The following is a 56,202-nucleotide window of genomic DNA, read 5'->3' as shown; positions in this document are numbered from 1 at the left end:
AGCAAGCAGCACGCACCGTACCCGCCGTTCACCGAGGCCACCCGCGATCAGGGCGAGGTGACCATGACCGACGTGTCGGGAACGCTCGGCGGCTTCCGGATGCCGCAGTGGGTGCAGGGCATCTCGGTTGCGGGCTACCACGCACACTTCCTCGACGCCAACCGCGCCCGGGGCGGGCACGCACTCGACTATCGCTTGCGGCACGGCACCGTGGAGGTGAGCGTGTGCTCCGACCTTCACCTCAGCTTACCCCGGACACCGCAGTTCGAGGCGGCCAACCTCTCCGACGACGACGCCGACGAACAGATCCGTCGCACAGAAGGGCACTGAGATGACCTCTCCGGCAACACGTTCCGCACAGGGCATGGTCGACACGCTGTCGGCCTACGGCGTGCAGTTCATCTTCGGCATCCCCGGAGCCAAGGTCGACGCGGTATTCGACGCACTCGAGGACGGCGGACCGCAGCTCGTCGTCTGCCGCCACGAGCAGAACGCCGCGTTCATGGCCGCCGCGGTCGGCCGACTCACGGGCACTCCCGGTGTCGCGCTGGTGACCTCGGGTCCCGGGACGACGAATCTGGCGACCGGCCTGGTCACCGCGAACACCGAGCAGGATCCGATGATCGCGATCTGCGGCGCCGTCGGGCGCGTCGACCGGCTCAAGCGCACCCATCAGTCGATGAACGCCGCGGCGATGCTCGCCTCGGTCACCAAGTTCACCGGCGAGGTCGCCCATCCGGACAACGCCGCCGAAGCCGTCGCCAACGCGTTCCGCGCCGCCACCACGGTGCCCCGCGGAGCCGCGGCGGTGATCATTCCGTCGGACGTGGCGGCCGAACCGACCACGGCCGTCGTCACCCCCGTACCCGTCGCGCCGCTGGGAGCCGCTCCGGCCGAACGTGTCTCGCGCGCCGCGGACCTCATCCGCCACGCCCAGCGACCCGTCGTGCTGGTCGGGATGCGCGGCGGCGATCCCCGCGCCTGCGCGGCGATCCGGGATCTGCTCGCCGTCACCGATCTTCCCGTCGTCGAGACGTTCCAGGCCGCCGGCGTCGTCTCGCGTGAGCTCGAGAAGCACTACGTCGGGCGGGTGGGACTGTTCCGCAACCAGCCGGGCGACGAGTTGCTCGCCGAGGCCGACGTCCTCCTGACGGTGGGCTACGACCCCGTCGAATACGACCCGCGGCTGTGGAACTCCGATCCGGCCCGCATCGTCGTACACCTCGACGAGATCGACGCGGACGTCGACGTGCACTATCAACCCGCACTGGAACTGCGCGGCGACGTCGCCGCGACCGTGCGCGCGTTGATTCCCGAACTGTCCGGGCTTCGCCTCTCCGAGTCGGCGGCCACATCCGTCGACGAGAAGCGCGCCGCCCTGATCGCCATCGACGACGCGGCCGCGACGCACGCCGACACCGAGGTCGGGGTCAACCCGGCCGCCCTGGTGCTGAAGATCCGCGACCTACTCGACGACGACGCCACCGTCGCCTGCGACATCGGGTCCAACTACATCTACGCCGCCCGGCACCTGCGTGCCTACGAACCGCGCCGCTTGCTGTTCTCCAACGGCCAGCAGACCCTCGGGGTGGCCTTGCCGTGGGCGATGGCCGCCACCATGGTGCGGCCCGGCACCCAGGTGGTGTCGATCTCTGGGGACGGCGGATTCCTCTTCAGTGCACAGGAATTGGAGACCGCCACCAGGCTGGGGTTGCACTTCACCCACGTCATCATGCGCGACGACACCTACGACATGGTCGGGTTTCAGGAGAAGCTGAAGTACGGCCGCACCTCCGGCGTACGGCTCGCCGACTACGACGTCACCCAATACGCCGCGGCCTTTGGAGCCACCGGCGTGCGCGTGAGCGGGCTGGCCGACTTCGAACGCGCCTTCAAGGAGTCTCTCGACGATCCGGGCGTCACCATCATCGACGTGTGCGTCGACTACCGATCCAACACCGACCTGGCCAAGCATCTTCACGACGGCGTCCTCGAATGACACCATCACCCACAGCACGTCGACCAAGGAGCCCAAGATGATTCGCGCGTACCGCCTCTACACCGGTCCCGACGGCAACTCTCACGTCGAACGCGGCAGCATCGCCGGCGGCGAGTTGGTGCAGGCCGAATCGATCGAATTCAAGGAGACCGCGCCGCATTCGTCGTTCGACTGGCACAACGACCCGATTCCGCAGTACGTCATCACGCTCTCTGGCGTGCTGGAGTTCACGACCGTCGGCGGCGAGACGTTCACGATTCACCCGGGTGACGTGCTGCTGGCCGTCGACCACACCGGCACCGGCCACGAGTGGCGGCTTCTCGACGACGCACCGTGGAAGCGGGCCTACGTGGTCTTCAAGACCGGCGCCGACACGCACTTCGTGCCCGACGAGGCCTGACGCCGGCAAGTCGAGACATAATCGTCGGTGACGACACGCCGCCAGAGGCCGCCACAGCTGATGTCTCGCGTCGGTGTCGGCGTCCGCGTCCTCGAAGGGAGAACCCGGTGAGCAAGCACTATGGTTCCATCGCATTCACCGACGCCGTCGTCGATGTCCAGCGCGAGTACGGCAGCGACGGGTTCTACGGGCGCAAGCGGGTCCAGGGCCGAGCCGCACCCGGAACCGACGCGCTCACCGACGACGAACGGGACTACCTGGCCGACCGCGACGGCTTCTATCTGGCCTCCGTCAGCGAGACGGGTTGGCCGTATGTCCAATTCCGAGGCGGGCCAAGGGGTTTCCTACGTGTCGTCGACGACCACACCATCGGCTGGGCCGACTTCCGCGGCAACCTGCAGTACATCACCACCGGCAATGTCAGCGGTGACGACCGCGTCGCGCTGATCGTGCTGGACTACGCCCAGCGACGCCGGTTGAAGATCTACGGTCACGCCCGCGTCGTCACGGTCGCCGACGACCCGGCGCTGGTCGGGAGCTTCGCTGATCCCGGCTACGCCGCAGATGTCGAGCGCGCCGTCCTCGTCACCGTCGAGGCCTTCGACTGGAACTGCCAGCAGCACATCACACCGCGCTTCAGCGCCGAGGAACTCGAACCGCACCTCGCCCCGCTGCGTCGGCAGCTGGCGGACCTGCAGGCCGAGAATGCCCGGCTGCGCGAGGGACTCGAAAGCGCTGGACCGCCCGCCCGTTAGTGTGCAGTGGTCGGCCCACAGCGAACTGACCGATAGAAAAGATGAGCACATTCATGACCGCAGCAGCAGAAACGCAGGAGCTCGAAGCCCGAGTCGGCCACCACTACCAGGCCGACGGCACCTATCTCGTCGGACGGGAGAAGGTCCGTGAGTTCGCGCGCGCGGTGCAGAATTATCATCCCGCGCACTGGGACGTCGCCGCGGCCCAGGCACTGGGGTTCTCGGATCTCGTCGCCCCGGTGACCTTCACATCGACCCCCGCCATGGCCTGCAACCAGCGCATGTTCGAGTCGGTCGTCATCGGATACGACATGTACCTGCAGACCGAAGAGGTCTTCGAACAACACCGGCCGATCGTGGCGGGCGACGAACTGACCACCGACGTCGAGCTGACGTCGGTGCGCCGAATCGCCGGCCGCGACCTGATCACCGTCACCAACACCTTCACCGACGCCGCCGGCGAACGCGTCCACACACTGCACACCACCGTCGTGGGCGTCACCGGTGACGACGTCGACCCGGCGATCCGCTCGGCGATCCAGGGCGTGATGATGCACGACGTCAACCTCCTCGGGGTCGACGAGAGCGGCGCGACGTACGAGAAGACGGTCCGTCCCGACGGTGAGGCCAGGATCTCCGACGGGGGTGCCACCCGCACTCCGTCGACCCCGTCGTTCGACGATCTCGAGGTGGGTGGCGAACTCCCGGTCCACCACGCTCGGCTGTCCCGTGGCGACCTGGTCAACTACGCGGGCGTGTCGGGCGACGCGAACCCACTGCACTGGGACGAGGACATCGCCAAGCTGGCAGGCCAGCCGGACGTGATCGCCCACGGCATGCTCACCATGGGCCTCGGTGCCGGCTTCGGCTCGTCGTGGTTGGGCGACCCCGGGGCGATCAGCCGCTACGCCATCCGACTGTCCCAGCCCGCGATCGTGCCGGCCGCGGGTGGCGCCGACATCGAGTTCGGAGGCCGGATCAAGTCGCTGGACCCGCAGACCCGCTCCGGCGTGGTCATCGTCACCGCGAAGTCGGCCGGCCGCAAGATCTTCGGCCTGGCCACGCTGGAGGTCCGCTTCCGCTGACCCGTCAGGGATCGTCGGCGGCGGGACCCGAGCCCATCACCAGGGTGATCGTGGCGCTCACCGCCGCAGGCAGACGCGCGTGGGGATTGGTCGCCAGCACCCGGTCCTTCGACTCCGGGGACGACGGCAGGTACGCCTGCCGGAATTGCCGGAAGCCGGCGCCGGTCAGCACCCGGATGGCGTCGGCGTAGGTCATCGATGCCACGTCGGGAACTTCGAGTCGGGGCTCGGCGGCCTGATCACGGCCGGGTCCCGACGACACCTCGATCGTGATCTCGGACCCGGCCGCCACGTCCGTCCCGGCCACGGGGTCGGTGTCGATGACGTGCTCTGCGGGCACGTTCGGATGCGCCGCCGTCTCGACTCGCGTGCTCAACCCGCGGTCGTGCAGTGCGGCGACGGCTTCGGCGACGGTGCGTCCCCGAACGTCGAGGAGCGCCTCGGCGGTGGAGCCGCGGCCGAGCGTGCCGAGGCCGACCGCGACGGCGACCGCGACGACGAGCACCGTCACCGCCCCGACCGCGATCAGCCGCCGGGAGACCGCGTGCCCGCCGGCCGGCGAGACCGGGCCGCTCACCTCACGTGACGCGGCCACCGGCAGGGGCGACGTGGCGTCGGCCGTGGTTCGGACTGCCGCGTAGGGCACGTCACCGTTCAGCAGGCGAATGAGGTCGACGCGCATGTCGGCGGCCGACTGGTAGCGCTCGTCGGGGTCCTTTGCCATTGCCTTGGCTACGACCGCGTCGAAGGACGCCGTGAGTTCGGCATTGCGACCGGAGGGCTGGACCGGATCCTCATGCACATGCTGATAGACGATCGCGACGGGTGAATCACCGGCAAAAGGCGTGTCACCGGTGGCGAGTTCGTAGAGCACGCAACCCACGGAGTAGACGTCGGAGCGGGCGTCGACGGTGCCGCCGCGGGCCTGTTCTGGCGACAGGTAGTGCGCGGTGCCCATGACGGCACCGGAGCCCGTCGTGCCGTGATCCCCGTCGGAGAGTGCCCGGGCGATGCCGAAGTCCACGACCTTCACCGCGCCGGTCTTGGTCAGCATGATGTTGGCGGGTTTGACGTCCCGATGGATCACGCCGTTGCGGTGGCTGAACTCGAGTGCCTCGCATACCTCGGCGATCACCGAGACCGCGCGCCGCGGGGTCATCGCACCGCGCTCGCGTACCGAGTCGCGCAACGTCTGACCGTCGACGAACTCCATCACGATGTACATGGGCGTGCCCGTGGTCGTGTCTGCCGCACCGGTGTCGTAGACGGCGGCGATGCCGCGATGGTTGAGGCCGGCCGTCTTCTGCGCTTCCCGACGGAACCGCGCGCTGACGGCGGCGTCCTTGGCCAGGTCGACGTGCAACACCTTCACCGCGACGTCTCGATCCAGACGCAGGTCGCGGGCCAAGTGCACTTCCGACATGCCGCCGATGCCCACCAGCTCGTGCAGTTCGTAGCGGTCGGCGAAGCGGCGCGGCGTACTCAAGGCACGCTCATCGCCAGGTCACGTCGGAGGTCTGCGGTGGTGACACCCCTCGATCCTGGCACGCGAGGCCGCCAGCCTCGCCGGATTGCCGTTCCTCGGGTGAATGGACGGGCGGCGGGCCTAGTCTCGACGCATGGCGAGCACTCGTGACGACTACGAAGCGCTGTACGCGGCGTACCTCGAGCTGTGCAACGCGCACGACCTCGACGGCATGACGGCGTTCTACACGCCGACGATCAAGGTCAACGACGCTCCGATGCAACCGGATTCAGTGGTCTCTCAGTTCGCACCGTTGGTGGCGGGGTTCCCCGACTGGACGTGGGAGGTGCGGAGTCTCCTCGTCGACGGCGATCTCCTCGGGCTGCACTTCTGGGTCGGGGGCACTCACCTGGGGACGTTCCGCGGGATCGAGGCGACCGGCCGCCGGGTGCGGATCTCCGAGTTCACCCTCTACCGGGTCGAGGGCGACAAGTTCGCCGAGGTGTGGGACGTGTCGGACATGGAATCCCTGATGGCGCAGATCACCTCGGCGGCTCCAGCGTCGTGATGCGACGCCGCACTTCGTCGAGCAGGTCGTCGACGGAGGCGAAGTCGCCGGGGTCGACGGGCTCCCCGAAGATCACGTAGACCTCGTGCCCGAGGTCGGGCAGCTTCTTGCCGACCGGCAGGACCGCGTTGGCGTTCACCAGGCGAACCGGGATGACCGGCACACCCGTGCGCTTGGACAGGACCGCGACGCCGGGCCGGTACGGAGCGTCTTCCCCTGGCAGCACGCACTTCTGCTCGGGGAAGATCCCCACCAGCGCGCCGTCGTTCAGGGCCTGTTCGGCGCTCTCCATCGCCTGCTTCCCGGACTCCGAATCTCCTCGGACGACGGGGATTTGGCCTAGGACTTCGACGAGCCACCGGGTCAGCGGCGACTTCCACAGCTCCGCCATCGCCATCGCGATCGCCTCCCGACGCAGTGCGCCGAGGATGAACAGCACGTCGATCATCGAGGTGTGGTTGGCGGCCAGAAGCACCGCACCCCTGGCCGGCACGACGTCGGCGTTCACGATCGTGGTCCTGACGACTCGCGTGAAGCCCAACGTCCACAGCACCAACCGAATGGACCAGGTCACCAGCCACGCCCGTCGTCCGAGCCCCCGCGACCGGGGCCGTCTCCACCGTCGGGCCATTCGAGTCCTCTCCGCACACCGTCGCCGGCGCATTCCAGGCGAACGCCGACGCCGAGTCACGCTTGCCCTCGCCGAGTGTCCTCCCGACGATGGCATGCCGCTGGGCTCCGTCAACTTCCGATGAAGAACGTCAACCGATGATGACGGTGGCCGCGAGGTGATGGGCTACCTCGGCCTCGACGACGAGGGCTCCGGGAATAGTGTGCGCCAGTTCACGTGTTGGCCCCGATCATGAGGCCCTTCACGGATGACGAGCGCGAACGATTTCTGAGGGACGTGCGCGTAGGCGTGCTCTCGGTGGCGGCCGACAACGGCCGTCCTCCCGCCAGCGTGCCGATCTGGTACGACTACACCGACGACGGGTTGATCCGGATCAACACGGGCGCCGGCTCACGCAAGGCACGGTTGATCGAGCAGGCCGGTGCGGTGAGCTTGGTCGTGCAGCGCGAAGAGCCGCCGTACCAGTACGTGGTCGTGGAGGGCACCGTGGTCGACACCGCGAATCCCGCGCCGCGCGACGTCCGCGAGGCCATCGCCGTCAGGTACCTCGGCGACGAGGGTGGTCGTGCGTTCGTCGACGGCATGGGGGACGCCCCGAGCGTCCTGTTCACCGTGCGACCCGACCGCTGGCTCACCGCGGACTTCTCCGAAGGGGTCTAGACGCAGGTACGTCAGCGCCGCGCCGCCGACGACGACGCCGCGTCCTGCGTTCGCACCTCACTGACCATCGCGCCCGCGAGGTTGGCCAATTCCGCGGCGGCCGCCACGAGCGGGTCCGCCAGTTCGTCCATGCGCCGGTCGGTCAGCTGGAGGCTGGGTCCGGCGATGCTGACGACACCCGCGGCCCCGACTCCGTTGGTCCGCAGGGGCGCGGCCATCGCGGAGATGCCCTCCTCGAAACTGTCGTGCACGCGTGCCCAGCCCCGGGCGCGGGCCTCGTGCACGCGATCGAGCACGTCGGTCAGGCTCCCCGGCGCCCCGGGCCCCATGGGATGCCGCAGTTCTGGATCCTGCCGGGCGACGAGGTGCAGGGCCTCGTCGTCGGACAGTTGCGAGAGCCATGCCAGGCCGCTCGCCGAGGACCCCAGGGGGATCTCCTTGCCATGGTCGACGTCGGGTTCGTAGCGCAGACCTCCGCGCGCGCCCTGGGAACGCGCCACCCACATCAGCCGAGATCCGTCGACCAGGCCGAGTCGGACGAGCTGCTGCGATTCGCGGGCGAGGCGCGCGAGGACGGGCACGGCCAGGTCGGCGATCGTGCTCCCCGCCAGGTGCCGCAGCCCGAGGCTCACGATGCGCAGGGTGAGCGCGTAATTGCCCGTGGCCTCGATCTGCTGAACGAAACCCTCGTCGGCGAGGGCCACCAGGATTCTGTGCGCAGCGCTCTTCGGCAGGTCGACGAGTTCTGAGATCCGGCCGAGCGGAAGTCCCTCCGATACGCCGACCAGGCATTGCAGCACCGCGAGTCCTCGCGGAAGCGAACCAGTCGCCATCAGCACTCCTCATTTTCGGAACGACGTTTCATTATTGAATGCAGTTCTGTTAGTGTAGTAGATCACACCTGGCGATCACTTGAGAGCTGCACCACCACAGGGCTCGAGAGCGCCGAAGGACCCCATGCCCCGCCCAAACGACGAGGAGTCGACGATGACCAATGGCATCCCCCGGCAGGGTCTGCTGTATCAGGATCTCTCCGTCGGAATGGCGTTCCGAAGCCCCGGTCGGACGATCACCGACGCCGACGTCATCGGGTTTGGCACCCTCACCGGCGACCTCTCCGAAGTGCACACCAGTGACGTGTACGCCGAGGCGAGCCAGTTCGGTCGGCGGATCGCGCACGGTCTGCTCGGCCTGTCCTACGCCCACGGATTGATGTGGCCGCGCACCGAGCAGCTGCGTCATACGGCGATCGCCTTCCTCGGCATCAGCGACTGGCGGTTCGTGGCGCCCCTGTTCCTCGGCGACACCATGTTCGTGAACTATTCGGTCGCAGCGATGCGCGACAGCAAGTCCAAGCCGGATCAAGCCATCGTCACCTTCGACGTCGAGGTCGTCGACCAGACGGGACGCCTCTGCCAGAGGGGGCAGAAACTCGAGCTGCTGTCCAAGGTGCCGCTCGGCGGCGTCCTCGCCAGCGACGGCCAGGACGCGTGATGTCGTCACCTCGGTTCGCCGGCAGGCGCGCGCTCGTCACCGGCGGCAGCCGCGGCATCGGGCGGGCCATCGTGGAACGTCTCGCCGCCGAGGGTGCCCACGTCGTCATCGCCGATCTCGACGAGATGGAGGCCAAGTCGACGGCCTCGGCGGTGCACGGCACCGAGGCGCTGCGCCTGGACGTCGCCGAGCCGTCCATGTTCGACGAGGTGGCCCGAGTCGTCGGTCCGCTGGACATCGTGGTGGCCAACGCAGGCATCCAAACGTTCGCACCGGCAACCGATCTCGCGGTCCAGGACTGGGATCGAGTCCTCGACGTCAACGCCAGGGGCACCCTGCTCACGCTGCAACTGGCCGCCGCGCTCCTCAACCAGGGCGGCTCTGCGATCGCCATCGCCTCCATTCAGGCGCAGCTGCCCAATCGACTGACGGCGAACTACGCCGCGTCGAAGGCCGCAGTGCGCAGCCTCGTCCGGTCGTTCGCAGCAGAGTTGGCCCCACGCGGCATTCGGGTCAACGCGGTGGCGCCGGGCCGCATCGACACCGCACTGTCGGACTTCGGAAGCGTCGAGGTGGGCAGGATGACCGACCAGGATCCCGCCGACGTACTCGAGCACCGGATGTCGCTCAATCCGATGAAGCGCATCGGCCGTCCCGACGAGGTGGCTTCCGTCGTGGCGTTCCTGGCCTCCGACGACGCCTCGTACGTCACCGGCGAGTGCGTCAACGTCTGCGGCGGGGACGTGATGTCGTGACGGAACTGAACCTCGACGAAGCACCCAGCGGTAAGCGCGCCCGCGACGTGCTGTGCTCCCCGAGCGAAGCCGCCCAACGCATTCCATCCGGTGCCGTCGTGGCGGTGGGAGGCACGGGCTCGCTGCTGCAGGTGCCGGAGACGCTCCTGGCAGCCGTCGAAGAGCGCTGGCTCGACGTCGGCGAACCCGCCAACTTGGTGGTCGTACACGTCATGGGACTGGGCGACCACGAAGGACGAGGCATCGACCACGTCGCCGTCCCCGGCCTGGTCAGTCGCTTCATCGGCTCCCACTTCGTCCTCTCCCCCCGGCAACAGTCCGTCATCGCGGCCAACCAGGTGGAGGCCATCGGGCTGCCTGCGGGAACGATCTCCCTGCTGTACCGGGAGATCGCCGCCGGTCGCCCCGGGCTGTTCACCGACATCGGTCTCGACACCTTCGTCGATCCGCGGCGTCAGTGGGGTCGGATTAACGCTTGCACCGGTGACGGTCTCAGCGAGGTCGTCACCATCGGGGGCCGAGAATGGCTGCACTACCCGCGGTTCGACGTCGACGTCGCGCTTCTGCGCGCCACCGAGGCCGACGCGGACGGCAACGTCGCCATGGATGACGAGGCGGCGATCGGCGACAACCTCGCCATCGCCTCGGCTGCCCACAACAGCGGCGGCATCGTCATCGTCGAGGTGAAGCGCTTCGTGGAGCGTGGTGCGATACCTGCTGCGCGCGTGCGTATTCCGGGTGTGCTCGTCGAGCACGTGGTGCTGACCGACTACCCGAACCAGACACCGATCACGGTCACCGACTCGAGGCGTACGGGAGCCACGCCCAATCGGTCGACGGCCGTCCCGGGACTGCCGCTCGACGAGCGAAAGGTCGTCGCCCGCCGCGCGGCGATGGAGCTGCACGACGGCGACCTCGCCAATCTCGGGGTCGGGATGGCCAACGGCATCAGCTACGTGGCACTCGAGGAAGGCTTCCTCGAACGCATTACGCTCACCGTCGAACAGGGCATCTTCGGCGGACTGCCCGGCGTGGGGCTCGACTCCGGCACGGCGATCAACCCGTCGGCGATCGTCGACATGCCCAGCACCTTCGACCTGTACGACGGCGGCGCCCTCGACTTCGCGGGTCTGGCCTTCGCCGAAGTCGACCGGGCGGGCAACGTGAACGTCGCGGTGCTCGACGGGAAGCCCATCGGCCCAGGCGGTTTCATCGACATCAGCCAGAAGGCGCGCACCGTCGTGTTCTGCGGGACGCTGCGCGGTGGTGGCCTTCGGACCGATCTCGGCGACGGTGCTCTGCGCATCGACCGAGACGGCCGCTACCCCAAGTTCGTCGAGGAGGTCGACTACGTCAGCTTCAGCGCCGAGCGTGCCCGCCGCACCGGTCAGCGAATCCTCTACGTCACCGAACGGGCCGTGTTCACCCTCGGCGAGCAGGGCATAGAGCTGATCGAGATCGCGCCCGGCGTCGACCTGCGACGAGACGTGTTGGCACAGATGGGGTTCACCCCCATCATGTCTCGGCCGCCCCTCCTGATGGACCGCCGACTGTTCCTGCCCGCCGCGGCGGGAATCCGACCACTGCCGGCTCGCCGCGAATCGGCACTGCATGGAGCGCAGCGATGACCGACGCCTTCGAGGGAATACGGATCCTCGACTTCACCCAACTCGAGCAGGGCCCGTCGGCCACGCAGGTCTTGGCGGACTTCGGTGCCGAGGTCATCAAGGTCGAGCGGATCGATGTCGGTGAGATCGGCCGCAACCAGCCGCCGTTCCTGGCCGACGGGTACAGCCCCCACTGGTCGGCGACCAACCGCAACAAGAAGAGCATCAGCGTCGACCTCAAATCCGATGCGGGGCGCGAACTCATCCACATCCTGGCCAAGGACGCCGACATCGTCGCGAGCAACTTCCGCCCCGGCGTGATGGACAAGCTCGGCTTCGGTTGGGATCAGTTGTCCGAGATCAACCCGAGGGTCATCGTCGCCTACGCCTCGGGGTACGGCTTGTCCGGACCCTACGTCCTGCGCCGGGGCCAGGATCTGGCCGCGCAGGCCACGAGCGGGCTGATGGCCTTGACCGGCACCACGGACACCGGTCCGGTGCCGGTCGGAACGTTCATCGTCGATTACCTCGCCTCGATGCAGTTCGCCCAGGGAATGATGATTGCGTTGGCGGCTCGGGAGCGCACCGGACGCGGTCAAGTCGTGGACTCCAACCTGCTCAACGCCGCGATCTCGAGCCACTTGCAAGAGGGCACGACCTACCTCAACACCGGGCAGCAGTACCCCCGGCCCGAGCAGGGAATCGCCCACGCGCACAACACCGCGCTGTACGGCTACTACGAGTGCGCCGACGGGCACTGGTTGGCCCTCGTCGGCGAGTTCTACGTCGACCAGCAGTGGCAGCGCTGCGCACGGGCCTGTGGCCTGCCGGCCGAGGCCGTCGACGATCCGCGCTTTTCCACCATCGACGGCCTTCGCGCCCACACCGTCGAGACGCATCGTCTGCTCGCCGACGCCATCGCCGGCCACGAGCGTGACGCCATCATGGAGCGCTTCGAAGCAGAAGACGTGTTGGTGGCACCCGTGAACGACTACGCCGCGGTGTTCGCCGACCCCCAGGTGGTGCACAACGGTCTCGTCCTGGAGGCCGAGGTGACCGGGGTGGGCTCAGTCAAGTTCGTCGGGATGCCGGTGCAGCTGTCGGAGACCCCGCCCCGCCTGCGCGCCGTTCCGCCGACCGTCGGGCAACACAACGACGAGGTCCTCACCGCGGCGGGTTACGAGCCCGATCAGATCTCGGCGTTGAAGCGCACCGGGGCCATCGGCTCCGAGCTGGACCGCGAGCGACGCGGCGAGCCTCGCCACTGGTCCTGACGTTCCTCCCCTCGAAAGGCAAACGTGAGCATTCTGACCTCGACCGAAGTCGTCCTTCCCACGGCCGACGGTGACACCGTCACGCACGTGATGCGTCAGCCGGTCGACTACCCGCGACACCCGCAGCCCTTCACCTCCCGGACAGTGTTGGCCGCAGCCCACGTCGTCGCCGACACGCGCGGCGACTACACGCCCGGGGTGTCACCGCAAGTCGACTGGGAGGCGACGATCGCGTTCCGCCGTCACCTGTTCAGCTACGGGATCGGCATCGCCGAGGCCATGGACACGACCGAGCGGGGGCCTGGCGGCCTGGACTGGACTCAGGCCAGGGAGCTCATCCGCCTCGGGGTCAGCGCCGCGTTGGAGGCAGGTGCCGCAGTGGTGGCCGGCGCCGGCACCGACCAAATCGATTCTGCCAGGCCGAGTCTGGAGCAGATCGTCGATGCCTACACCGAGCAGGTCGAGTTCGTCCAGGCTCAGGGGTGCGGCGCCGTCCTGCGGGTCAGCCACGCCCTGGCTGCGGTGGCCACCTCCGCCGAGGACTACCTCTCGGTCTATCGCGACGTACTCGCCAAGACCGACCGGCCGGCGATCGTGCACTGGCTCGGCACCGGATTCGACCCGGCGATGACTGACTATTGGGGACACGCCGATCCGCGCGAGGCCATGGACGTCGTCGTGGACCTGGCCCGCGAGAACGCCGACCGCATCGAGGGCATCAAGTTCAGCCTGCTCGACCACGAACTCGAACGCGAGTTCCGTCGCCGATTGCCCACGGGCGTCAAGGTCTTCACCGGCGACGACTACGGGTACACCGACCTGCTCCTGGGCGACGGTGACCACCACAGTCATGGCCTCCTCGGGGTGCTGGATCCGATCGCTCCCATCGCCTCGGTCGGCTTCGCCGCATTGGACGCCGGCGATCGCGACGGCTTCGCCGATGCGATGAATCGCTCGATTCCGTTGGCGGTCAAGATGTTCGAGACCCCTGCCGACCGCTACAAGGTCGGTTGCGTCTTCATGGCCTGGCTCTGCGGCCATCAAGACCACTTCCGGATGGTGACCGGCCGGGAGGGCCTACGCTCGCTGCAGCACCTCGCCGACCTGTTCGTCCTCGCCGACGAACTCGGCATGTTCCCCGATCCCGAGCTCGCCGCCCATCGCATGGGCTTGCTCCTGGCTCAGGGCGGTGTCAGTTGACCTCCTCCACGAGCGTGCCCGCCGACTTCCACGTGCCGGTGGCGACCGTCCGCGACGCCCTTCGAGGAGCGCGCAAGGTGGTCTTCCTCGACGACGATCCGACGGGGACGCAGACGGTTCGCGACCTTCCCGTGCTCACCCGGTGGACCGACGAGGACGTCGAGTGGGCACTGGGACGGGACACTGCCGGATTCTTCGTCCTGACCAACACCCGCAGTCTGGATCCACACCGGGCCGCCGAACGCGACCGGCAGGTGGTCCAGGCGTGCGTGCGGGTCGCCGCCAAAATGGGCGTCGAACTCGCCTTCGCCAGCCGCAGTGATTCCACTCTGCGAGGCCACTTCCCGCTGGAGATCGACGTCATCGGCGACGTCCTCGCCGAGTCGGGGACGGTGGTCGACGGTGTTCTGCTGGCCCCGGCCTACGTGGACGCGGGCAGGCTGACCCTCGACGGGGTCCACGTCCTGCGGGTGGGCGACGAACTCGTCCCCGTCGCCGAAAGCGACTTCGCACGCGACGCCACCTTCGGCTACCGCTCCTCGAGACTGTCCGAGTGGGTGGCCGAGAAGAGCGGCGGCCGGATTGGTTCGCACGACGTCATCGAGATCTCCCTCGAGACGATCCGGACGGCGACGACGTCTGCACTCGCGCGACGGCTCGCGGACGCACGCGACCGCCAAGTCGTCGTGGTCGACGCGATGACCGACGACGACCTGCGCGCAGTCGCCCTGGCCGTGCTCGCCGCCGAGCGTGACGGCGCACGCCTCGTCTACCGCATCGGTCCGTCCTTCGTCCGCGCACGAACGGGCCAGGAGGGCGGCGAGCGCCTGTCCGACCAGGAACTCTGGCGTCTGGTCGGCGACGACGTCCACGGCCTGGTGGTCGTCGGCTCGCACGTGCCACTGACCACCCGGCAGCTGGACCGATTGGCCGCCCGACGGTCGATCAGGTCCTTCGAAGTCGACGTGGACGCGATCGTCGGCGACGACGGCGCCCTCGACGGACGGCTCGAGGAGGTGGCCCGGCATGCGGCTGACGCGCTGAGCGAGCACACCGTCGTGGTCAGCACCTCGCGGTTGCTCGCCGCCGGGGCCGACGAGGCCGCCAGCCTCGACATCTCCCGCCGGGTCAGTACGGCACTGAGCACGTGCGTGGCCCGCATCGTCACCGGCCGGCGGCCGGCCTTCGTGATCGCGAAGGGCGGAATCACGTCCTCCGACATCGCAACCCGCGCATTGCGCATCGACCGTGCCTGGACCCGGGGACCCGTGCTCGACGGCATCGTGTCGCTGTGGCAGGCGGTCTCGGGACCGGCCGCGGGAATCCCCTACGTCGTCTTCCCCGGCAACGTCGGCGACGACGACGCCCTGGCCGACGTCGTCTCTCGACTGGAGGACCCCTCGTGAACCCACGAATCGCGATCACGGGCGGTGGCGGCTTCGTCGGCGCGATGCTGGCTCGACGGTTGTCGTCCCAGCCGATCGGTCTCGGCGGCAGAGAGCCCGAAGAGGTCGGCGAGATCCTCCTGCTCGACCTGGTGGAACCGCCGCCGGACGTGGCGTCGGATCCGCGAGTGCGCGTCGTGCTCGGCAGTCTTGAGGAGACGCTGCCCGAAATGGGTTCCGTGGACGCCATATTCCACCTCGCCGGCGTCGTCAGCGGAGCCGCCGAGAAGGACTTCGACCTCGGCATGCGGACCAACGTCGACGGCACCCGGGCGTTGTTAGAACGTGCCAGAGCCCAGCCGGTTGCTCCGATCGTCGTGTTCTCCAGTTCGCTCGCGGTATTCGGCAGCGACCCGGCGATCGGGCCGATCGGGATGGTCGACGACGACACTCTCCCTAGACCCCAATCCAGTTACGGCACACAGAAGTTCATCGGCGAACAGTTGGTCGCCGACTACACCCGCAAGGGGTTCATCCGGGGCCGCTCGGTCCGGCTGATGACCGTCGCCGTGCGACCCGGTAGACCCAACGCGGCGGCGTCGAGCTTCATGTCGGGCATGGTGCGCGAACCGCTCGGCGGCACCCGCGCCTCGTGCCCGGTGCCACGGGACATGCCGATCGCGCTGTCCTCACCCCGCCGCACCCTCGACGGGCTGCTCCGGGCCGCCACCGTCGACGACGACACCTGGGGCAGCCGAACGGCGATGAACCTTCCCGCTCTCACCACCACGCCGGGTGAGATGGCCGCGGCGCTCGACCGGGTCGCAGGCTCCGGGACCAGCGACCTCGTCGACTGGACCGACGACCCCGCGGTCGCCGCCATCGTCGGCAGCTGGCCCGCGCGTTTCCGGACGCCGCGCGCCGAACGCCTCGGATTGCATGCCGAGGAGTCCTTCGACGACATCGTTCGCGCCTACGTCGACGACCACGGGATCGACATCCGAGATCCCAGAACACATCCCACGACCACTGCTCCACGACGATGAGGAGAACCCTGATGAGCCGGACTCACGACGAGAACGAGAGGTACCGACATGACCGTGCGTGACATCGACCCGTCGGTACGCGAGCCGGCCGACATGCGGAAGGTGACGCTGGCCGGCGGCCTCGGCACCCTGATCGAGTACTACGACTACGCCCTCTACGGTTACGTGTCGGCCATCATCGCGCCCTTGTTCTTCCCGAACCAGGACCCCGTCGCCGCACTGCTGTCCGTCCTCGCGCTGTTCGCGTTGTCCTACGTGATCAGGCCACTCGGTGGCATCTACTTCGGTTGGGTGGGTGACCGATTCGGCCGCAAGCGAGCTCTGTTGGTCACCATCATCGGCATCGGGGTGGCCAGTACGATCATCGGACTGTTGCCCACCTATGCCACGGTGGGCGTGCTCGCACCGATCCTTCTGTTCGTCGTCCGCATCGCACAGGGCTTCTTCGCCGGCGGGGAGGTCGGCGGCGCGGCCACGGTGATCGCCGAGGCGGCGCCGAACGGTCGCAAGTCCCGGTACGCAGCATTCGTGCCAATGGGGACGAATGCCGGTTTCGCCGTCGCGTCGGCGGCCATCGGCGTGGTGTCTGGTCTGCTGGCAGCCGACCAGTTGAACAGCTGGGGGTGGCGAATCCCGTTCCTGCTGGCTGCTCCGTTGACCGTCATCTGCTACTTCGCCCGGCGCACGCTGCCCGACATCGACCGCAACGTCAAGAAGGCCAGCCACGGCTTCCCCCTGTTGTCCGCGTTGAAGTCCTACCCAGGTCCGCTGGCGCAGGCGACCGCGCTGGGCATCGGCGTGCAGGGTGCCGCGTACATCGGATCGACCTTCATCGCGATCTATCTGGTGACCAATCTCGACTACCCGAAGGCGCCGGTCTACTGGATCACCGCCGGTGTCACCGTCTTCTCCGTTGCGTTGATGCCCTTCACCGGTCGGCTCGCCGACCGCATCGGCCCCATCACGGTCGCGGTCATCGGCCTCGTCGGATACGCCGTGGTCACCTATCCCGCGCTACTGCTGATGGACCTGGGCAGCTTGGGCTTCGCCGCGCTCGGATACGCACTCATCATGGTCAACATGGCGTTCCTCCAGGTGGCGTCTTACACCATCACGCCGCAGCTGTTCGACGACGAAGTGCGTTACACCGGAACGGCTCTCGCCACCAACATCTCGGTGGTGATCGCCGGCGGCACGGCGCCCTACATCGCGACCTGGCTGGTGAGCAGGACGGACAACCTTCGGTCGCCGTACCTCTTCGTCGCCTTGACGAGCGTCATCGGTCTGATCTCGGTCCTGACCATCTGGCGCTACCGCCGTCACGGCTTGGAGCACGACACCAGCGCACGCAGCGCGGCCGCGGCGAAGGGCGGGAAGAGCTCACCCGTCGCCTAGAGCGCCGATGACGCGGGTGGCGGGCGGTGTCCTTCGGGTGGGAACCCCGGCACGCGCTGGTCATTCCGGAGTAAGGTCCGCGGTTGCCGTATTGGTGCGTATAGTCTGCCCCGATCTATACCACTCGATACGGGAGTGCCGTGCTGCCCAGTCCATACTCCCCCGGCGCCGTGCCCGTGTATCTCGCGGGCCGCGGTACCGAGCTCGAGACCATCCGTACCCGCCTGGCGCGCACCCGGATGCTGGGCCGCTCCGGCGGGCCGCTGCTGGCGTTCTACGGATCCCGCGGCCTCGGGAAGACCTCGTTGCTCCGGGCAGCCCAACGCGAGGCCGCCGAGGCGGGCTACCTCACGGTGTGGGTCACCGGCCGCGACGACGTGGCACTTGCTCCGGACCTGGCGGCGTCGTTGACCGAGGAGATCGGCCGCCGGTCGACGGGTCAGAAGGCCAAGGGGCTCCTGGCGAACCTCAGCAAGGTCCAGGTCGAGGTGGGGTTTCCGGGCGCGAAGGTGGGCGTCGCCGCCGACCAGACCCGAGCGACGGCTGCCGTCGAACGCAACCTCGCCGACGCCGGCAGATTCGCCCGCCAGCACGATCACCACGGACTCGCGGTGTTCGTCGACGAGTTCCAGGAGGCCCAACTGGCCGACCGGCGGTCCCTCCTCATCGCGCTTCAGCACTTCGACGGCGCCCCGGAGGGCTGTCCGGTGGCCATCATCGCCGCGGGGTTGCCCTCCCTGCTCGGCGCGGTCCCCGAGGCCGCGACCTTCGGGGAACGCACCGACTTCGTCGAAATCGGCCTGCTCGGCGAGGTCGCGGTGGCCGAGGCGCTGCGGCTGCCGGCCCAGGAACTAGAGGTGTCATGGTCCGACGACGCCATCCTCGCGGCCATCGACGCCGCCGCGGGCTACCCCCACCGCGTTCAACTGATCGGCGACGCGGCGTGGGAGGCGGGCCGACCGCAACGGGGCGACGCCATCGAAGAGGCACACGTCCGGCTGGGTGCCGAGCGCGCCGAACAGCGCATGGGCGCGGTGTTCCGCAGCCGGATGGCGAAGATCAATCCCGAACAGCGCCGGGTGGTCATGGCGATGGCCGAACTCGGCGACGAAACGGTGTCGCGCGCCGCCCTCGCCGGCCGCCTCGGCATCGCCTCCGAGGCGTTGAGCCGCCCGCGCCAGGAGCTCATCGACCGCGGCCTGGTCGAGTCGGCGGGTCGCGGCCTGCTCCGCTTCACCATTCCGGGCTTCGCGGCCTTCCTTCGGGCCCACCCCGATCTGGACTGATTTCGCTCAGAACGGACCGGCCCATGCCCGTCAGCAGCCGTCGTGCCCACTTGCACCTGGTCGATCAGATTCGCCAACCAGTCCGCGGAACGGCAGCCGAGGCGGTAATATATCAACTGATTATCACTTCGCTGCCACACTCGCCATCCAGTGACGGCAGATGATCGAGCCAAGCATCACCGGCAACTCGGAAGGGCCGCCGAATGACCATCAGCGTGTTCGAGCTGTTCTCGATCGGTATCGGCCCGTCGAGTTCGCACACCGTCGGGCCCATGCGCGCCGCCGCCCGATTCGTCGCCGATCTGCAGACCCTCGGCGCCCTGGACGCCACGGCCGAAGTACGTGTCGACCTCTACGGTTCGCTGGCCGCCACCGGCGCCGGGCACGGCACGATGACCGCCATCCTGCTCGGGTTGCAAGGCTTGCTCCCCGAGGAACTTCAGACCGACGAGATGGAGCGACGGGTGGACGCGATGCGTGCCACCGGTCGCATCGCCCTCGGTGGGTCCCGCGAGGTCGCGCTGACCGAAGACGACATCGTCCTGCGCCCGCTGACGATGTTGCCCTTCCACCCCAACGCAATGACCGTCGCGGCCCGCGACGCCGACGGCGGCGAGTTGCACCGCGAGACCTACTTCTCGGTCGGCGGCGGTTTCGTCGTCACCGAGGCCGAGAGCCGCGAGCCGGTGTCGGGGCACGCCGATCAGCACCGGCTGGCGTTCGGATCGGCCAAGCAACTGCTCGAGCTGTGCCATGAGAAGAGCTGCAAGATAAGCGATCTCATGTTGGAGATCGAGTGCGCCACCCGACCGGAATCGGAGGTCCGCGCACGCCTGCTCCACATCCGCGACGTCATGGTGGAGTGCGAGCAGCGCGGCGTCACCCGCGACGGCCACCTACCCGGAGCGCTGCGGGTGCGCCGCCGCGCCAAGGGGTGGTACGAGCGTCTGGTGGACGAGGATCCTCACCGCAGCCCCGAATTCGCCGAGGACTGGGTGAACCTGGTGGCACTGGCGGTCAACGAGGAGAACGCGTCGGGCGGTCGCATCGTGACCGCCCCGACCAACGGCGCCGCGGGAATCGTGCCCGCCGTGCTGCACTACGCCTTGAACTACACCCCCGCCGGTCGACGGGACCGCGACGAGACCACGGTCGCCTTCCTGCTCGCGGCGGGCGCGATCGGCTCGCTCTACAAGGAGCGCGCCTCCATCTCCGGCGCCGAGGTGGGTTGTCAGGGCGAGGTCGGCTCCGCGGCCTCCATGGCAGCGGCCGGCCTGGCCGAAACACTGGGTGGCACACCGGAACAGGTAGAGAACGCCGCGGAGATCGCGATGGAGCACAGCCTCGGGTTGACGTGCGACCCGATCGACGGGCTCGTCCAGATCCCCTGCATCGAGCGCAACGCCATCTCCGCAGGCAAGGCGATCAACGCCGCCCGGATGGCGCTGCGCGGCGACGGCACCCATCGGGTGAGCCTCGACCAGGTCATCGAGACGATGCGAACCACCGGTGCCGACATGCACTCCAAGTACAAGGAGACCTCCACCGGCGGCCTCGCGGTCAACGTGCCGGTGAACTACGTCGAATGCTGAGCAGATCATGACCCAGAACTTCACCCTGACGCTCAGTTGTCCGCAGCGGCCCGGAATCATGCACGCGGTCACCTCGTTCCTCTTCTCCCGCAGTTTCGACATCGCCGAGCACCAGCAGTTCGACGACACCATCAGCCAGTCGTTCTTCCTCCGAACGAAGTTCGTGTGCCCGGAGAAGACCGTCGACGTCGCCGAGTTGACCGACGAATTCGACTCGCTGGCGACCACGTTCGGAATGGCATACCGCTTCGACGCAGGCGTGCCGCCGCGAGTGATCGTGATGGTCTCGAAGATGGGACACTGCTTGAACGACCTGATCTTCCGCTGGCGCGCAGGCACATTGGGCGGCGAACTGGTCGCCGTCGTCTCGAATCACGAGGTGCTGCGGCCGATGGCCGAGGCCGCCGGTCTCCCGTTCGCGCACGTCCCCGTCACGCCGACCACCAAGCCGGCGGCCGAGGCCGAACTTCTGGCACTGGTCGACGAGTTCGAGGCCGATCTCGTCGTACTGGCTCGTTATATGCAGGTGTTGTCCAACGAGACCTGCTCGGCACTGCGGGGCCGAGCGATCAACATCCACCACTCGTTCCTTCCCGGCTTCAAGGGCGCCAAGCCCTATCACCAGGCCTACGACCGCGGTGTCAAGTTCGTCGGCGCCACAGCGCATTACGTGACACCTGATCTCGACGAGGGCCCGATCATCGAGCAGGAGGTCATTCGCATCGACCACTCGTACGACCCGGCGCGGCTGGCGACCGTGGGTCAGGACGCCGAGGCACTGGCCCTGTCCCGGGCGGTTCGGTGGCATTGCGAGAACCGCGTGATGCTGCACGGGCATCGCACCGTCGTGTTCAGCTGACCGAAGCGGTCGGCGGGCTCACACGATGGCGCGCACCGACTTCTCGAATCCCATGACGTGCTCCAGGGTTATGGTCGCGGCCGCATCGGCGTCACCGGCGGCGATGGCCCTCAACAGCATCGCGTGCTCCTCGATGTGGTCGGCCACCGTGGGCAGCCGGTCGAGGAACAGGCAGTAGATGCGCGTGGCGAGGTTGTAGTACCGCACCAGGACGTCTTCGAGATGCGGGTTTCCCGCGGCGCGGTAGATCGCGCGGTGGACCTTGAGGTCCCACCGCATCAGCTCGGTGCGGTCGACGTTGGCGACGTCGAGCGCCTGGGTGTCGTCGGCCATCCCCGCGAGCTGCTCCCGGGTCGCGGCACTCGCCACCTCCGCGGCGGTCCGCGCCGCGACGGGTTCGAGGTTCACCCGGATCTGCGAGATGTGCCGGAGGTCGGCGACGTCGACTCCCGTGGCGAAGGTGCCGCGGCGCGGGTAGGACACCACCAGCCGGTCGGCCTCCAGCCGTTTGAGCGCCTCACGGACGGGCGTCCGTCCGAAGTGCAGCTCGGCGGACAGTTCGCTCTCCACGATCGCCTCGCCGGGGCGGATGTCGAGCATGATCAGCTTGTCGCGGATGGCGAGGTAGGCCCGGTCGGCGAACGACATGCCCTCCGGGTCGACGTCGAGTTCGCCCACGCCCGGAATGCCGGCGGTCATGACCCTCCCGACGTCGACGTCTTGCAACTGGCAGCTCACCCGACCATGCCGCGTCGATGATATATCAGGGGCCACACCGCCGGGTTCACGCCTCACAGCAACGCGCGAACAGCCGCCTCGAAGCCCGCGACGTGGGCCAGCGTGAGCTCGGCCGCGGCAACCTCGTCACCCGCGACGATCGACTCGAGCAGCCCGACGTGTTCGCGTACGTGGCTGGCGACGTCGGGCAAACGGTCCAGGAAGAGACACCAGATGCGCGTGGCGTGTCCGTCGAGGGTGATCAGGATCTGTTCGAGGTGCGGGTTGCCCGACGCGCGGTAGATCTCCCGGTGCACGTGCACGTCACGGCGCAACACCTCGCGAGGGTCGTCGCCGTCGTCGATGGTTGCGATGCTGCGGGCGAGTTCCGTCAGGTGCGCCCGGGCGCCGGGCGACGCGGTGCGTGCGGCCCTGGCCGCCGCGGTCGGCTCGAGCTGCTTGCGGATCTCGGAGATGTCGGCGAGGTCGGTCAGGTCGACCGCCGTCGCGAACGTGCCGCGCCGGGGGTAGGCGACGACGAGTCGGTCTCGCTCCAGCCGCTTGACGGCCTCGCGCACGGGAGTGCGCCCGACGCCCAACTCGGCGGCCCACCGGTCGTCGTTGATCGGTTCCCCGGGACGGATGTCGAGCATGACCAGGCGCTCGCGGATCAGCTCGTACGCGCGGTCGGCGTTGCTCTCGGTGCCGACGTCGACCGGGTAGTCCGCCAGGGTCATCGCCGACCTCCGTTTTCGTGTTGACGTGAACGCCGTTTGATCGTAGCCTAGCCGATGACTGATATACCAGTCGTGTGCGCAGTGAGACTCCAGGAAGGCGTCCATGACCCTCGACACCGCATCACCGATCACCACCCGGCCCGCGAACCCGCTCCTCGGCACGTCACTGGCCGAGCTGGACCCCGCTGTACACGCCGCGATCACGGCCGAATTGTCGCGTCAGGAAACCACTTTGGAGATGATCGCGAGTGAGAACTTCGCGCCGCTCGCGGTGATGCAGGCCCAGGGGTCGGTACTCACCAACAAGTACGCCGAGGGCTACCCGGGGCGCCGCTACTACGGCGGGTGCGAGCACGTCGACGTGATCGAGCAGCTCGCCATCGACCGCGTCACGGAGCTCTTCGGCGCGAAGTACGCCAACGTGCAACCACATTCGGGCGCCCAGGCCAATGCCGCGGCGATGGCCGCCCTGCTCACCCCGGGTGACACAATCCTGGGCCTGGCGCTGCCGCACGGAGGTCACCTGACCCACGGCATGAAGCTCAACTTCTCCGGCAAGCTGTACGACGTGGCGGCTTATCACGTCACCGAGACCGATCACCTCGTCGACATGGCCGAGGTCGAGCGCGTGGCCCACGAACGACGACCCAAGCTGATCATGGCCGGCTGGTCGGCCTACCCGAGGCACCTCGACTTCGCCGAATTCCGCCGCATCGCCGACGACGTCGGGGCCTACCTCATGGTCGACATGGCGCACTTCGCCGGCTTGGTGGCCGCCGGGCTGCACCCCTCTCCCATGCCGCACGCGCACGTCGTCACCTCCACGACGCACAAGACCCTGGGTGGCCCGCGCGGCGGCATCATCCTGACCAACGACGAGGCCTTGGCCAAGAAGTTCAACTCCTCGGTGTTCCCCGGTCAGCAGGGCGGACCGCTCGAGCACGTCATCGCCGCCAAGGCGGTCTCCTTCAAGGTCGCCGCACGACCAGAGTTCGTGGCGCGCCAGCAGCTCACCCTCGACGGAGCACGGATCCTGGCCGACCGCCTGCTACAACCGGATTCGCGAGCGGCCGGCCTCAGCGTCGTCTCCGGCGGCACCGACGTGCACCTGGTCCTGGTCGACCTGCGTGACTCCGAACTCGACGGTCAGCAGGCCGAGGACCGACTGCATCGGGTCGGCATCACCGTCAACCGCAACGCCGTCCCGTTCGACCCACGACCGCCGATGGTCAGCTCCGGCGTGCGCATCGGCACTTCGGCCCTCGCGACGCGCGGGTTCGACCTCGACGCGTTCGCCGAGGTCGCCGACGTCATCAGCCACGCACTGCGGCCCGACACCGACGACGCCGCACTGGCGGTGCTGCGCAGCCGGGTGGACGATCTGGCCGCGCGCTTTCCCCTCTACCCAGGCCTCGTAGGAGCCCAGCTGTGACGACCGCGACCGTGCCGCCTGGCGCGCACCTGCCGGACCATCCCGAATTCCTTTGGCGCACACCGACGCCGAAGAAGACCTACGACGTCGTCATCGTCGGCGGCGGAGGCCACGGCCTGGCCACCGCGCACTACCTGGTCCAGAACCACGGCATCACCAACGTCGCCGTGCTCGAACGTGGCTGGCTGGCCGGCGGCAACATGGCCCGCAACACCACGCTCATCCGGTCGAACTACCTCTGGGACGAGAGCACCCGGATCTACGAGCACGCGCTCAAGCTGTGGGAGGGTCTCGAGGACGACTTGGACTACCCCATCCTGTTCAAGCAGTGCGGCGTGCTCAACCTCGCCCACAGCCTGCAGGACGTCCGCGACAGCGTGCGCCGGGTCGAGGCCAACAAGCTCAACGGCGTCGACGCCCACTGGGTCGATCCCGACGAGGTCAAGAAGCTCTGCCCAATCGTCAACGTGTCGAGCGATATTCGCTATCCCATCATGGGTGCGACCTACCAGCCACGGGCCGGCATCGCCAAGCACGACTACGTCGCCTGGGGTTTCGCGCGTCGCGCGGATCAGGCCGGGGTGGACATCATCCAGAACTGCGAGGTCATCGGTTTCACGACAGAGGGCGACCGGGTCACCGGCGTGCGCACCACCCAGGGCGACATCGGCGCGGGTCGGGTCGCGCTCTGCGCAGCCGGGCACACGTCGACGCTGACCGACATGCTCGGCATCCGCACCCCGCTGCAGAGCCACCCCCTGCAGGCTCTGGTGTCCGAACTACTCGAACCCGTGCATCCGACGATCGTCATGTCGAATGCGGTCCACGTGTACGTCTCTCAGGCGCACAAGGGCGAACTCGTGATGGGCGCCGGCGTCGACTCCTACAACGGGTACGGCCAACGCGGTGCGTTCCACGTCATCGAGCGACAGATGGCCGCGGCGGTCGAACTGTTCCCCGTGTTCGCCCGCGCGCATCTGCTTCGCACCTGGGCGGGCATCGTCGACGTGTGCCCGGACGCGTCCCCGATCGTCGGCCGAACCCCGTACGAGAACCTGTATCTGAACGCGGGCTGGGGAACCGGCGGGTTCAAGGCCACCCCGGGCATTGGCTGGTGCCTCGCCGACACCATCGCCAACGATGAACCCCACGAATACGTCGCCCCGTTCAGTCTGGATCGATTCGTCACCGGTGCGCTCGTCGACGAGCATGGCGCCGCCGGCGTCGCGCACTAGGCCCACCGAGCCATTCAGACAGGAGCAACCATGCAACTCATCGAATGTCCTTGGTGCGGAACGCGCGAGGAGACCGAGTTCCACTACGGCGGGCAGGCGCACGTCCCCTACCCGGAGGATCCGCAGGCGCTGACCGACGACGAGTGGGCCCGCTACGTGTTCTTCAGAACCAATCCGAAGGGCCTCTTCGCGGAGCGCTGGAGCCACAGCGCCGGCTGCCGTCGCTGGTTCAACGCGGTCCGCGACACCGCGACCTACCGGTTCCAGAGCGTGTACCGACCTGACGAGCAGAGGCCCACCCCATGACCGCGCCCTTCCGCACGCCCGAGGGCGGTCGCGTCGACCGCTCCTCCACCCACACCTTCGTCTTCGACGACCGCGAGCTGACCGGACACCCCGGCGACACGCTCGCATCGGCGTTGTTGGCCAACGGTGTTCACCAGGTGACCACCAGCATCAAGCTGGGTCGGCCCAGGGGCTTCACCGCCGCGTGGGCGGAGGACACCGGTGGCCTGGTCCAGATCGAGTATCCGTTCCCCGAACCGATGCTGCTCGCCACGACCGTCGAACTGTTCGACGGGCTTGCCGCTCGGGGCATTCCGGGGCAGGGCCGCCTGGCCGAGATCGCCGACACCGCGACGTACGACGCAACCCACGTGCACGCCGACGTCCTGGTCGTCGGGGCCGGGCCGGCGGGCCTGTCCGCCGCGCTGACCGCGGCCCGGTCGGGCGCCCGGGTGGTACTGCTCGACGAGCAGAGCGAGGCCGGGGGCGCCCTGCTGGGCAGCACCGACACGATCGCCGGCCGGTCCGCGATGGAGTGGGTGGGGGACGCGGTCGCGGAGTTGGCCACCTACCGCGACGTGGTGCATCTACAGCGCACCACTGCATTCGGACACTACGACGACGGCTTCATCCTGGCGCTGCAACGTCGCACGGACCACCTCGGCGTGGATGCCCCGGTGCAGGTCAGCCGTCAGCGTGTCTGGCGCGTCCGGGCCCGGCGCATCGTGGTCGCCACGGGCGCCCACGAGCGTCCGATCGTGTTCACCGACAACGACCGCCCCGGCATCATGCTGGCCAGCGGTGCCCGCACATTCCTGCACCGCTACGGCGTCAAGGTCGGCAAGCAGGCCGTGGTGTTCACCACCAACGACAGCGCCTACATTGCGGCATTCGACCTGCAGGACTCGGGGATTCAGATCGCCGCGATCGTCGATCCGAGGATCGAGCTGTCCCCGGATCTGGTCGAGGCCTGTATGTCTCGCGACATCGCCGTACACCTCGGCTCGGTCGTCAGCGGTACCCGTGGCGAATCGCGCGTCACCCACGCCGTGGTGTCGGGCGTCGACGCCGTGGTGCCCTGCGACGTGCTGTTGGTCAGCGGTGGCTGGAATCCGGCGGTGCACCTGTACAGCCAGGTGCGCGGTACCCTGCGCTACGACGACGCGCTCGGTGCCTTCGTCCCCGACGCGCCGCTCGACGGCGTCGACGTCGTGGGGGCGGCGACCGGAGTCTTCGACCTGCCGGGCTGTTTGCGCAGCGGCCGCGAGTCCTCCGAAATGGCGCTCGCTGCAATGGGATTCGAACTCGCGTCGGGTCCGCCGCCGGGCGAGGACGACGCCGTCCGGACGCCGGGCGCCAGCCTGGTGCTGTGGTACGTCCCCGATCCCGCCGCCGCGACCCGGCAGTTCGTCGACGTCCAGCGTGACGCCACCGTCGCCGACCTCGTCCGGGCGGTCGGGGCGGGGATGGTGTCGATGGAGCACATCAAGCGCTACACCACCATCGGCACCGCTCACGACCAGGGCAAGACCTCCGGTGTCGTCGCGTCGGGCATCACGGCCGATCTGCTGGGTCGCCGTCCGGAGGACATGGGCGTCACCACCTTCCGGCCGCCCTACACTCCGGTCGCGTTCGCCGCCCTCGCCGGCCGCAGCCGTGGCCGCTTGTTCGATCCGGAACGGGTCACCGCGGTGCACGACTGGCACGTCGACCGGGGCGCGGTCTTCGAGGACGTCGGGCAGTGGAAGCGCCCGCGGTACTACCCGCTGCCGGGTGAGGACATGCACACCGCCGTCCTCCGCAAATGTGCCGCCACGCGAGGCGGAGTCGGCATCCTCGACGGGTCCACCCTCGGCAAGATCGACGTCCAGGGTCCGGACTCGGGCCAGTTCCTCGACATGCTCTACACCAACCTGATGAGCACTCTGAAGGTCGGCATGATCCGCTACGGCGTGATGTGTGGCGTCGACGGAATGGTCATCGACGACGGCACCGTCATGCGGCTGGCCGAGGATCGCTTTCAGGTGTTCACCACCACCGGCGGCGCCGCCCACATCCTGGATTGGATGGAGGAGTGGCTACAGACCGAGTGGCCGCACCTGCGGGTCCGGATGACCTCGGTCACCGAGCAGTGGCACACGTTCCCCGTCGTGGGTCCCAAGTCCCGGGACGTGATCGGCGCCGTATTCGCCGACCTGGACGTCGGCAACGAGGCGTTCCCCTTCATGGCGTGGCGCGACACCACCCTGGACGGGGTGCACGTGCGGGTTGGCCGGGTCAGCTTCTCCGGCGAGCTCGCCTACGAGGTCAACGTGATGGGCTGGTACGCCACGGCGTTGTGGGAGAGGCTGATCGAGGCCGGCGAACGCCACGGCATCACGCCGTACGGCACCGAGACGATGCACGTCCTGCGGGCCGAGAAGGGCTATCCCATCATCGGGCAGGACACCGACGGCACGATCACCCCGCAGGACCTCGGCATGAACTGGGTGGTGTCGAAGAAGAAGGTCGACTTCATCGGCAAGCGGTCGTTCACCCGCAGTGAGAACCTCAACCCGCTGCGCAAGCAGTTCGTCGGGTTGCTACCGGTCGACGCCGAGACGGTGCTGCCCGAGGGCGCGCAGATCGTCGAGGCCAGCGCGGACGGCGAGCTGCCACCGCCACCGGTGCCGATGCTCGGACACGTCACGTCGAGTTATCTCAGCGCCGAACTGGGGCGGCCGTTCGCCCTCGCCCTGGTCAAGGGCGGCCATGCCCGCATCGGCGACATTCTGAGCGTCCCGGTCAACGGAACCCTGGTGCCGGTGGAGGTCACCGGATCCGTCCTCGTCGATCCCGAAGGAGCCCGCCGCGATGGCTAACGGCCTCATCCGACACAGCCCGCTCGGGGTCTTCGCGGACCGGTTCGCACGACTACCGGATTCGGTTGCGGTGCAAGAGGAGCCGTTCGTCGCCATGGTCGACCTGTGGGTCGACCCATCGAGTCCGGGTGCGGCGGCGGCCGCCCGGGTCCTCGGCGTGGACGCCCTGCCCCAGACCGCGTCGACCACGGTCACCGCCGGAGACACCACGGTGATCTGGTTCGGCCCCGACGAGTGGCTGGTGACCTCGACGGCCTCGGTTCCGGAGCACTTAGAGGCACGGTTGCGGGAGGCCGTGGTCGAGCACGGCGGTGCTGCGGTCGACGTGTCGGCTCAGCGCACCACCATTCGGCTTCGAGGTGCCCGCGCACGTGACGTCCTCGCCAAGGGCTGCTCGATCGACCTGCACCCGTCCGCATTCCCCGCTGGCGCTGCCGTGCAGACCATGCTTGGGCAGGCCGCGGTGGTGCTGATGGCCTCGGGCGACGAGGGCACCGACTACCGGGTATTGGTGCGGTCGTCCTTCGCCCGCTACCTCGCGGAGTGGTTGCTCGACGCTGCCGAGGAGTTCGGCGTCGACTGGTAGCGCTGAGCCCTACGGTCACTTCACCTTCTATCAGCTGGAGATGGCACTGCACCTGGGCGTGATTCCCGCGCAGAAGCCAGCCGACTACGACCCCATGACACCGGCGATCGTCGAGGCGATGACCGCACTGCACGGCGAGATGCAACCGGCGCTGCAGGTATTTCTGGAGCGCTTCGAGATTCCCGTCGGCGAGGCCTTCACCGGTCAAGACTGGGGCGGCTGGGAACCGTCCTGATCTGACGGCCCGACTGGGTCAAACCTCCTGTGTCACAGACGTTTCAGGTTGAACGTTCTTGTCGGTGGGTCGTACTAGTGTTCGAGTATGAGTTCGGATCGGGTCATCGCGGCGGTTGCCTCGCTGGTGGCCGCCGTCGCCGATCTCACCACCTTGGATTGCGACCAGTTCACCCACCGGGAATTGGTCGAACTGCTCGGTGAAATCGAGACCGTGACTTGGCAACTGCCGTCGGTGGGTCATCGGGTGATCGCCCGGCTGCAACGTGAAGCGTCCCCGGTGGAGTTGGGCGCGAAGTCGTTGGGCAGCGTGCTGACCCAACGGTTGCGGATATAGGGTCGCGAAGTTCGACGCCGACTCGCCGAGGCGGAAGACTTCGGGCCGCGGACGGCGCTCAATGGGCAGCCGTTGGTCCCCAAGCTGGCACCGACTGCGGATGCGCAGTCACGCGGCACGTTGGGCCCAGAGCACGTCGCCGAGATCCGGTCCTTCCTCGACAAGCTGCCCGGCTGGGTGGACCCAGAGGTCCGAGACCTGTCCGAGCAGACGTTGGTGACCGTCGGATCCGGCACCGGTCCGGAGGAACTGCGCAAGGCCGCCGACAAGCTTGCGGTCGCGATCGACCAGGACGGCCCCGAGCCCGACGACAAGGAACGCGCCCGCAAGCGATTCCTACGGTTGGGACCGCAGCAGGCCGACGGGATGTCGACGCTGACCGGCCTGCTGGACCCCGAAGCGCGGGCCACCATCGAACCGATCTTGGCCAAACTCGGTGCGCCGGGGATGTGCAACCCGGCCGATCACGAGCCCCGCACCTCCGGCACCCCGTCCCAAGAACAGATCGACGGTGACGACCGCAGCGTCGGGCAACGCAACCACGACGCGCTGATTGCCTTGGGACGGACCGCTCTGTCCTCGGGGGAGTTGGGTCAGCACAACGGGTTACCCGTGACGGTCATCGTCAGTACCACCCTGCAAGACCTCGAAGCCGGAGCCGGGTCCGGCGTCACCGGCGGTGGGTCACTGCTGCCCATGGCGGATCTGATCCGGATGGCATCCCACGCCCACCACTATTTGGCGGTGTTCGACAAACACACCACCGAAGCGCTGTACCTGGGCCGCACCAAACGGTTGGCCTCGGCAGCCCAACGGATCGTCCTGCACGCGCGGGACCGTGGCTGCACCAAACCCGGCTGCACCGTCCCCGGGTACGGCACCCAGGTCCACCACATGACCGGCTGGGCCCACAACGGGCAGACCGACATCGACGAGGTCACCTTCGCGTGCGGCGGGGACAACCGCCTCGCCGAGAACGGCTGGACCGTCGCACTCGTCGACGGCGTGGTGCAGTGGATCCCACCCCCGCAACTCGACGTCGGGCAAGCCCGAGTCAACTACCTCCACCACCCCGAGCGACTCCTCGCCCCCGATGACGAGGATGCGGCCTGACGGCTTGGCCGCGTGCCGAGATTGGAGCGAGGTTCGCCGTCGTGCCCGGGTTCCGCAGCCAGGGTGCGACGGTCGGTACGCGCGAGATGCCTAGTCGTAGATCACGTCGAGGCCCCGGCGTCGCAAATCGGCCAGACCGTCGCGCATCGCCTGCAGTTGCTCGGCGGAGTGCCCCACCCAGTCAGTCAACTCGCCGACGATCCGCACGGGCTTGCGGGTGCGGAAGGACATGGTCGGGTTGCCCGGAAACTTCTTGTCGGTCACGTTCGGATCGTCTTCGACCTCGCCGTCGGGTTCGACGACGAAGATCCGGCCCGGCCCGTCACCCTTGGCCATCTCCGCGCCCCAGACCGCGGCGTCCAACGTCTTGGTCACGTACACGTGGTTCATCACGCGCCCTTCCGCATAGTTGGATTCTCGGCCGGGCAGGAGAAGGTCACCGACCGAGAGATTGGCCTTGGTGCCGTGGAGGAATGCTCCAGACTCATGGGTTTCGAATGGTTTTGGCGAACGCGGCACGACGACTCCCGACTCTCGACTACGTTGCCGCGAGATTGTGCTCCAACTCAGGGGCCTTGCCGCAAGTCCCCCATCCCGCCCTATGATGAAGGGGGCGCGGCGACCAACGGCTCGATCACGGAGTCAGCCCTCACCCGGCGTCAGGATCGCGGCGATGGCGGCCGAACGTGGCGTGAAGACCTCGAGAAGGCCCACTGCACGCAGAGCTGGTGCGAGAGAACTCAATTCGTCCTCGAGTGCATCACGGTCCGCATGGCCGGGCTCGAGCCGAGCCAGCTTCCGGGCATTGGCGACGAAGGCCGCCACGGAGCCCTTGCGAACCTCGAGCCCGTCGAACGTGGTTGCGTCGACGCCATCTGCGAGCACGTCGCCGGCGCGTACGGGGGTGGTGTCGGCCATCATCTCTCCCTCAGCTATGCGTGCTTTGTACACGCATCGAGATTAACAACATTGCGTGCAGAAGTCACGTAATCTGTGAGCGTGACCGCCGCCTCACCCGGGTACCGGGTTGCCGACCAATTGGGCCGACTGCTGCTGCGTAGCACCCGTCAACACCTCTATGAGCGCCTCGTCGAGGGCGTCGACGGCCTCGACGTGGCGACCTATCCGGTCCTGTCCGGACTCGGGCGGGTTGGGCCGACGACGGCCACCCACCTCGCCACGGTGATCGGCGTCGACCGCTCGGCCACCACCCGCTACCTCAGCAAGCTCGAGGCCGGCGGGCTGATCACCCGAACGGTCGACCCCGGGGATGCCCGCGCCACGCGACTGGTGCTCACGCCCGCCGGTCGAACCGCGTTGGCGACGACGCGGCGGGAGTTGAGTTCGGCGATGGACGACGTCTTGGCCGAGTGGCCCGCCTCGGAGGCGGCGTCCTTCGCGGCAGCACTCGAGCGGTTCACCAACCGGCTCGACGACCTGGCCCGCAACGTCGACCGTTAACTCTCCCGACACCCGCCCCTTGCCTGTCGACCATCCGGTATTGGCCGGCACGTCGCCGCCGCACCGCATGCTGGGCTCGTGGCCATTCCGACGAACCGACGAATCGGCCGGCGAACCCTCCTTCGCGGCTCGTTGGCCGGAGCACTGCTGGTACCCGCGACGGCGGCCCTGCAGGCCTGCGGCGCTCCGACAGGCCCCGGCCTGGTCGTCGACCGCCCGCGCCTGACCCACGGCGTTGCCAGCGGTGACCCCCGGACCGACGGCGCGCTGATTTGGGCGCGTTCGGACGCCCCTGCCCGGATGATCGTGGAAACCTCGGCGACCGAATCGTTTTCGAACGCCGCGCGGATCGACGGACCTCGCGTGACGCCCGCCTCCGACGGCACCGGCCGGGTGCGGGTCACCGGCCACGAACCAGGCCAGACGGTGCACTATCGGGTGACGCTGCAAGACGACCGCGGCACGAAGTCGGAACCGGCGGTCGGCGTCTTCACCACCGTGGCGACCCAACCGAAGGACGTCAGGTTCGTATGGTCCGGCGACGTCGTCGGTCAAGGCTGGGGGATCAACCGGCAGGGCGGCATGGCGATCTTCGGCGCCATGGCCGACCGCCAACCGGACTTCTTCCTGCACTCCGGCGACGCCATCTACGCCGACGGACCCGTGCCCGAGACACAGGGTCAAAACGACGGCGGCACGTACCGCAGCGTCACGGCTCCCGCAAAGGACCACGTGGCCCAGACCCTGGACGACTTCCGTGGCAACTACGCCTACAACCTCACCGACGAGCACTACCTTCGATTCAATGCCTCCGTGCCGCAACTCATTCAGTGGGACGACCACGAGGTTCTGAACAATTGGTTCCCCGGCGAATCACTCGCCGGCCAGAACCGCACGGGTTACACCGACTCGAACGTCGACGAGCTTGCCGGCTACGCATACCAGGCGTGGCGCGAGTGGCAGCCCGTCGAGCCGTCGGAGGCGACCGACGGGCGATTGCACCGCAAGATCTCCTACGGGCCGCTCCTGGACGTGTTCGTGTTGGACATGCGCTCCTACAAGGACCCCAACCCGCAGGCGTGGGCGCCGACCGACGACGGCGGCATCCTTGGTCGTCAGCAGACGCAGTGGCTGATCGACGGTCTCAACGCGTCGACGGCGACGTGGAAGGTCGTCGCCAACGATCTGCCGATCAGCATCGTCGTACCGGATGCGGCGTCCAGCCCGGCCGGCGGCGCCCCGTCGATGGAGGCCGTCGCCCAGGGCGAGAACGGCAGGCCGCTGGGCCGCGAGATCGCCTTCAGCCGAATCCTCACCGAGACCAAGGACGTACGCAACGTCGTCTTCTTGACCGCCGACGTGCACTACACCGCGGCGATCTCCTATCACCCCGAACGCGCGGGCTTCACGGACTTCACGCCCTTCTGGGAGTTCGTGTCCGGGCCGCTCAACGCCGGCGCCTTCCCCGTGAGCCCACTCGACGGCACCTTCGGTGCCCGCTACGAGTTCGTCCACGCCCCGGAGGCCAAGAACGCCTCCCCCGCCGAGGGGTTCCAGCACTTCGGCGAGGTCGGCATCGACCCCGACACCCGGGTGCTGACGGTCAACCTGCGGGATGCCGCGGGAAAGTCGTTGTATGCGAGAGATCTTCCCGCGGCGTAGGGCTACGTTCAGCTGGCGCAGGGTGTCGGCTGGCTCGGCGCGGGCACCCTCGCCAGGCCGGGCAGCGGACCGAACGCCCTGGCCACCAACGGACTTATTGCCGCCAACACGGTCATGGCCGCCGACACCACGACGGCGCCGCGCGGTCCGTAGGAATCGGTGGCGACGCCGGCGACGGCGGTGCCGATGGCCCCTCCCACGATCGCCGCGCTGCTGAGCCAGCCGAATGCCTCGGTGGCCATGTGCTGACCCACTTCTCGCGACACCATCAGATAGAGGGCAGACATCGCCGGGGCGAATCCGACGCCCGAGACGAACAGCGCGGCGAACTGTAGTGCCAACCCGTCGGCGAGGCCGTAGAGAGCGACACCGACGGCAACGGCGGACAGCGCCGCGACGACGCCGGACAGCCCGAGGCGACGGTGCCCGAACACCAGTCCGCCGAGCAGGGAACCGACACTCGCCGAGGCGATCGCGGCGCCCGCGGTGAAACCGTCCTTGCCCAATGCCGCGATGATGCCCACTTCGAGGGCGGTGAAGGAACCCACCAGGACGAGACTGGACACCATCGCCAGGATTACCGCTCGATGCAGCAGGACCCGGCCGAATCTGCTTTCACTGACTGCCTTCTCGGGGTGCAGCCGGCGAGAGCCGAGGAGAAACCAGGTCGTGCCCACCAGGGTGACTGCCGCACAGAGGATCAACGGGAACAGTGTCGAGATGCTCGACGCGAGAACGGTGGCCGCGACGGGACCGATGACCCAGATGAGTTCCTGCGCCGTGGTGTCGAGCGCGAAGAGCGTTCGGACCTCGTCCTCGGGGACCATCCGCGGATACAGGGCCCGCACGACCGGCATCAGCGGCGGGATGGACGCCCCGACGATCACCCCGAGCACCATCAACGGCAGCGCGGATCCGCCGGCCAGCGCCAACCACAGCGTGCCGACGGCGTTGACGACGGCCGCCGTCACCAGGGTGCGGGCGACACCCAACCGTCCGGCCAGGCGCGAGGTCAGCGGCATGGCGACGGCCTCGCCCGCGCCGACCGCCGCGACCACGGTGCCGGCCAAGGCGTAGGACCCCGTCAGCCGGTGCACGTGCATGAGGATCGCCAAGGAGAGGATGCCCAGCGGAAGACGCGCGAAGATTTGCGAGGCCGTCACATTGAGCACGCCGGGCACCCGCAACAGGTTCCGGTAGGTGCCCATCGCCGTCGTTCCTCCACTTCCATGCCCATGCCACGAGCACGGATCTACACCGTCCAGACGGTACACTTCGGGGCGTCGGTCGTAAACTGATTTCGTGACCTCCTCACGGGACCGCATCCTGGATGCGTATGCGGACCTCCTCATCACCGAGGGGGAACGCCAAGCCACGCTCGAAGCAGTGGCCGCGCGGGCAGAGGTCTCCAAGGGCGGACTCCTCTACCACTTTCCCTCGAAAGACCAATTGGCCGTTGGTCTTTGCGACCGTCTGGCCGAACTCGCCTCGGTGGACGCAGACCGGATGCGCACCGCGGACGAAGGCCCGGCGCGTTACTACGTCCGCTCGTCGCAGTATGCCGACACCCCACTGGACCGGGCCCTGGTGGCCGTCTCGCGGCTACGTCAGTCCGGGGACGGTCGGGCACGCGCCGCGATCGAGTCGGCCTCCGACGCCTGGCTGACCATCCTGTACGACGCGCTCGGCGACCTCGACGTCGCCCGCGCCGTCAAGCTGATCGGAGACGGTCTCTACTACAACGCGCTGAACCAGGCGCTCGGTGGCCATCCCCCAACCTCGGGAGTCGAACGAGGACTGCTCGACGTCGTCGACCGCATCACCCGAACGGCCAAGCCGCCGGATGACGACGCGTAGTCACCGCGACGTCAGGTCAGGCGCACTCCGGTCGTCCGGTCGAAGAGATGGATCGCATCGGCATCGGCAGTGACGTGCACCGTGTTGCCCGTGCCGATGCGTTCGCGGTTGCCGATGCGGGCAATCACGTCGGCCTCGCCGCCCTCGACCGGCGCCTTGCCGTACAGGTAGGCGTCGGCGCCGAGGGTCTCGACGACCCCCACTGTGACCGCGATGCCATCGCCTGGACCGGCCAGCCGCCAGCCCTCCGGCCGCACGCCGACGACGACCGGCCCGTCGTACCCGCCCGACCGACCCACCGACATCTGGTGCCCGGCCGCGGTGACGGACGCACCGCGCACTTCGCCGTCGAGGAACTTCATCGCCGGCGAGCCGATGAACCCGGCGACGAACACGTTCTCGGGTCGGTCGTAGAGGTCCATCGGAGCTCCGACCTGTTGCAGCACGCCGTCCTTCATGACGCCGACGCGATCGCCCATCGTCATCGCCTCGGTCTGGTCGTGGGTCACGTAGACAGTGGTGACGCCCAATTCGCGCTGCAGCGTCGCGAGATCGGTGCGGGTCTGCACGCGCATCTTGGCGTCGAGGTTGGACAACGGCTCGTCCATGCAGAACACCTGCGGATTGCGCACGATCGCACGACCCATCGCCACTCGCTGCCGTTGCCCACCCGAGAGGGCCTTGGGCTTGCGGTCGAGGAAGTCGGTGAGGCCCAACGTCTTCGCCGCCTCTGCGACCCTCCGCTTGCGTTCGTCCTTGGCCATTCCGGCGTTCTTGAGCGAGAACTCCATGTTGCCGCCGACGGTCATGTGGGGATAGAGGGCGTAGTTCTGGAACACCATCGCGATGTCACGGTCCTTGGGCGCGACCGTGGAGATGTCGCGGTCACCAAGGTAGATCGATCCGGACGTAAGGTCCTCGAGACCGGCCAGCAGCCGCAACGTCGTCGACTTGCCACAGCCCGACGGCCCGACCAGAACCATGAACTCACCGTCGGCGACGTCGAGATCCAGAGCGTCCACGGCGGCTGCGGGCGCGTTCGGATACCAGTGCTGGACCTTGTCGAATCGTATGGTGGCCATGACCTTTGCTCCTGGTGAGTCAGTGGTGGAGGGCATTCAGCGCGACGAGATTCCGCCGACCATGCCGTTGATGAACCGCTTCTGCAGCGCGAAGAACAGCACGGCGATGGGGAGGGCGACCATCACGCCGGCCGCCGCCAGCAGGGAGTAGTCGGTCAGGTGCTGGCCCTGGAAGAACGCAAGACCGAGAGGCGCGGTGCGCTTGGAGTCCGAGACCACCATGACCAGCGGCAGCAGGAACTCGTTCCAGGTCCACATCGTGATGACGACGGCCATCGTCATCATCGGCGCCAACGACGGCGGCACGACGACCCGCCACAGGAGTCGGAGGTCGCTGCATCCGTCGAGGCGCGCTGCCTCGATGATCTCGCCGGGGAAGCCCCGGAACTGGTTGCGCATCCAGAACACGGCGAAGGCCAGCGACTGCGCGGTCTGCGGCAGGATCAGCGCCCAGTAGGTGTCGGTCAGCCCGATGGTCCGCAAGTTGAAGTACAGCGGGATGATGAACGCCTCGGTCGGCAGCGTCAGGCCGACGAGCAGCAGGTAGAACAGCACGGACGAGCCGCGAAAGGTCATGCGGGCGAACGCATATCCGGCGAAGGTCGCCAGCACGACACTCAGTGCAACGACCGCTGCGGTGACGAGCACGCTCGAGAGGAGGTAGCTGCTGAAGTTGCCGCGACTCCACGCCACACCGTAGTTGCCCAGGTCGACTGCGTCCGGGATCGCGAAGCCGCCGGAGTTCTCGCTGGCCGGGGTGACCGACGACAGCAGCACCCCCAGCAGCGGAACCAGCGCGAACGCGGCGAAGACGGCGAGGATCAGCTGGTTGACGATGCTCTCGGTGCGGGAGATCCTCACTCGGCCTCCCGCGGGGCGATGCGGCTGATCGACACGGTCAGCGCGACGATGGCCACCGTCAGCACGACGGCGATCGCGGAGGCCAGTCCGACCTGACCGGTGTTGAAGGCCCGGTTGTAGGCCTCGAAGGCCGGGACCGAGGTCGCGTTGCCTGGGCCACCGCGGGTGGTGATGAAGACCAGGTCGAAGGTCTTGAGCGCGGAGACCACCGTCAGCGTCAGCGCGATGGCGATCTGACCGCGTAGCGAGGGCAGCGTGATGGCGATGAATTCCCGTGCTCGCCCGGCCCCGTCGAGGCGGGCGGCCTCGAAGAGTTCGGGAGCGATGTTGCCGATGCCGGACAGGAAGAGCACCAGGCACAGGCCGATGTTGAGCCACGTGCCGACCAGGCCGATCGCCAGCAGGGCGAAGGTGTGGTCGCCCAGCCACACGCGGCTGAGCGAGCCGAGCCCGATCAGCCGCAGGGTCTGGTTCAGCAGACCGTCCTGCGAGTAGATCGAGATCCAGATCGTCGCGATCACCACGGTGGCGATGACCTGCGGCAGGAAGAGCACAGTGCGGAAGAACGACATCGACTTCATCGCGTGCGCCCGGGAGATCAGTGCGCTCAAGAAGAGCGCGATGAGAACCGGTGCGGCCGCGTAGAACAGCATGAGTACGCCCGCATGCACGAAGGAGTCCCGCAGGCGTTCGTCGGTGAAGACGGTGACGTAGTTCTTCAACCCCGCGACGGTGGACGCGCCGAGGCCGTCCCAGTCGTAGAACGAGTACTGCACGGTCTGCAGCACCGGGGCACCGAGGAAGGCGGCGAACACCAGAAACGCCGGTGCGACGTACAGATACGCCTTGGGCGAGCGGCGGACCGGTCGCGTCACGCGCTACTTCTTGCTCGCCAGGAAGCCGGCGTAGTCCTTCTGCAGGGCGTCGACGAACTGCTGCGGATCGGACTGTCCGCCGACGAGCTCCTGCATCGCCGCGGTGAGCGTGTCGTAGAAGGTGGGCGTCGAGTAATCCAGGTACGGCACTTCGCCGTTCGCCTTCTGGACGTCGCGGTACTGGGTCGCGATGTCGGCCGCGACGCTGCCCTGGGGCGGCTGGTAACCCGCCGGCAGCACGGTCGGCAGGTTGCCGGTGTCGACCAGCGTCTGTGCCGACTTGGCGTTGGTGATGAAGTCGACGTAGGCGGCCGCGACGTCGGGATGGGCCGACTTCGACGTGATCGCCCACGCCAGGCCTTGGCCGCCGGTCGTGGCGGCCTTTCCGTCGTCGGCGGTGAGCGTCGTGAAGCCGACGTTCGGTCCGAGGTCGTCCTGCAAGGTCTGCTGCAGCCACGTGCCGCTCAGCGTGAAGAGGGCGCCGCCCTTGCCGAACGCGGCGACGGCGTCGTCGCGGGACACCCCGTTGGCGCCCGGGGTGAGGTAGCCCTGCTTGCTCCAGTCGGAGACCTGCTGCGCGGCCTTCAACGACGGCTCGTCGGTCCAGGCACCGCCTTGGCCGCTGACCAGCTGGTCGACGGCGGTCGCGCCGGCCAAGGCCGCCTGCACCACGCCGAACATGTGGATGCCCGGGCTCTTGTCGAGGTTGCCGAATGCCATGGGCAGGATGCCCTTGGCCTTCGCGGCGGCCATCGCAGAGTTGAGGTCCGACAACGTCTTTGGCGCCTGCAATCCCAGCGAGGACAGGAGTTGGCGGTTGTAGTAGATGCCGACCACCTCACCGGTTTGGGAGACGCCGAACAACGTGTCGCCCTGCCAGGTCTTGCCGTCGCCACTGAAGCTGTTCTGCTTGAGCAGCGCCTCGGGGTAGTAACCGTCCCAGCCGTAGAGCTTGGCGTAGTCGTTCATCGGGCGGAGCATTCCGGCGGCCACGAAGGCGCCCATGTCGGGGTAGCCTTGGTTGGCCTGTACGACGTCGGGCGGGTTGTTGCTCGACAGCGCCAGCTTCAGCGTGGTCTTCAGATCGCTGAACGACTCCGCGTTGCGTGAGATGGTGACGTTCGGATACTTCTGGTGGAACTGCTGATTGAGCTCGTCCTGCGCCTTGGAGATGCCGCCGTCGACGTTCTGGTCCCACACCGTCAGCGTCACCGGGCCCGCCGACGAGATGTCCTTCGACGCCTCGTTGGTGGGTGAGGGCGCCGCCTTGTCCCCGGAAGGCCCTGGGGCGCAGGCAGACAGGGACAGCGCGACGCTGACCGCGGCGACGAGGCCGCCGAGTCGGAACAGTCTGTTTCGCATCATGGTGTCAGGCTCCTGGGGTAGTGGGGACGAGGGAGGAGTGTCGATGCCGTTCGGCCCAGTGCCGGACGGTCGCCCAGTCGGGGTCGGCGTGGTGCTCGGCCAGCAGGTCGGCGATCTCGGCGGGATGGGGCGCACTGAGCGCTCCGCCCGCACCGCGCACCGAGCACGTGGCGCAGGCGCTGGCCAGGCGCAACCTCTCGGGCAACTCCCAGTCCCAGGCGGTGGCCGCCATGAACGCGGCTGCGAAGGCGTCACCGGCGCCGGTGGGGTCGACCGCGTCCACCACGATCGCCGGCACGTGCAGCCGGGCAGACCCCCGCCCGGCGACCGCACCACGGGGGCCGAGGGTCACCACCGCCGTGTCCACCACCCGGACGAGCACGTCGAGTGCGGCGTCCACCGTGCCCGCGCGGGTGTACTGGACGGCCTCGTGGTCGTTGACGATGAAGGCGTCGACGCCCTCGAGATGATCGAGGAGCGTCTCCGACCACTGCCCCGAGGGGTCCCAACCGACCCCGCCGACGATCGTGGTTCCGTTGGCCCGCAACCGGGCCGCGTGGGCGGGAACGGGACCGCGGCCCAGGCCGACGTGGGCGACTCGCACCGGCGTGGACGCCGGCCAGGCCGGAAGTTCCCCGGGATGTTCGAAGGTGACGAACGAGCGCTCGTGGCCGTCGGTGATCGCGACGGAGATGGGCATCTGATAGCCGGTGTGCTCCACGGCGAAGCTCAGGTCGAGATTCGGTTCGTCCCGCAGAGTCCGCGTCACGATGCAGCCGATGGGGTCGTCACCCAACTCCGTGACCAGAGCGGTGTGTGCGCCCAGCCGGGCAGAGGCGACGGCACGGTTGGCCGCACCACCGGGCGAGATCGCGAAGCCGTCGGCGAACACCTCCGCGCCGGGGGCGGGTGCGTTCACCCCGGTGAAGACCAGGTCGCTGAAGACCCGGCCCGCGACGAGGACGTCGATACCGCGATCCGTCACTGCCGACTACCTCCACTGGCTGACGTAGTTTGACGATCTGCGCGCACATCGTGCGTTCGTCGAGTGACCATAACGCCGCACATCGGCTTCTCGCAGGACTTCTCGATGATTTCGGTCACCAATCGTCATAGTCACTCAAACTTCGTCATCCGTGGGTAACATCCCCGGCATGCTCCTCGCCCAGCGCCACCAACGGATCCTGGCTGCGCTCAGCGGCGGAGGACAGTCGGTGGTCCAACTGGCCGGGGCCCTGGGCGTCAGCGAGTCCACCATTCGTCGCGACCTGGACCTGCTGGCCAAGGGCGGCCAGCTCGAGCGGTCCTACGGCGGCGCGATGCTCACCCACGGCAGCCGGTCCACCACCACCGACTCCGGCGGTGTGGAGGACCCCTTCGTCTTCGAGGAACGACCCGACTTCGATCTCCGGCGCAGGATGGCGGCCGAGGCGGCCCGGCTGGTCGGCGACGGTGACGTCGTCGTACTCGACATCGGGTCGACCACCCCGCTGGTCGCCAGGGAACTTCGTGGTCGTCCCGTCACCATCATCACGTCGAATCTGGCGGTGCTCGACGAGGTTCGCGACGACGACGCCGTCGAGCTGGTGCTGCTCGGCGGCGTGTTGCGCCGCAATCAGCAGTCGCTGGTCGGGCCGCTGGCCGAGCAGGTCGTCGGCCACCTCAGCGCCGACACGATGTTCCTGAGCTGTACCGGAGTGCGCAGCGGCCGGGTGGTGGACAACATGGCCGTCGAAGCGCCGATCAAGCACGCGCTGATTGCGGCATCGCACCAAATAGTGCTGCTGGCAAGCGAAGTCAAGTTTCCGGGCTCGGGTGCCCTGCGGCTGTGCTCCCTCGACGACGTCGACGTGCTCATCACCACCTCCGGCACCCCGGAAGCCGAAGTCACCAAGCGCCGTGAAGCCGGCAGAAAGGTCGTCGTCGCATGAAGCTCGTCATCCTCGGCGGAGGCGGATTCCGCACCCCCTACGTGTGGCAGGCCCTGATCCGCGACCAAGGGTCGCCCCGGGTCACCGAGGTCGCCCTCTACGACGTCGACGACGCGCGCCTGGCAACCATCACCACCATCCTGGGGCAACTCGCCGAGGGCTTCGCCGACGTGCCCACACTGAGTACCCACACACACCTCGAATCCGCCCTCGAGGGCGCCGACTTCGTCTTCGCTGCGGTCAGGGTCGGCGGCGTCGAGCAGCGCTGCTGCGACGAACACGTGGCGCTCGACCTCAACGTGCTAGGCCAGGAGACCACGGGCCCGGGCGGAATCGCCTACGCTCTGCGAACCCTGCCGGTCATGCTCGACATCGCCGAGACCGTCCGCCGGGTGGCGCCGGACGCCTACTTCCTGAACTTCACCAACCCCGCCGGCATCATCACCGAGGCGTTGCAGGGCGTGCTCGGTGACCGGGCACTCGGAATATGCGACACGCCTTCGGGTTTGGGACGACGGGTGGCCGGTGTCCTCGGTTACGACCACACCCGGATCCAGATGGACTACGTGGGGCTCAACCACCTCGGCTGGATGCGTCGGGTCCTCGTCGACGGCGTCGACGTCCTGCCCGGCCTGCTCGACGACGACCGTCGCCTGGCCCGCATGGAGGAGGCGCAGGTGTTCGGCGCCGACTGGATTCGCACGCTGGGGGTGATTCCCAACGAATACCTGTACTACTACTACTTCAACCGCGACGCGGTGCGCCACATCCTGGAGTCCCCGCAGACCAGAGGTGACTTCCTGCTCGAGACGCAGGGGCATTTCTTCGCCGAGGCCGCCGCCGAACCCGATCTCGCGGCGAAGTTGTGGACCGGCGCGGTCGACGAGCGCGGTGCCAGCTACATGGCCGAGGCGAAGGGCGGGGTGCAGGGCGCGCCCGCCACGGAGCGGGACCGCGAGACCGACCCCGCCCACCTGGGCTACGCCGGTGTGGCACTGGGGGTGATGACGGCGATCAGCCGCGACGAGCGGCGCACCATGATCCTCAACGTGCGCAACCGCGGCACCATCGCCGGTCTGCCCGCTGACGCGGTGGTGGAGGTGCCCGCCATGGTCGACGCCAACGGCGTGCACCCCCTGACCCTGGATGCGCAACCGGATCTACATCAGCTGGGACTGATGCAGCAGGTCAAAGCCGTTGAGCGACATGCCATCGCCGCGGCGCGGACGGGCTCGACGGCCGAGGCGCTCAAGGCCTTCGCCCTACATCCGCTCGTCGACTCGGTCACCGTCGCACGCGATCTGCTCACCGGCTACCTCGCGGCCAATCCGGATCTCGCGCGCGTGTTGACGGCCGGCTCAGCGCACCGTTTCGAAGATCGCGGCTAGGCCCTGTCCGCCCCCGATGCACATCGTCTCCAGGACGAACCGGGCGTCGCGGCGTCGCGCCTCGAAGGCAGCGGTCGCCAGGATGCGTGCGCCGGTCGCGCCGATGGGGTGGCCGAGGGAGATTCCGGAACCATTGGGGTTGACGCGGTCGTCGAGCGGGTCGACCTTCCACTCCGACAGGACGGCAAGCACCTGGGCGGCGAACGCCTCGTTCAGCTCGATCAGGTCCACGTCGTCGAGGGTCAACCCGGCTCGGTCGAGGGCGGCGGCGGTGGCTCCCACCGGGCCGATGCCCATGACCTCCGGCGAGCAGCCGGTGACCGCCCACGACCGCAGGGCCAGCATCGGGGTCAGACCGCGCGCCTCGGCCTCGGCGCGGGTGGTGACGATGCACATCGCGGCGCCGTCGTTCTGACCGGACGCGTTCCCTGCGGTCACCGTCGACTGGTCGTCGACCTTCGCGCGGATGGGACGCAGCGCGGCCAACCGCTCGACGGTGATGTCGGTGCGCGGATGCTCGTCGCGGTCGACCACGGTCTCGGGCCGGCCCCGGGCGCCGGGGACGGTGACCGGCACCAGCTCGTCGGCGAAGCGACCCTCCGCGTGAGCGGCCACGGCCCGTCGGTGCGAACGGACCGACAGCTCGTCCTGCTCCGCCCTCGTGATGCCGTACTGCCGGCGCAGGTTCTCGGCGGTCTCGATCATCCCGCCGGCCACGGGATGGTCAGCGCCACCGGCCGTCTCGCGGGCGCGGTCCAGGCGATCGAGTAACGCGATGCCGCCCTGGCGTACCCCGGTGCGCAACCCGAGCGCGTAGTGCTCCACGTTGGACATCGATTCCGCGCCGCCGGCCACCACGACACCGGCAGCGCCGGTCGCGACCTGTCCCGCCGCGTACAGGACGGCCTGCAACCCCGATCCGCACCGGCGGTCGATCTGCAAACCTGGCACGGAAGTGCCCAGACCCGCGTCGAGCGCGGCGATCCGGCCCAAGGCGGGCGCTTCCCCGTTGGCGTAGCCGTTGCCGAGAATCACGTCGTCCACGTCGCCCTCGCCGAGCCCGGCGCGGGAGACGAGTTCCCCAAGGACCATGGTGGCCAGCTCGGCCGCGGTCAAGGAGGACAGCACCCCACCCATGCGGCCCACCGGAGTGCGCAACGGATGGCAGATCACCACGTCGGTCATCGCTTCACCGTAAGTTGGCGATTGGACGGTGGGAAATACATAGATGGAGCTCATTGAGACGATCGACGTTTGGATCGCCGGGAGAGCACAGGTCGGTGGCCTAGCATGGAGGCCATGGCACGGCCTCGGGAGTTCGATCGCGCCGAAGCCTTGACCCAGGCGATGCACCTGTTCTGGCGACAGGGCTACCAGCGCACGACGCTCAAGGACCTCACCGAGGCAATGGGCATCTCCGCGCCAAGCCTGTACAACGCCTTCGGCGACAAGAAGTCGCTCTACGACGAAGCACTCGCGCTGTACCTCACGACGCCCGCCGTCGTCGTTCCCCAGGCGGTGGAGGAACCCACCGCCCGGGACGTCGTGGCGAAGATCTTCGAGGTCGCCGTGCGCGAGTACTGCAGCGTCGAGCACCCGCCGGGTTGTTTCGTCATCTCCGATCCGATCCTCGAGGACCACCGCCGCGACGGGTTGGAGGCCATCCGGATCCGCCTTCGGCACGCCGTCGACGACGGCGACTTGCCCGCGGATGCCGACGTCGACGCGCTGACCGACTACGTCGACGTCGTGCTGCGCGGATTGTCGTCGCGCGCACGAGACGGCGCCGACGCCGAAACCTTGCGTGCTGCAGCCGAGGTGGCGCTACGGGCGTGGCCCGCCGCGCGACACTCCCCGCGTCGGCGCGCCACCCGGCGATAGGGCTCTCGACCCCGGCGGAGTCTTGGCGTACCGTTTTGTCGGTATCGCTACAGAACATGGGCACCAGCGCACTTGCGCTCCAATGGCCATGTCACCGAAGGGAAGCCACCGATGAGCACTACCACCTCAGACACGACCACCGGCAGTGGCCCGCTCTCCGGTCGGAGAGCGTTGGTCACCGGCGGCTCGCGCGGCATCGGTGCGGCGATCGTGCAGCGACTGGCCGCCGACGGAGCCGATGTCGTGTTCACCTACAACGCCTCGGCCGACGTCGCCGAGAACGTCGCCGCCCAGGCGTCGGCCTCCGGCGCCACCGTCCATGCCGTCAAGGCCGACAGCGCCGACGCCGAGGCCGTTCGCGACGCGGTGCAGGAGGCCGTCGACCGCCTCGGCGGCCTCGACATCTTGGTCAACAACGCCGGCGTCGCCTCCGGTGCACCCATCGAGGCGTTCCCCCTCGAGGAGTTCGACCGTCTCGTCGCCGTCAACGTCCGCGGCGTGTTCGCAGCCATCCAGGCCGCGGTGCCACATCTGTCCAGCGGCGGCCGCGTCATCACCATCGGCAGCGTCAACGAGAGTCGCGTCCCCGTGCCCGGCCTCGCCGTCTACGCGATGACCAAGGCGGCGGTCAGCGGCCTCACGCGTGGTCTGGCCCGCGAGCTGGGACCACGCGGCATCACCGTCAACAACGTCGCGGTCGGACCTACCGACACCGACATGAACCCCGACGACGACGGTGACATGGCCACGGGCGCACGTGCCATGATGCCTCTGCAACGCTACGGCCAACCAGAGGAGATCGCCAGCGCGGTAGCGTATCTCGCGCTCCCGGAGGCGGGCTACGTCACCGGCTCGAGCTGGTACGTCGACGGTGGCTACGCCGTCTGATCGACCACCCGCCGACGGGGCCGGTTCGGGATGTTCAGCGGCCACCAGAACCAGCGTCCGAGGATCGCGGCGATCGACGGCGTCATCAGAGATCGCACGATCAGGGTGTCGAACAGCAATCCGAGCCCGATGGTCGAGCCCGCCTGTCCCACGTGGCGCAGATCGCTGGCCAGCATCGAGGCCATCGTGAAGGCGAAGACCAAACCGGCTGCGGTCACGACGCTGCCCGTGCTGCCCATCGTCCGGATGATGCCCGTCTTGATGCCTGCCCCGACTTCCTCCTTGAACCGTGACACCAGGAGCAGGTTGTAGTCGGAGCCCACGGCCAACAGGATGATCACCGAGAAGGCCAGCACGATCCAGTGCATGTCCATGCCGATGATGCGTTCCCAGATGAGCACCGAGAGCCCGAACGACGCACCCAGCGAGAGGACGACGGTGCCCACGATCACCAATGACGCCACCAGGGCTCGGGTGATGAGAAGCATGACCAGGAAGATCAGGACGATCGCGGCGAAGGCGGCGATCATCAGGTCGTACTTCGCCCCGCTCTGGATGTCGCGATAGGTGGCCGCGGTGCCGGTCAGCGACACCTTGGCATCGGCCAGCGGAGTGCCCTTGACCGCTTCATGGGCAGCGATGATCTCGTCGTCGACCACCGAAATCCCTTGTTCGGTGGCGGGATCGACGTCGTGGGTGAGGATGAAACGTGCCGCCTTGCCGTCCGGTGAGAGGAACAGCTTCAGCCCCCGCGTGAAGTCGGCGTTCTGCAGGACCTCCGGCGGGAGGTAGAAGTAGTCGTCGCTCTTCGACGCGTCGAAGGCCTGTCCCATCGCGGTTGCCGTGTCGGTCAGCTGCTGCATCTGATCGAACAACCCGGCGAACGTGGTGTGAATGGCCTGCAAGGTCTCCTGCATCGCGGTGGCGGTGGCGATGATTGGCAGCAGTTGCGCAGCCAACTGCGGCGTGAGCGCGTCGAGGTCACCGAAGTCCTCGAGCAGGGCTCCCATGTGGTCGCTGAAGCCGTCCACGCCGTCGACGGCGTCGAAGGCCGACCGAACCCCCCAGCACACCGGAATGTCGAAACAGTGTGGTTCCCAGTAGAAGTAGTTGCGCAGTGGTCGCACCGAGTCGTCGAAGTCGGCGAGGTGATCGCGCATCTGATCCACGGCGGCCTTCATCGCGGACATGTCGGTGACGGTGCGACCCATGGCCTCGGAGAACCGGGTCATCATCGTGTGCATGGCCTGCATCGAGGCGATCATGGAGCCGAGGTCGCCTGCCATCGTGTCCATGTCGTCGATGCGGGTCTTGAGGAATTGCAGGTTCTGGGTGATGGGCACCGACTGCATGCCCACCTGATACGGGATGGAACCATGGGCGATTGGTGAACCGAGCGGCCGGGTGATGCTCTGCACCATGGCGATGCCGCGGATCCGGAACAGCGCCTTGGCGACCCTGTCGAGCACGATCAGGTCGCTCGGATTGCGCATGTCGTGGTCGGTCTCGACCATCATGATGTCCGGATTGAGCCGCGCCGCGCTGAAGTGCTTCTCGGCCGCGTCGTAACCCTCGTTGGAGGGCACCGTGCCCGGGATGTAGTGCCGATCCTCGTAACTGGTCGTGTAGCCGGGCACCGCAATGATTCCCAGCAACGCGATACCGGTCGCGACCGCCAGAATGGGCACCGGCCAGCGGACCGTTGCAGTGCCGACGCGGCGCCATCCGCGCGTCTTCAGCGCGCGCTTCGGTTCGAACAGCCCGAATCGGCTCGCCACTGCCAGGACGGCCGGGCCCACCGTCATCGCCGCGGCGACGACGACGATCACACCGACCGCGGACGGAATCGCCAAGGACGTGAAATAAGACAACCGGGTCAATCGTAGGCAGAGCACCGCCCCCGCAATGGTCAGGCCGGAACCGAGGATGACGTGGGCCACCCCGCGAAAAGCGCTGTGGTACGCCGTCTCCGGGTCTTCACCGGATTGTCGTGCTTCGTGGTAGCGCCCGATCAGGAAGATGGCGTAGTCGGTGCCCGCGGCGATGGCAAGCGCGGTGAGCAGGCTGACCGAGAAGGTGGAGAAGTCCAGCAGCTTGGCATGGCCGAGCAGTGCGACGATCCCGCGAGCGGTACCCATCTCGATGCCTACGATCACGAGGATCAGGAGCACCGTGCTGATCGCGCGGTACACGATGAGCAACATGATGGTGATCACCACCATGGTCACGGCCATCATCAGCACCATGCTCTTGTCGCCGGCGAGTGCGGTGTCGGTGGTCAGCGGCGCGGGCCCGGTCAGGTAGGCCCGCAATCCCGGTGGCGGCGGGGTGCGGTCGATGATGCCGCGGACCGCCTCGACCGAGCCGTTGCCCTGGGTGCTGCCTTGGTTGCCGGCGAGATTGAGCTGCACGTAGGCGGCCTTGCCGTCACTGCTCTGAGCGCCCGCCGCGGTGATCAGATCGCCCCAGAAGTTCTGGATGTGCTCGACATGGACGGTGTCCTTGGCCAGCGCGGCAATCAGGGTGTCGTAGTAGGAATGCGCTGCATCACCGAGCGGTTGGTCGCCGACGAGCACGACCATCGCCACGCTGTCGGAGGTGAACTCGCCGAACTTCTGCCCCATTGCCTTGGCGGCCTTCACCGCTGGCGCATCCTGAGGGGACGACGACACCGCATTCTGTTGCCCGACGGCTTCGATCTGGGGCACCAGCAGATTCAGCGCGGCCGCGGCCGCCACCCAAATCAGGATGATGGGGATGGCCGCCACCCGGATGAACCGGGCGGTCCGGGATGTGCCCGCGGAGGCGCTCACGCGGCCTTGTCCAGACAGAATGCCTGCGCGTCACGTCCGGTTGCCTGCCGTTCGGTGGTGACCGTGCCGTTGACCAGGATCCTGCAACCCAGCGTCGGGACATCGGCCTGCGCCACCAGGTTCGCGAACACACCCGGATCGGTGGTCGTCACCGACACCGACCACGGCAATGCACGGAAGTTCGCCTCCCGGGTCTGCCCGTCGACGTCGAGGTAGCTCACCGAACCCGAGGCCCCCCGTGGGCCTATGACCTCGTAGGTGACCGTCTTGCGGTTGAAGGCCACGATCGCCTCTGCGCCGGCGGCACTGGGCGACACCGGCAGGTCGGATCCGAAGAATCCACGCAGGCGGGTCACCACGACGGCGGCGACCAGTAGTGCCACCACGACGATGAGAATCACCCAAAACCGCTTCACCGCAGTCGCTACCGAAGTCATGCCCACTCCTGACTGATCGGCGCCGGTCGCCGGTCCGTCACAATTTATACCCTACGGGGTATGGTATAAAGAAAGCATGACCGCAAAGAGCAGCGCCGACGTCGAAGCCACCCTCAACCGCCTTCGCCGTGCGCACGGCCAACTCGCCGGCGTGATCGGCATGATCGAGCAGGGCCGCAACTGCAAGGACGTCGTCACTCAGCTGGCGGCGGTCTCCAAGGCACTGGACCGGGCCGGCTTCAAGATCATTGCCACCGGTTTGCGGGACTGCCTGGACAACCCCGACGAAGGCGCCCCCGAACTGAACATCGAGCAGCTGGAGAAGCTGTTCCTCAGCTTGGCCTGACCGTTCGAACCATCACCGCAAGAAAGGCACTAGCACCATGAGCATCTCTGAACACGGGCCGCAATCCGGAACCCCATCGGTGACGATCTGGCTCGACCCGGTGTGCCCCTTCTCGTGGAACACCGCTCACTGGCTCGTCAACGCCAGCAGCGCAACCGCTTTCGAGATCGACTGGCAGCTGGCCAGCCTCGCCATCCTCAACGAGGGGCGCGAACTCCCACCCGTTCAACAGAAGCGCATGGCCGACTCGCGAGTGGTCGGCAGGCTGATGGCCGCGATTCAGCGCGAGACCGGCACGGCCGGACTGACCGCCGCCTACTTCACCTTCGGTCAGCAGTACTTCGACGAGTCCGACGGTGTCATCGACGACGAACTGATCATCAAGGTGCTCGACCGTGCCGGTGTGACTGGGATATCCGCGGCCGTGCTGACCGACACCTCCCTCGACGAGCTGGTGGCGAAGTCTCATGCCGCAGGGCAAGCCGCCCTCGGCGAGACCGGCGGCAGTCCCATCGTCTCGGTCGACGGACATGCCTTCTTCGGACCGGTGCTGACCTCGGTGCCCACCGACGACCAGACGGCGCCGCTGTTCACCGCGCTCGCCACGCTGGCGGCCACCAGTTCGTTCACCCAGCTGCAGCGTCCGCGCCCGGCGCACTAGGGGGCCACGACCATGTGTCATGCCGTGAAATGCCGCACCTGCGGAAAGACCACCTGGTCGGGGTGTGGTCGCCACGTGGACGCGGTGAAGCGAGGAGTGCCCGTCGCCCAGTGGTGCGGCGGCCACCCCGACACCGACGCTCCGGCACCCCGCCGAAGCCCATTCTGGAAGAAGAGGTAGGAGCATGACGAAGAAGAACAGACTGCTGATCCTTGGCGCCGGCATCGGCGGCCTAAGCGTCCTCAAGGAGCTCGCCGACACCGGCGTCTCGATGGACGACGTGGACGTCACCATCGTCGACGAGGACTTCTCCCACTTCCTCGGCTTCACCCTGCCGTGGGTGATGCGCGGATGGCGCGACCAGGACAGCGTCCCCATCCGCCCCAGTGCCGATGCGCTGAAGGGCGTCGGCACCGTCACCGGTTCCGTGAGCCGCATCGACGCCGAACGGCGCACCGTGACGCTCGCGGATTCGACCGTCATCGCGTTCGACGCCCTGGTGATCGCCACCGGTGCACGCAACACCGTCGACGCGGTCCCCGGGCTCCAACGGGCCGTCGACGGCGGCTCGGCCGTGCACTACTACAGCGCCGCCGCCGCCGCAGCCGCCCACCGCGCGCTGACGAGCTTCACCGGCGGAAAGCTGATGTTCCTCGTCACCTCCGCGCCCTACCGGTGCCCGGTCGCCCCGTACGAAGGCGCACTTCTGGCCGCAGACCTGCTGCAGGACAACGGATCCCGCTCAGTCACGACGATCGACGTCTACAGCCCGGAGAAGCAGCCCATGCCCTCCGCCGGCCCCTACGCCGGCCGGGAACTGATCACCATGCTCGCCGGAAACGGCATCGAGTTCCACGGCGAGCACAGCGTGGCTCGCGTCGACGGCGACCGTCGTCGCGTCGAGTTCACCGACGGCTCCACCGCCGGCTTCGACCTCCTGGTCTTCGTCCCACCGCACTCGCCCGCCGTCACCCTCGACGGCGGCGGCTGGATCACCGTCGACGCCGAGACCATGCAGACCGCGCACCCCGGCATCTTCGCGATCGGTGACGCCGCGACGGTCACCTCGCCGTCCGGCCGGCCGCTGCCCAAGGCCGCGATCTTCGCCAAGAACGGCGCCGCCGCGGCCGCGCGGAACGTCCTGAACTTCCTCGACGACAGCAACCAGGCGGCCAAGCTCTCCGGAGAGGGCTACTGCTACGTCGACGCCGGATCCCACACCTCGGCCCGGGGCAAGGGAGACTTCTTCGGCCTCCCCCACCCCGCCATCCACCTCACTGCACCGTCGGTTGAACTGCACCACGACAAGCAGCAGGAAGAAGACGATTGGCGCGCACTGTGGGAGAGCACGCCGGCGATCGTTCGCTGACAGACCGTCACACCGGCTAGCTTCGTGGGGTGTGGAGGCCACGAGGCAGGGCTCGATGAGACGAACCGACGTTCTGGTGGTCGGCGCTGGGCCCGCCGGCGTCGCCTTGGCGGGAGCCTGCGCGCGCCTCGGGCTGACCACCGACGTCGTCGACCCCGCCCCCGACCAGCCGTGGACGGCGACCTATGGGATGTGGGACGGAGAACTGCCGGCCGACCTTCCCGCATCCGTCGTGTCGGCCCGCGCCGCCGGTCGGGCGATCGCCGTGTCGGAGCATCGATTGGGTTGGGAATACGCCGTTCTCGACGTACCGCGCCTGCAGGCGCACCTCACCGAGGGCCTGACCGACGTGCACGTCCACGCCGCCCGCGTGGTCGGATCGCCGGAGCCCGGCGTGGTCGCCTTGGCCGACGGGTCACAGTTGCGGGCCTCGGTCGTCGTCGACGCCGGCGGCGGGGCACGACCGTTGGACCGCACGAGGTCGCGCCGGACCGCCGCCGCCCAGACCGCCTACGGCGTGGTCGTCGACGAGGCCGCGGCAGCGCCCTTCGTGACCGACGGCGACGCGCTGTTCATGGACTGGCGCGCCGACCACGGCGAGGTGGGCTGGCCGACGTTCCTCTACGTGATCCCGCTCGGTGAGGGCAAGGTGCTGATGGAGGAGACCTCCCTGGCGCGCCGCCCAGGCCTGTCGCTGGTCACCCTGCGGCGGCGGCTGCACGCGCGCCTCGCCCACCATGGCGTTCGACCACCGGAAGACGCTCGCGTCGAGAGGGTTTCGTTTCGCGTCGACCACCCGCGACACCGCGGACCGGCGACGATCGGATTCGGTGCGGCCGCTCCACTGATCCATCCCGCCACCGGCTTCAGCCTGGCGAGCTCCCTGCGACTCGCACCACGGGTGGCTGCGGCGCTGGCCACCCGCCTGCCCGACGAGCCGGGCGCAGCACTGGCGGCCGCGCAGCGGACCGTGTGGCCGCTCGACGCGCGGGTCGTCCACCACGTCCGGCGGATCGGTCTCGAGTCGTTGTTGCGCATGCCACCGTCGGACGTTCCCGGCTTCTTCGAGCAGTTCTTCGCGCTTCCGGACGCGCACCGGTGGACCTACCTGACCGCGCGTGACGACGTCCGCGGCATCGTCGCCGCGATGAACTGCCTGTTCCGGACCTCGGATGGCCGGTTGCGGCGACACCTCGTCACCTCGGCCGTGCTTCCCGCCGTGCGCAGCAACGACGACCGCGCCTAGCCGACGGGACGCGGCCCCGCGGCCACCGTGATCAGCCGAAAGTCCCGTCGTCTGAGCAATCTCAAGATCGTCCGTTGCGGCAGCGGATAGGCGGCCAGACCCGATGACGTCGGATACGGCTGCAGGCCGGTGACCTGATAGGTCGATCCACGCACCACGAGTTCGCCGCGGCCGGTGGCGGTCAGATTACGGACCCAGGCCACGCCGGGCCCGTAAGTCAGTTCCGCGACGAAGCCGTCGTCGACTCGAGCGAGGATCAGCGGCGTGTCGTAGACCGTGCCGCTGCGGCGGCCGACGTGCCGCAATGCCGAGAACGGACCGTGTCCGGAACGGGCAAAAGAGAGCGCGACCGGGTTCACCGTGTGCGCGAGCACTCGCAGGAAGGTCCGCTTCACCAGTCCCGGACTCATTCTCCGACCTTCGCTCCGCCACCAATGGTCTCGCGCGCGCGGCAGATCAGGAGATGGTTGAACACCGGTACCACTAATTCGACGGGGATCATGACGACGTAGAACCAACTGGGCCGTCCGCTGTCTGCCCAGGCAAGCAGACGTGCGACGCCACCGGCGAAGAACACTGCGCCAAGGAAGTCGGCCACCTGGCCGCGCCGAGCGATGTCGAGAGCACACCACGCGAAGGTGGCGCCGTAGGCGGTGAAGAGCAACGCATAGAAGCGCAGGTCGGAGTCGATGGTGGCGTTCACCGGACCGCCCCCGATGATCGTAAGGGTGCCAAAGAGTAAATGCGCCAGGCCAATTGCGGCGCACACGAAACCGAAGGTGCCCAACCAGACTTCCGTGGCTCGTTTCACGCGCGTCCCTATTAGATCGAATCCAATAGAGGTGACGCTATCGCGCCGATCCAAGACCGTCAACCGGAGAATCTAGGATGAGCGCGTGTCCAGTCGGCGTCGCCTCGCTCCGCAACAGCGCCGCGACGAACTGATGGATGCCGGTGCGACCGCCTTCAATGAGACACCCTTCGACGGCGTCGTCATGGAGGACGTCGCCCGTCGCGCCAACGTTTCCCGTGCGCTCGTGTACCACTACTTCCCGACCAAGCGGGACCTGTTCGCCGCGATCTGGCGGCGGGCACACGAACGGCTGAGAGCCGACGAGGCGTCGTACGACGGTCGCCCCCTGCGTGATGTCGTAATCGAGCTTCTGACAAGGCATTTGGAGTTCTATCGCACCCACGCTCCACTCGTCATGATCGCGAACCGCAGTGCCATCGCCTCCGATCCGGCAGTACGCGAGCCCATCGCCGACGGCATGCGGATCCTCGGCGACCGCATTCTCGACTCCGCAGATGCGACCGGCCATGAACGCGACCTGGCCGCAACGGCTCTCACGGGCTGGATCGCATTCGTACGCGAGGTCACCGTGGAATGGCTAGTCCAAGAGGATACTTCGCAGGACGAGGTGGTGGCGATGTGCATGTCGGTACTCGACGCCACCATTGGCACCACGGTCGGTTGGACCGGGCAGTGAGTCTCGTGGGCGAGTCGGCTCGCCCAGGATCATTCGAAGATCTTGCCGGGGTTCAGGATTCCGGCGGGATCCATCGCGGACTTGATGCCCCGGTGCAACGCCATCACCGCGGGCGACAGTTCGTCCACCAGACCGCCGCGCTTGAGCAGGCCCACGCCGTGTTCCCCGGTGACGGTGCCGCCGAGGGCTAAGGCCGCCTCGAGGATCCCGTCGAAGGCGGCGTGGATGCGCGGCCACAGTTCGGCGTCGTCGTCGGTCGGTCCGATGATCAGGGGGTGCAGGTTGCCGTCACCGGCGTGCGCGATGTTGGCGATCGACACGTCGTGGCGGGCCGCCAAGGCCTCGATGCGGGCCAGCATCTCCGGGACGTGCTCCTTGGGCACGCATACGTCCTCGGTGATCACCGGCCCCAGCCTCTCCAACGCCGGATAGGCCAGGCGGCGCGCGGCGAACAGCGCGTCGCCCTCGGCGGGATCGGTCGACCGCTGGGACCAGGTCGCACCGCTCGCGCGGAAGTGCTCGACGATCTGGTCGGCGAGTGCCGTGCCGGTCGGCTCCGGGTCGTCCACCCGCGCCAGTAGCAGAACGTCGCCCGCGTCCGTCAGGCCCATCTGCTTCCAATCATCAACGGCGCGAAGGCAATACCGGTCCATCAATTCCAAGGCCGAGGGCGTGATGCCCGCCGAGCCCACCGCGCGTACCGCTGTGCCCGCGGACACCAGCGACGGGAAGAACCCCGCGACGGTGATCGCAGCGCTGGGCAGGTTCCGCAGGCGGACCGTGATCTCGGTGACGATTCCCAGGGTGCCCTCGGATCCGACGAGCAGACTGACCAGGTCGTAGCCGGCGACCCCCTTGGCGGTCCGACGCCCGATGCGCACCACCTCCGCCGATCCGGTCACCACCTCGAGTTCCAGGACGTACTCGCGGGTGACGCCGTACTTGACGCAGCACACGCCGCCGGCGTTCGTGGCGACGTTGCCGCCCATCGTCGACCAGGGCGAGCTGGCCGGGTCGGGTGGGTACCACAACCCGTGCTCGGCCACCGCGGCGCGGAGGTCGTCGTTGACCACTCCGGGTTGGACGACGGCCAGTCTCTCCAGCGGGTTGATCTCGAGGATCTCCGACATCGCCGCCAAGGAGAGCACCACGCAGCCGTCGACGGCGTTGGCACCACCGGAGAGCCCCGTGCCCGCCCCGCGGGCCACGACGGGCGCGCGGTGCCGCAGACACGTCTCGACCACCCGCCGGACCTCCTCGGTGCTTCGGGCCCGCACGACGGCCGCCGGGACTCCGGCGGGGGCGCCGGCCGCCTGGTCTCGGCTGAGGCTGCGGATGACGTCCGCGTCGACGACGACCCGGCCAGGTGGCAGCGCGGCCACTAGATCACCGACGACGGGATCGGCGGCAGTCAGGAGTCGCTGAGCCGGTGGCGTCATGCGGTGACCTCCAAAGCCTCGGGGTGCCTCGAGACCGAGGCTAGTCCGACGCTCAGCGCGGCAGGCTGCGGCCCGACCGACCGCGCGCTCGCAGGGGATACCCGCGCCGCACCCGGCCGAGGACACCGCGCAACGACTGCGCGGCCGCGGCGCCGAC

General features: G+C 68.1%; 57 protein-coding genes and 1 pseudogene (2 of these 58 cut by a window edge). 38 read left to right on the top strand and 20 right to left on the bottom strand.

What is annotated here, in order from left to right; translation table 11 throughout:
* From budA to ABZ195_RS01085, 5 genes are all read left to right on the top strand, one after another.
* A protein-coding gene (gene budA, locus ABZ195_RS01105; protein ID WP_355214078.1) for an acetolactate decarboxylase crosses the window boundary here: on the top strand, positions 1-330 show its end. 399 nt of this gene lie to the left of the window's left edge; 330 of the gene's 729 nt are visible here — the last part of the coding sequence; its start codon lies off the left edge, out of view; its stop codon occupies positions 328-330.
* A 1-nt stretch (position 331) separates the two neighbouring features.
* Positions 332-1,999: an acetolactate synthase AlsS gene (alsS, locus tag ABZ195_RS01100; RefSeq protein WP_355214076.1), complete on the top strand. Its 1,668-nt coding sequence runs from the start codon at positions 332-334 to the stop codon at positions 1,997-1,999.
* Positions 2,000-2,036: 37 nt separating this feature from the next.
* Complete coding sequence (locus ABZ195_RS01095; RefSeq protein ID WP_355214074.1) at positions 2,037-2,399, top strand: cupin domain-containing protein; 363 nt, start codon at positions 2,037-2,039, stop codon at positions 2,397-2,399.
* Between the two features lie 107 nt (positions 2,400-2,506).
* Positions 2,507-3,154 (top strand): pyridoxamine 5'-phosphate oxidase family protein, encoded by a 648-nt coding sequence (locus ABZ195_RS01090; protein WP_355214072.1) that lies wholly within the window; start codon positions 2,507-2,509, stop codon positions 3,152-3,154.
* A gap of 53 nt (positions 3,155-3,207) precedes the next feature.
* Entirely contained in the window at positions 3,208-4,239 is a 1,032-nt protein-coding gene (locus tag ABZ195_RS01085) for a fused (3R)-hydroxyacyl-ACP dehydratase subunits HadA/HadB (RefSeq protein WP_355214070.1), read from the top strand.
* Positions 4,240-4,243: 4 nt separating this feature from the next.
* On the opposite strand, the gene pknB is transcribed toward ABZ195_RS01085, so the two are convergent.
* Positions 4,244-5,725, bottom strand: coding sequence for a Stk1 family PASTA domain-containing Ser/Thr kinase (gene pknB, locus ABZ195_RS01080; RefSeq protein ID WP_355214068.1), 1,482 nt, complete (start codon positions 5,723-5,725; stop codon positions 4,244-4,246).
* A gap of 133 nt (positions 5,726-5,858) precedes the next feature.
* On the opposite strand from pknB, the gene ABZ195_RS01075 reads away from it, so the two are divergent.
* Positions 5,859-6,272: an ester cyclase gene (locus ABZ195_RS01075; RefSeq protein WP_355214066.1), complete on the top strand. Its 414-nt coding sequence runs from the start codon at positions 5,859-5,861 to the stop codon at positions 6,270-6,272.
* Here ABZ195_RS01075 and ABZ195_RS01070 read toward each other — a convergent pair.
* Complete coding sequence (locus ABZ195_RS01070) at positions 6,247-6,846, bottom strand: lysophospholipid acyltransferase family protein (RefSeq protein WP_355214064.1); 600 nt, start codon at positions 6,844-6,846, stop codon at positions 6,247-6,249. The genes ABZ195_RS01075 and ABZ195_RS01070 overlap by 26 nt on opposite strands.
* Before the next feature lie 288 nt (positions 6,847-7,134).
* On the opposite strand from ABZ195_RS01070, the gene ABZ195_RS01065 reads away from it, so the two are divergent.
* Positions 7,135-7,563, top strand: coding sequence for a pyridoxamine 5'-phosphate oxidase family protein (locus tag ABZ195_RS01065; RefSeq protein WP_355214062.1), 429 nt, complete (start codon positions 7,135-7,137; stop codon positions 7,561-7,563).
* A gap of 11 nt (positions 7,564-7,574) precedes the next feature.
* On the opposite strand, the gene ABZ195_RS01060 is transcribed toward ABZ195_RS01065, so the two are convergent.
* Complete coding sequence (locus ABZ195_RS01060; protein ID WP_355214061.1) at positions 7,575-8,396, bottom strand: IclR family transcriptional regulator; 822 nt, start codon at positions 8,394-8,396, stop codon at positions 7,575-7,577.
* Between the two features lie 154 nt (positions 8,397-8,550).
* On the opposite strand from ABZ195_RS01060, the gene ABZ195_RS01055 reads away from it, so the two are divergent.
* The 11 genes from ABZ195_RS01055 to purU all read left to right on the top strand — a co-directional run bounded on the left by ABZ195_RS01055 (position 8,551) and on the right by purU (position 21,456).
* A complete protein-coding gene (locus tag ABZ195_RS01055; RefSeq protein WP_355214060.1) occupies positions 8,551-9,057 on the top strand; it encodes a MaoC/PaaZ C-terminal domain-containing protein in 507 nt (168 codons plus the stop codon).
* Complete coding sequence (locus ABZ195_RS01050) at positions 9,057-9,812, top strand: SDR family NAD(P)-dependent oxidoreductase (protein WP_355214058.1); 756 nt, start codon at positions 9,057-9,059, stop codon at positions 9,810-9,812. Before ABZ195_RS01055 ends, ABZ195_RS01050 begins: the two co-directional genes overlap by 1 nt.
* Positions 9,809-11,440, top strand: coding sequence for a CoA-transferase (locus ABZ195_RS01045; protein WP_355214056.1), 1,632 nt, complete (start codon positions 9,809-9,811; stop codon positions 11,438-11,440). The genes ABZ195_RS01050 and ABZ195_RS01045 overlap by 4 nt, the downstream gene beginning before the upstream one ends.
* Complete coding sequence (locus ABZ195_RS01040; RefSeq protein WP_355214054.1) at positions 11,437-12,693, top strand: CoA transferase; 1,257 nt, start codon at positions 11,437-11,439, stop codon at positions 12,691-12,693. The genes ABZ195_RS01045 and ABZ195_RS01040 overlap by 4 nt, the downstream gene beginning before the upstream one ends.
* Before the next feature lie 24 nt (positions 12,694-12,717).
* Complete coding sequence (locus ABZ195_RS01035; RefSeq protein ID WP_355214052.1) at positions 12,718-13,893, top strand: DUF993 family protein; 1,176 nt, start codon at positions 12,718-12,720, stop codon at positions 13,891-13,893.
* Positions 13,890-15,299, top strand: a complete 1,410-nt coding sequence (locus ABZ195_RS01030) for a four-carbon acid sugar kinase family protein (RefSeq protein ID WP_355214050.1) — start codon at positions 13,890-13,892, stop codon at positions 15,297-15,299. The genes ABZ195_RS01035 and ABZ195_RS01030 overlap by 4 nt, the downstream gene beginning before the upstream one ends.
* Entirely contained in the window at positions 15,296-16,324 is a 1,029-nt protein-coding gene (denD, locus tag ABZ195_RS01025; protein ID WP_355214048.1) for a D-erythronate dehydrogenase, read from the top strand. The genes ABZ195_RS01030 and denD overlap by 4 nt, the downstream gene beginning before the upstream one ends.
* Positions 16,325-16,372: 48 nt before the next feature.
* Positions 16,373-17,719: an MFS transporter gene (locus ABZ195_RS01020; protein WP_355214046.1), complete on the top strand. Its 1,347-nt coding sequence runs from the start codon at positions 16,373-16,375 to the stop codon at positions 17,717-17,719.
* 140 nt (positions 17,720-17,859) lie between these two features.
* Positions 17,860-19,005, top strand: coding sequence for an ATP-binding protein (locus ABZ195_RS01015; RefSeq protein ID WP_355214044.1), 1,146 nt, complete (start codon positions 17,860-17,862; stop codon positions 19,003-19,005).
* Between the two features lie 203 nt (positions 19,006-19,208).
* Positions 19,209-20,597, top strand: coding sequence for an L-serine ammonia-lyase (locus ABZ195_RS01010; RefSeq protein ID WP_355214042.1), 1,389 nt, complete (start codon positions 19,209-19,211; stop codon positions 20,595-20,597).
* 7 nt (positions 20,598-20,604) lie between these two features.
* Positions 20,605-21,456 (top strand): formyltetrahydrofolate deformylase, encoded by an 852-nt coding sequence (purU, locus tag ABZ195_RS01005; protein ID WP_355214040.1) that lies wholly within the window; start codon positions 20,605-20,607, stop codon positions 21,454-21,456.
* A gap of 18 nt (positions 21,457-21,474) precedes the next feature.
* On the opposite strand, the gene ABZ195_RS01000 is transcribed toward purU, so the two are convergent.
* Both ABZ195_RS01000 and ABZ195_RS00995 read right to left on the bottom strand, forming a co-directional pair.
* Positions 21,475-22,155, bottom strand: coding sequence for a GntR family transcriptional regulator (locus ABZ195_RS01000; protein WP_355214038.1), 681 nt, complete (start codon positions 22,153-22,155; stop codon positions 21,475-21,477).
* Between the two features lie 92 nt (positions 22,156-22,247).
* On the bottom strand, positions 22,248-22,910 hold the full coding sequence (locus tag ABZ195_RS00995) for a GntR family transcriptional regulator (protein WP_355214037.1): 663 nt from the start codon (positions 22,908-22,910) through the stop codon (positions 22,248-22,250).
* Between the two features lie 103 nt (positions 22,911-23,013).
* Between ABZ195_RS00995 and glyA the strand changes: the two genes are divergently transcribed.
* From glyA to ABZ195_RS00955, 8 genes and pseudogenes are all read left to right on the top strand, one after another.
* Positions 23,014-24,342 (top strand): serine hydroxymethyltransferase, encoded by a 1,329-nt coding sequence (gene glyA, locus ABZ195_RS00990; protein WP_355214035.1) that lies wholly within the window; start codon positions 23,014-23,016, stop codon positions 24,340-24,342.
* Entirely contained in the window at positions 24,339-25,577 is a 1,239-nt protein-coding gene (locus tag ABZ195_RS00985; protein WP_355214033.1) for a sarcosine oxidase subunit beta family protein, read from the top strand. Before glyA ends, ABZ195_RS00985 begins: the two co-directional genes overlap by 4 nt.
* A 30-nt stretch (positions 25,578-25,607) precedes the next feature.
* Positions 25,608-25,883: a sarcosine oxidase subunit delta gene (locus ABZ195_RS00980; protein WP_355214031.1), complete on the top strand. Its 276-nt coding sequence runs from the start codon at positions 25,608-25,610 to the stop codon at positions 25,881-25,883.
* Positions 25,880-28,723, top strand: coding sequence for an FAD-dependent oxidoreductase (locus ABZ195_RS00975; protein ID WP_355214029.1), 2,844 nt, complete (start codon positions 25,880-25,882; stop codon positions 28,721-28,723). Before ABZ195_RS00980 ends, ABZ195_RS00975 begins: the two co-directional genes overlap by 4 nt.
* On the top strand, positions 28,716-29,309 hold the full coding sequence (locus ABZ195_RS00970) for a sarcosine oxidase subunit gamma family protein (RefSeq protein ID WP_355214027.1): 594 nt from the start codon (positions 28,716-28,718) through the stop codon (positions 29,307-29,309). Before ABZ195_RS00975 ends, ABZ195_RS00970 begins: the two co-directional genes overlap by 8 nt.
* A gap of 40 nt (positions 29,310-29,349) precedes the next feature.
* Complete coding sequence (locus tag ABZ195_RS00965; RefSeq protein WP_355214025.1) at positions 29,350-29,544, top strand: hypothetical protein; 195 nt, start codon at positions 29,350-29,352, stop codon at positions 29,542-29,544.
* 87 nt (positions 29,545-29,631) lie between these two features.
* Positions 29,632-29,880, top strand: coding sequence for a hypothetical protein (locus ABZ195_RS00960; protein WP_355214023.1), 249 nt, complete (start codon positions 29,632-29,634; stop codon positions 29,878-29,880).
* 69 nt (positions 29,881-29,949) lie between these two features.
* Positions 29,950-30,993: pseudogene (locus tag ABZ195_RS00955) on the top strand (HNH endonuclease signature motif containing protein); the annotation flags it as partial.
* Positions 30,994-31,083: 90 nt separating this feature from the next.
* Here the strand turns inward: ABZ195_RS00955 and arr are convergent.
* Positions 31,084-31,512 carry an NAD(+)--rifampin ADP-ribosyltransferase gene (arr, locus tag ABZ195_RS00950; protein WP_355214022.1) on the bottom strand — a complete coding sequence of 143 codons (429 nt, stop codon included), beginning with the start codon at positions 31,510-31,512 and terminating at the stop codon, positions 31,084-31,086.
* A 123-nt stretch (positions 31,513-31,635) separates the two neighbouring features.
* Positions 31,636-31,911 carry a hypothetical protein gene (locus ABZ195_RS00945; protein WP_355214020.1) on the bottom strand — a complete coding sequence of 92 codons (276 nt, stop codon included), beginning with the start codon at positions 31,909-31,911 and terminating at the stop codon, positions 31,636-31,638.
* Between the two features lie 81 nt (positions 31,912-31,992).
* Here ABZ195_RS00945 and ABZ195_RS00940 point away from each other — a divergent pair, with 81 nt between their 5' ends.
* Positions 31,993-32,454: a MarR family winged helix-turn-helix transcriptional regulator gene (locus ABZ195_RS00940; RefSeq protein WP_355214018.1), complete on the top strand. Its 462-nt coding sequence runs from the start codon at positions 31,993-31,995 to the stop codon at positions 32,452-32,454.
* Positions 32,455-32,532: 78 nt separating this feature from the next.
* Complete coding sequence (locus ABZ195_RS00935) at positions 32,533-34,116, top strand: alkaline phosphatase D family protein (RefSeq protein WP_355214017.1); 1,584 nt, start codon at positions 32,533-32,535, stop codon at positions 34,114-34,116.
* A gap of 8 nt (positions 34,117-34,124) precedes the next feature.
* Here the strand turns inward: ABZ195_RS00935 and ABZ195_RS00930 are convergent, their stop codons facing one another.
* The gene (locus ABZ195_RS00930; protein WP_355214015.1) at positions 34,125-35,324 is read right to left on the bottom strand and encodes an MFS transporter; all 1,200 of its coding nucleotides are present in this window, start codon (positions 35,322-35,324) and stop codon (positions 34,125-34,127) included.
* Positions 35,325-35,418: 94 nt separating this feature from the next.
* On the opposite strand from ABZ195_RS00930, the gene ABZ195_RS00925 reads away from it, so the two are divergent.
* On the top strand, positions 35,419-35,973 hold the full coding sequence (locus ABZ195_RS00925) for a helix-turn-helix domain-containing protein (protein WP_355214013.1): 555 nt from the start codon (positions 35,419-35,421) through the stop codon (positions 35,971-35,973).
* Positions 35,974-35,984: 11 nt separating this feature from the next.
* Here the strand turns inward: ABZ195_RS00925 and ugpC are convergent, their stop codons facing one another.
* From ugpC to ABZ195_RS00900, 5 genes are read right to left on the bottom strand one after another with little or no spacing between them, the layout of a single operon-like run.
* Positions 35,985-37,055, bottom strand: coding sequence for a sn-glycerol-3-phosphate ABC transporter ATP-binding protein UgpC (gene ugpC, locus ABZ195_RS00920; RefSeq protein ID WP_355214011.1), 1,071 nt, complete (start codon positions 37,053-37,055; stop codon positions 35,985-35,987).
* Positions 37,056-37,091: 36 nt separating this feature from the next.
* On the bottom strand, positions 37,092-37,916 hold the full coding sequence (locus ABZ195_RS00915) for a carbohydrate ABC transporter permease (RefSeq protein ID WP_355214009.1): 825 nt from the start codon (positions 37,914-37,916) through the stop codon (positions 37,092-37,094).
* Positions 37,913-38,791, bottom strand: a complete 879-nt coding sequence (locus tag ABZ195_RS00910) for a sugar ABC transporter permease (protein ID WP_355214007.1) — start codon at positions 38,789-38,791, stop codon at positions 37,913-37,915. Before ABZ195_RS00910 ends, ABZ195_RS00915 begins: the two co-directional genes overlap by 4 nt.
* Positions 38,792-38,794: 3 nt before the next feature.
* On the bottom strand, positions 38,795-40,156 hold the full coding sequence (locus ABZ195_RS00905; RefSeq protein WP_355214005.1) for an extracellular solute-binding protein: 1,362 nt from the start codon (positions 40,154-40,156) through the stop codon (positions 38,795-38,797).
* Between the two features lie 4 nt (positions 40,157-40,160).
* Entirely contained in the window at positions 40,161-41,141 is a 981-nt protein-coding gene (locus ABZ195_RS00900; RefSeq protein WP_355214003.1) for a PfkB family carbohydrate kinase, read from the bottom strand.
* 169 nt (positions 41,142-41,310) lie between these two features.
* Here ABZ195_RS00900 and ABZ195_RS00895 point away from each other — a divergent pair, with 169 nt between their 5' ends.
* A complete protein-coding gene (locus tag ABZ195_RS00895) occupies positions 41,311-42,087 on the top strand; it encodes a DeoR/GlpR family DNA-binding transcription regulator (RefSeq protein WP_355214001.1) in 777 nt (258 codons plus the stop codon).
* On the top strand, positions 42,084-43,475 hold the full coding sequence (locus tag ABZ195_RS00890) for a 6-phospho-beta-glucosidase (protein WP_355213999.1): 1,392 nt from the start codon (positions 42,084-42,086) through the stop codon (positions 43,473-43,475). The genes ABZ195_RS00895 and ABZ195_RS00890 overlap by 4 nt, the downstream gene beginning before the upstream one ends.
* Here ABZ195_RS00890 and ABZ195_RS00885 read toward each other — a convergent pair.
* Complete coding sequence (locus ABZ195_RS00885; RefSeq protein WP_355213997.1) at positions 43,446-44,660, bottom strand: acetyl-CoA C-acetyltransferase; 1,215 nt, start codon at positions 44,658-44,660, stop codon at positions 43,446-43,448. The two genes, ABZ195_RS00890 and ABZ195_RS00885, sit on opposite strands and share 30 nt — an antisense overlap.
* A 114-nt stretch (positions 44,661-44,774) precedes the next feature.
* Here ABZ195_RS00885 and ABZ195_RS00880 point away from each other — a divergent pair, with 114 nt between their 5' ends.
* Entirely contained in the window at positions 44,775-45,356 is a 582-nt protein-coding gene (locus ABZ195_RS00880; RefSeq protein ID WP_355213995.1) for a TetR/AcrR family transcriptional regulator, read from the top strand.
* Between the two features lie 111 nt (positions 45,357-45,467).
* Positions 45,468-46,244 carry a 3-oxoacyl-ACP reductase family protein gene (locus ABZ195_RS00875; RefSeq protein ID WP_355213994.1) on the top strand — a complete coding sequence of 259 codons (777 nt, stop codon included), beginning with the start codon at positions 45,468-45,470 and terminating at the stop codon, positions 46,242-46,244.
* On the opposite strand, the gene ABZ195_RS00870 is transcribed toward ABZ195_RS00875, so the two are convergent.
* Positions 46,232-49,057 (bottom strand): RND family transporter, encoded by a 2,826-nt coding sequence (locus ABZ195_RS00870; protein ID WP_355213992.1) that lies wholly within the window; start codon positions 49,055-49,057, stop codon positions 46,232-46,234. The two genes, ABZ195_RS00875 and ABZ195_RS00870, sit on opposite strands and share 13 nt — an antisense overlap.
* Positions 49,054-49,494 (bottom strand): MmpS family transport accessory protein, encoded by a 441-nt coding sequence (locus tag ABZ195_RS00865; RefSeq protein ID WP_355213990.1) that lies wholly within the window; start codon positions 49,492-49,494, stop codon positions 49,054-49,056. The genes ABZ195_RS00870 and ABZ195_RS00865 overlap by 4 nt, the downstream gene beginning before the upstream one ends.
* Positions 49,495-49,570: 76 nt before the next feature.
* Between ABZ195_RS00865 and ABZ195_RS00860 the strand changes: the two genes are divergently transcribed.
* The 4 genes from ABZ195_RS00860 to ABZ195_RS00845 all read left to right on the top strand — a co-directional run bounded on the left by ABZ195_RS00860 (position 49,571) and on the right by ABZ195_RS00845 (position 53,116).
* The gene (locus tag ABZ195_RS00860) at positions 49,571-49,840 is read left to right on the top strand and encodes a metal-sensitive transcriptional regulator (RefSeq protein ID WP_355213988.1); all 270 of its coding nucleotides are present in this window, start codon (positions 49,571-49,573) and stop codon (positions 49,838-49,840) included.
* A gap of 37 nt (positions 49,841-49,877) precedes the next feature.
* Entirely contained in the window at positions 49,878-50,501 is a 624-nt protein-coding gene (locus tag ABZ195_RS00855; protein WP_355213986.1) for a hypothetical protein, read from the top strand.
* A gap of 184 nt (positions 50,502-50,685) precedes the next feature.
* Entirely contained in the window at positions 50,686-51,870 is a 1,185-nt protein-coding gene (locus ABZ195_RS00850) for an FAD/NAD(P)-binding oxidoreductase (protein ID WP_355213984.1), read from the top strand.
* Between the two features lie 55 nt (positions 51,871-51,925).
* Positions 51,926-53,116, top strand: a complete 1,191-nt coding sequence (locus tag ABZ195_RS00845) for a lycopene cyclase family protein (protein WP_355213982.1) — start codon at positions 51,926-51,928, stop codon at positions 53,114-53,116.
* Here the strand turns inward: ABZ195_RS00845 and ABZ195_RS00840 are convergent.
* Both ABZ195_RS00840 and ABZ195_RS00835 read right to left on the bottom strand, forming a co-directional pair.
* Entirely contained in the window at positions 53,113-53,526 is a 414-nt protein-coding gene (locus ABZ195_RS00840; protein WP_355213980.1) for a nitroreductase, read from the bottom strand. The two genes, ABZ195_RS00845 and ABZ195_RS00840, sit on opposite strands and share 4 nt — an antisense overlap.
* Entirely contained in the window at positions 53,523-53,990 is a 468-nt protein-coding gene (locus ABZ195_RS00835) for a DUF4345 domain-containing protein (protein WP_355213978.1), read from the bottom strand. The genes ABZ195_RS00840 and ABZ195_RS00835 overlap by 4 nt, the downstream gene beginning before the upstream one ends.
* 22 nt (positions 53,991-54,012) lie before the next feature.
* On the opposite strand from ABZ195_RS00835, the gene ABZ195_RS00830 reads away from it, so the two are divergent.
* A complete protein-coding gene (locus tag ABZ195_RS00830; protein WP_355213976.1) occupies positions 54,013-54,606 on the top strand; it encodes a TetR/AcrR family transcriptional regulator in 594 nt (197 codons plus the stop codon).
* 29 nt (positions 54,607-54,635) lie between these two features.
* Here ABZ195_RS00830 and ABZ195_RS00825 read toward each other — a convergent pair whose 3' ends face one another.
* Both ABZ195_RS00825 and ABZ195_RS00820 read right to left on the bottom strand, forming a co-directional pair.
* The gene (locus ABZ195_RS00825; RefSeq protein WP_355213974.1) at positions 54,636-56,045 is read right to left on the bottom strand and encodes an FAD-linked oxidase C-terminal domain-containing protein; all 1,410 of its coding nucleotides are present in this window, start codon (positions 56,043-56,045) and stop codon (positions 54,636-54,638) included.
* A gap of 52 nt (positions 56,046-56,097) precedes the next feature.
* Positions 56,098-56,202 carry the end of a hypothetical protein gene (locus tag ABZ195_RS00820; RefSeq protein WP_355213973.1) on the bottom strand. Its footprint extends 288 nt past the window's final position, so only the last 105 of its 393 coding nucleotides appear in the window; the start codon falls outside the window, past its right edge — the gene reads right to left on this strand; it ends in the stop codon at positions 56,098-56,100.

Origin of the sequence: Mycobacterium sp. NPDC006124, from assembly GCF_040614235.1 — a bacterium.
In the GTDB taxonomy this organism is placed as follows: domain Bacteria; phylum Actinomycetota; class Actinomycetes; order Mycobacteriales; family Mycobacteriaceae; genus Mycobacterium.
Note: the sequence above shows the minus strand (reverse complement) of the source record. Positions and strands in the feature narration are given on the sequence as shown.

Coding starts and splice junctions, on each gene's coding strand:
- alsS (WP_355214076.1), top strand. CDS start 332: ATGACCTCTCCGGCAACACGTTCCGCACAGGGCATGGTCGACACGCTG.
- ABZ195_RS01095 (WP_355214074.1), top strand. CDS start 2,037: ATGATTCGCGCGTACCGCCTCTACACCGGTCCCGACGGCAACTCTCAC.
- ABZ195_RS01085 (WP_355214070.1), top strand. CDS start 3,208: ATGACCGCAGCAGCAGAAACGCAGGAGCTCGAAGCCCGAGTCGGCCAC.
- ABZ195_RS01075 (WP_355214066.1), top strand. CDS start 5,859: ATGGCGAGCACTCGTGACGACTACGAAGCGCTGTACGCGGCGTACCTC.
- ABZ195_RS01065 (WP_355214062.1), top strand. CDS start 7,135: ATGAGGCCCTTCACGGATGACGAGCGCGAACGATTTCTGAGGGACGTG.
- ABZ195_RS01060 (WP_355214061.1), bottom strand. CDS start 8,396: ATGGCGACTGGTTCGCTTCCGCGAGGACTCGCGGTGCTGCAATGCCTG.
- ABZ195_RS01055 (WP_355214060.1), top strand. CDS start 8,551: ATGACCAATGGCATCCCCCGGCAGGGTCTGCTGTATCAGGATCTCTCC.
- ABZ195_RS01050 (WP_355214058.1), top strand. CDS start 9,057: ATGTCGTCACCTCGGTTCGCCGGCAGGCGCGCGCTCGTCACCGGCGGC.
- ABZ195_RS01040 (WP_355214054.1), top strand. CDS start 11,437: ATGACCGACGCCTTCGAGGGAATACGGATCCTCGACTTCACCCAACTC.
- ABZ195_RS01020 (WP_355214046.1), top strand. CDS start 16,373: ATGACCGTGCGTGACATCGACCCGTCGGTACGCGAGCCGGCCGACATG.
- ABZ195_RS01010 (WP_355214042.1), top strand. CDS start 19,209: ATGACCATCAGCGTGTTCGAGCTGTTCTCGATCGGTATCGGCCCGTCG.
- purU (WP_355214040.1), top strand. CDS start 20,605: ATGACCCAGAACTTCACCCTGACGCTCAGTTGTCCGCAGCGGCCCGGA.
- ABZ195_RS01000 (WP_355214038.1), bottom strand. CDS start 22,155: ATGACCGCCGGCATTCCGGGCGTGGGCGAACTCGACGTCGACCCGGAG.
- ABZ195_RS00995 (WP_355214037.1), bottom strand. CDS start 22,910: ATGACCCTGGCGGACTACCCGGTCGACGTCGGCACCGAGAGCAACGCC.
- glyA (WP_355214035.1), top strand. CDS start 23,014: ATGACCCTCGACACCGCATCACCGATCACCACCCGGCCCGCGAACCCG.
- ABZ195_RS00980 (WP_355214031.1), top strand. CDS start 25,608: ATGCAACTCATCGAATGTCCTTGGTGCGGAACGCGCGAGGAGACCGAG.
- ABZ195_RS00975 (WP_355214029.1), top strand. CDS start 25,880: ATGACCGCGCCCTTCCGCACGCCCGAGGGCGGTCGCGTCGACCGCTCC.
- ABZ195_RS00970 (WP_355214027.1), top strand. CDS start 28,716: ATGGCTAACGGCCTCATCCGACACAGCCCGCTCGGGGTCTTCGCGGAC.
- ABZ195_RS00965 (WP_355214025.1), top strand. CDS start 29,350: ATGGCACTGCACCTGGGCGTGATTCCCGCGCAGAAGCCAGCCGACTAC.
- ABZ195_RS00960 (WP_355214023.1), top strand. CDS start 29,632: ATGAGTTCGGATCGGGTCATCGCGGCGGTTGCCTCGCTGGTGGCCGCC.
- ABZ195_RS00945 (WP_355214020.1), bottom strand. CDS start 31,911: ATGGCCGACACCACCCCCGTACGCGCCGGCGACGTGCTCGCAGATGGC.
- ABZ195_RS00930 (WP_355214015.1), bottom strand. CDS start 35,324: ATGGGCACCTACCGGAACCTGTTGCGGGTGCCCGGCGTGCTCAATGTG.
- ugpC (WP_355214011.1), bottom strand. CDS start 37,055: ATGGCCACCATACGATTCGACAAGGTCCAGCACTGGTATCCGAACGCG.
- ABZ195_RS00905 (WP_355214005.1), bottom strand. CDS start 40,156: ATGATGCGAAACAGACTGTTCCGACTCGGCGGCCTCGTCGCCGCGGTC.
- ABZ195_RS00895 (WP_355214001.1), top strand. CDS start 41,311: ATGCTCCTCGCCCAGCGCCACCAACGGATCCTGGCTGCGCTCAGCGGC.
- ABZ195_RS00890 (WP_355213999.1), top strand. CDS start 42,084: ATGAAGCTCGTCATCCTCGGCGGAGGCGGATTCCGCACCCCCTACGTG.
- ABZ195_RS00885 (WP_355213997.1), bottom strand. CDS start 44,660: ATGACCGACGTGGTGATCTGCCATCCGTTGCGCACTCCGGTGGGCCGC.
- ABZ195_RS00880 (WP_355213995.1), top strand. CDS start 44,775: ATGGCACGGCCTCGGGAGTTCGATCGCGCCGAAGCCTTGACCCAGGCG.
- ABZ195_RS00875 (WP_355213994.1), top strand. CDS start 45,468: ATGAGCACTACCACCTCAGACACGACCACCGGCAGTGGCCCGCTCTCC.
- ABZ195_RS00865 (WP_355213990.1), bottom strand. CDS start 49,494: ATGACTTCGGTAGCGACTGCGGTGAAGCGGTTTTGGGTGATTCTCATC.
- ABZ195_RS00860 (WP_355213988.1), top strand. CDS start 49,571: ATGACCGCAAAGAGCAGCGCCGACGTCGAAGCCACCCTCAACCGCCTT.
- ABZ195_RS00855 (WP_355213986.1), top strand. CDS start 49,878: ATGAGCATCTCTGAACACGGGCCGCAATCCGGAACCCCATCGGTGACG.
- ABZ195_RS00850 (WP_355213984.1), top strand. CDS start 50,686: ATGACGAAGAAGAACAGACTGCTGATCCTTGGCGCCGGCATCGGCGGC.
- ABZ195_RS00845 (WP_355213982.1), top strand. CDS start 51,926: ATGAGACGAACCGACGTTCTGGTGGTCGGCGCTGGGCCCGCCGGCGTC.
- ABZ195_RS00840 (WP_355213980.1), bottom strand. CDS start 53,526: ATGAGTCCGGGACTGGTGAAGCGGACCTTCCTGCGAGTGCTCGCGCAC.
- ABZ195_RS00825 (WP_355213974.1), bottom strand. CDS start 56,045: ATGACGCCACCGGCTCAGCGACTCCTGACTGCCGCCGATCCCGTCGTC.